61 protein-coding genes and 1 pseudogene (1 of these 62 only partly in view) are annotated in these 54,447 nt (G+C 62.4%); 34 read left to right on the forward strand and 28 right to left on the reverse strand.

Translation table 11 applies throughout. The annotated features are described in order from the left end of the window. The 4 genes from Q0P59_RS11980 to Q0P59_RS11995 all read right to left on the reverse strand — a co-directional run. Positions 1-797, reverse strand: a 797-nt coding sequence (locus tag Q0P59_RS11980) for a class I tRNA ligase family protein (protein WP_295006696.1), incomplete at its 3' end; no start/stop codon positions are given. Positions 798-862: 65 nt separating this feature from the next. After that, a complete protein-coding gene (locus tag Q0P59_RS11985) occupies positions 863-1,306 on the reverse strand; it encodes a hypothetical protein (protein WP_295006697.1) in 444 nt (147 codons plus the stop codon). A gap of 9 nt (positions 1,307-1,315) precedes the next feature. Continuing rightward, entirely contained in the window at positions 1,316-1,738 is a 423-nt protein-coding gene (locus Q0P59_RS11990; protein ID WP_295006698.1) for a DNA polymerase III subunit chi, read from the reverse strand. Then, complete coding sequence (locus Q0P59_RS11995) at positions 1,735-3,231, reverse strand: leucyl aminopeptidase (RefSeq protein ID WP_295006699.1); 1,497 nt, start codon at positions 3,229-3,231, stop codon at positions 1,735-1,737. The genes Q0P59_RS11990 and Q0P59_RS11995 overlap by 4 nt, the downstream gene beginning before the upstream one ends. A gap of 71 nt (positions 3,232-3,302) precedes the next feature. Here Q0P59_RS11995 and lptF point away from each other — a divergent pair, with 71 nt between their 5' ends. Continuing rightward, the gene (gene lptF, locus Q0P59_RS12000; RefSeq protein WP_295006700.1) at positions 3,303-4,385 is read left to right on the forward strand and encodes an LPS export ABC transporter permease LptF; all 1,083 of its coding nucleotides are present in this window, start codon (positions 3,303-3,305) and stop codon (positions 4,383-4,385) included. Then, positions 4,385-5,470, forward strand: a complete 1,086-nt coding sequence (gene lptG, locus Q0P59_RS12005) for an LPS export ABC transporter permease LptG (RefSeq protein ID WP_295006701.1) — start codon at positions 4,385-4,387, stop codon at positions 5,468-5,470. The genes lptF and lptG overlap by 1 nt, the downstream gene beginning before the upstream one ends. Here lptG and Q0P59_RS12010 read toward each other — a convergent pair whose 3' ends face one another. The 4 genes from Q0P59_RS12010 to Q0P59_RS12025 are packed head-to-tail and all read right to left on the reverse strand — an operon-like array spanning position 5,471 to position 7,318. After that, positions 5,471-5,887 carry an RDD family protein gene (locus Q0P59_RS12010; protein WP_295006702.1) on the reverse strand — a complete coding sequence of 139 codons (417 nt, stop codon included), beginning with the start codon at positions 5,885-5,887 and terminating at the stop codon, positions 5,471-5,473. Beyond that, complete coding sequence (locus tag Q0P59_RS12015; RefSeq protein WP_295006703.1) at positions 5,884-6,363, reverse strand: DUF3106 domain-containing protein; 480 nt, start codon at positions 6,361-6,363, stop codon at positions 5,884-5,886. The genes Q0P59_RS12010 and Q0P59_RS12015 overlap by 4 nt, the downstream gene beginning before the upstream one ends. Next, the gene (locus Q0P59_RS12020) at positions 6,360-6,743 is read right to left on the reverse strand and encodes a DUF3619 family protein (RefSeq protein WP_295006704.1); all 384 of its coding nucleotides are present in this window, start codon (positions 6,741-6,743) and stop codon (positions 6,360-6,362) included. The genes Q0P59_RS12015 and Q0P59_RS12020 overlap by 4 nt, the downstream gene beginning before the upstream one ends. Beyond that, complete coding sequence (locus tag Q0P59_RS12025) at positions 6,740-7,318, reverse strand: RNA polymerase sigma factor (protein WP_295006705.1); 579 nt, start codon at positions 7,316-7,318, stop codon at positions 6,740-6,742. The genes Q0P59_RS12020 and Q0P59_RS12025 overlap by 4 nt, the downstream gene beginning before the upstream one ends. A gap of 102 nt (positions 7,319-7,420) precedes the next feature. On the opposite strand from Q0P59_RS12025, the gene ilvB reads away from it, so the two are divergent. The 5 genes from ilvB (at position 7,421) to Q0P59_RS12050 (ending at position 13,134) form a co-directional block, all read left to right on the forward strand. After that, entirely contained in the window at positions 7,421-9,121 is a 1,701-nt protein-coding gene (ilvB, locus tag Q0P59_RS12030) for a biosynthetic-type acetolactate synthase large subunit (protein ID WP_295006706.1), read from the forward strand. 20 nt (positions 9,122-9,141) lie between these two features. Further along, positions 9,142-9,633 (forward strand): acetolactate synthase small subunit, encoded by a 492-nt coding sequence (gene ilvN, locus Q0P59_RS12035; protein ID WP_027459068.1) that lies wholly within the window; start codon positions 9,142-9,144, stop codon positions 9,631-9,633. A gap of 24 nt (positions 9,634-9,657) precedes the next feature. Further along, positions 9,658-10,674: a ketol-acid reductoisomerase gene (ilvC, locus tag Q0P59_RS12040; RefSeq protein WP_295006707.1), complete on the forward strand. Its 1,017-nt coding sequence runs from the start codon at positions 9,658-9,660 to the stop codon at positions 10,672-10,674. Between the two features lie 151 nt (positions 10,675-10,825). After that, on the forward strand, positions 10,826-11,578 hold the full coding sequence (gene pssA / locus Q0P59_RS12045) for a CDP-diacylglycerol--serine O-phosphatidyltransferase (protein ID WP_295006708.1): 753 nt from the start codon (positions 10,826-10,828) through the stop codon (positions 11,576-11,578). A gap of 14 nt (positions 11,579-11,592) precedes the next feature. After that, on the forward strand, positions 11,593-13,134 hold the full coding sequence (locus tag Q0P59_RS12050; RefSeq protein ID WP_295006709.1) for a 2-isopropylmalate synthase: 1,542 nt from the start codon (positions 11,593-11,595) through the stop codon (positions 13,132-13,134). A 28-nt stretch (positions 13,135-13,162) separates the two neighbouring features. On the opposite strand, the gene Q0P59_RS12055 is transcribed toward Q0P59_RS12050, so the two are convergent. Both Q0P59_RS12055 and wrbA read right to left on the reverse strand, forming a co-directional pair. Beyond that, on the reverse strand, positions 13,163-13,534 hold the full coding sequence (locus tag Q0P59_RS12055; RefSeq protein ID WP_295006710.1) for a DUF2069 domain-containing protein: 372 nt from the start codon (positions 13,532-13,534) through the stop codon (positions 13,163-13,165). Further along, a complete protein-coding gene (gene wrbA / locus Q0P59_RS12060) occupies positions 13,531-14,127 on the reverse strand; it encodes an NAD(P)H:quinone oxidoreductase (RefSeq protein ID WP_295006711.1) in 597 nt (198 codons plus the stop codon). The genes Q0P59_RS12055 and wrbA overlap by 4 nt, the downstream gene beginning before the upstream one ends. A 21-nt stretch (positions 14,128-14,148) precedes the next feature. On the opposite strand from wrbA, the gene Q0P59_RS12065 reads away from it, so the two are divergent. Then, entirely contained in the window at positions 14,149-14,982 is an 834-nt protein-coding gene (locus Q0P59_RS12065) for a YihY family inner membrane protein (protein ID WP_295006712.1), read from the forward strand. Here Q0P59_RS12065 and Q0P59_RS12070 read toward each other — a convergent pair. Further along, positions 14,954-16,468 (reverse strand): hypothetical protein, encoded by a 1,515-nt coding sequence (locus tag Q0P59_RS12070; protein ID WP_295006713.1) that lies wholly within the window; start codon positions 16,466-16,468, stop codon positions 14,954-14,956. The genes Q0P59_RS12065 and Q0P59_RS12070 overlap by 29 nt on opposite strands. Positions 16,469-16,630: 162 nt before the next feature. Here Q0P59_RS12070 and rpsP point away from each other — a divergent pair, with 162 nt between their 5' ends. Genes rpsP through rplS form a run of 4 tightly spaced genes read left to right on the forward strand, consistent with a single transcriptional unit; the run spans position 16,631 to position 18,566 of the window. Continuing rightward, a complete protein-coding gene (gene rpsP / locus Q0P59_RS12075) occupies positions 16,631-16,882 on the forward strand; it encodes a 30S ribosomal protein S16 (RefSeq protein WP_295006714.1) in 252 nt (83 codons plus the stop codon). 12 nt (positions 16,883-16,894) lie between these two features. Further along, the gene (gene rimM / locus Q0P59_RS12080) at positions 16,895-17,407 is read left to right on the forward strand and encodes a ribosome maturation factor RimM (protein WP_295006715.1); all 513 of its coding nucleotides are present in this window, start codon (positions 16,895-16,897) and stop codon (positions 17,405-17,407) included. Next, positions 17,404-18,168, forward strand: a complete 765-nt coding sequence (trmD, locus tag Q0P59_RS12085; RefSeq protein ID WP_295006716.1) for a tRNA (guanosine(37)-N1)-methyltransferase TrmD — start codon at positions 17,404-17,406, stop codon at positions 18,166-18,168. The genes rimM and trmD overlap by 4 nt, the downstream gene beginning before the upstream one ends. A 26-nt stretch (positions 18,169-18,194) precedes the next feature. Next, positions 18,195-18,566, forward strand: coding sequence for a 50S ribosomal protein L19 (gene rplS / locus Q0P59_RS12090; RefSeq protein ID WP_150429528.1), 372 nt, complete (start codon positions 18,195-18,197; stop codon positions 18,564-18,566). Positions 18,567-18,637: 71 nt separating this feature from the next. On the opposite strand, the gene folE2 is transcribed toward rplS, so the two are convergent. The 4 genes from folE2 to xseB are packed head-to-tail and all read right to left on the reverse strand — an operon-like array spanning position 18,638 to position 22,466. Then, complete coding sequence (gene folE2, locus Q0P59_RS12095; RefSeq protein ID WP_295006717.1) at positions 18,638-19,450, reverse strand: GTP cyclohydrolase FolE2; 813 nt, start codon at positions 19,448-19,450, stop codon at positions 18,638-18,640. A gap of 19 nt (positions 19,451-19,469) precedes the next feature. Next, positions 19,470-21,335, reverse strand: coding sequence for a 1-deoxy-D-xylulose-5-phosphate synthase (dxs, locus tag Q0P59_RS12100; protein WP_295006718.1), 1,866 nt, complete (start codon positions 21,333-21,335; stop codon positions 19,470-19,472). A 1-nt stretch (position 21,336) separates the two neighbouring features. Continuing rightward, positions 21,337-22,230: a farnesyl diphosphate synthase gene (locus Q0P59_RS12105; RefSeq protein ID WP_295006719.1), complete on the reverse strand. Its 894-nt coding sequence runs from the start codon at positions 22,228-22,230 to the stop codon at positions 21,337-21,339. Next, a complete protein-coding gene (gene xseB, locus Q0P59_RS12110) occupies positions 22,227-22,466 on the reverse strand; it encodes an exodeoxyribonuclease VII small subunit (RefSeq protein ID WP_295006720.1) in 240 nt (79 codons plus the stop codon). Before xseB ends, Q0P59_RS12105 begins: the two co-directional genes overlap by 4 nt. 104 nt (positions 22,467-22,570) lie before the next feature. Between xseB and Q0P59_RS12115 the strand changes: the two genes are divergently transcribed. Both Q0P59_RS12115 and Q0P59_RS12120 read left to right on the forward strand, forming a co-directional pair. Then, positions 22,571-23,707, forward strand: coding sequence for an aromatic ring-hydroxylating dioxygenase subunit alpha (locus Q0P59_RS12115; protein ID WP_295006721.1), 1,137 nt, complete (start codon positions 22,571-22,573; stop codon positions 23,705-23,707). Between the two features lie 62 nt (positions 23,708-23,769). Beyond that, a complete protein-coding gene (locus Q0P59_RS12120; protein WP_295006722.1) occupies positions 23,770-24,621 on the forward strand; it encodes a DMT family transporter in 852 nt (283 codons plus the stop codon). Positions 24,622-24,639: 18 nt separating this feature from the next. Here Q0P59_RS12120 and Q0P59_RS12125 read toward each other — a convergent pair whose 3' ends face one another. Both Q0P59_RS12125 and Q0P59_RS12130 read right to left on the reverse strand, forming a co-directional pair. Continuing rightward, on the reverse strand, positions 24,640-24,918 hold the full coding sequence (locus tag Q0P59_RS12125) for a hypothetical protein (protein ID WP_295006723.1): 279 nt from the start codon (positions 24,916-24,918) through the stop codon (positions 24,640-24,642). Further along, on the reverse strand, positions 24,915-25,907 hold the full coding sequence (locus Q0P59_RS12130; RefSeq protein ID WP_295006724.1) for a TerC family protein: 993 nt from the start codon (positions 25,905-25,907) through the stop codon (positions 24,915-24,917). The genes Q0P59_RS12125 and Q0P59_RS12130 overlap by 4 nt, the downstream gene beginning before the upstream one ends. 227 nt (positions 25,908-26,134) lie before the next feature. On the opposite strand from Q0P59_RS12130, the gene Q0P59_RS12135 reads away from it, so the two are divergent. Continuing rightward, positions 26,135-26,479: an STAS/SEC14 domain-containing protein gene (locus tag Q0P59_RS12135; RefSeq protein WP_295006725.1), complete on the forward strand. Its 345-nt coding sequence runs from the start codon at positions 26,135-26,137 to the stop codon at positions 26,477-26,479. 4 nt (positions 26,480-26,483) lie between these two features. After that, positions 26,484-27,323 carry a sulfurtransferase gene (locus tag Q0P59_RS12140; RefSeq protein WP_295006726.1) on the forward strand — a complete coding sequence of 280 codons (840 nt, stop codon included), beginning with the start codon at positions 26,484-26,486 and terminating at the stop codon, positions 27,321-27,323. 103 nt (positions 27,324-27,426) lie between these two features. Here Q0P59_RS12140 and Q0P59_RS12145 read toward each other — a convergent pair whose 3' ends face one another. Both Q0P59_RS12145 and queG read right to left on the reverse strand, forming a co-directional pair. Further along, positions 27,427-28,980, reverse strand: coding sequence for a sensor domain-containing diguanylate cyclase (locus Q0P59_RS12145; RefSeq protein WP_295006727.1), 1,554 nt, complete (start codon positions 28,978-28,980; stop codon positions 27,427-27,429). A 91-nt stretch (positions 28,981-29,071) separates the two neighbouring features. Further along, positions 29,072-30,118, reverse strand: coding sequence for a tRNA epoxyqueuosine(34) reductase QueG (queG, locus tag Q0P59_RS12150; RefSeq protein WP_295006728.1), 1,047 nt, complete (start codon positions 30,116-30,118; stop codon positions 29,072-29,074). Between queG and tsaE the strand changes: the two genes are divergently transcribed. Both tsaE and Q0P59_RS12160 read left to right on the forward strand, forming a co-directional pair. Continuing rightward, a complete protein-coding gene (tsaE, locus tag Q0P59_RS12155; protein ID WP_295006729.1) occupies positions 30,113-30,607 on the forward strand; it encodes a tRNA (adenosine(37)-N6)-threonylcarbamoyltransferase complex ATPase subunit type 1 TsaE in 495 nt (164 codons plus the stop codon). The genes queG and tsaE overlap by 6 nt on opposite strands. Continuing rightward, positions 30,562-31,902, forward strand: coding sequence for an N-acetylmuramoyl-L-alanine amidase (locus Q0P59_RS12160; protein WP_295006730.1), 1,341 nt, complete (start codon positions 30,562-30,564; stop codon positions 31,900-31,902). The genes tsaE and Q0P59_RS12160 overlap by 46 nt, the downstream gene beginning before the upstream one ends. Before the next feature lie 18 nt (positions 31,903-31,920). Here Q0P59_RS12160 and Q0P59_RS12165 read toward each other — a convergent pair whose 3' ends face one another. Then, a complete protein-coding gene (locus Q0P59_RS12165; protein ID WP_295006731.1) occupies positions 31,921-32,958 on the reverse strand; it encodes a GGDEF domain-containing protein in 1,038 nt (345 codons plus the stop codon). A 163-nt stretch (positions 32,959-33,121) separates the two neighbouring features. On the opposite strand from Q0P59_RS12165, the gene Q0P59_RS12170 reads away from it, so the two are divergent. Genes Q0P59_RS12170 through ispH form a run of 5 tightly spaced genes read left to right on the forward strand, consistent with a single transcriptional unit; the run spans position 33,122 to position 38,667 of the window. Continuing rightward, positions 33,122-34,045, forward strand: a complete 924-nt coding sequence (locus Q0P59_RS12170; RefSeq protein WP_295006732.1) for a bifunctional riboflavin kinase/FAD synthetase — start codon at positions 33,122-33,124, stop codon at positions 34,043-34,045. A gap of 9 nt (positions 34,046-34,054) precedes the next feature. Then, entirely contained in the window at positions 34,055-36,841 is a 2,787-nt protein-coding gene (gene ileS / locus Q0P59_RS12175; RefSeq protein WP_295006733.1) for an isoleucine--tRNA ligase, read from the forward strand. Next, positions 36,834-37,313 (forward strand): signal peptidase II, encoded by a 480-nt coding sequence (lspA, locus tag Q0P59_RS12180; protein WP_295006734.1) that lies wholly within the window; start codon positions 36,834-36,836, stop codon positions 37,311-37,313. Before ileS ends, lspA begins: the two co-directional genes overlap by 8 nt. Next, on the forward strand, positions 37,310-37,741 hold the full coding sequence (locus Q0P59_RS12185) for an FKBP-type peptidyl-prolyl cis-trans isomerase (protein WP_295006735.1): 432 nt from the start codon (positions 37,310-37,312) through the stop codon (positions 37,739-37,741). Before lspA ends, Q0P59_RS12185 begins: the two co-directional genes overlap by 4 nt. Then, a complete protein-coding gene (gene ispH / locus Q0P59_RS12190; RefSeq protein WP_295006736.1) occupies positions 37,741-38,667 on the forward strand; it encodes a 4-hydroxy-3-methylbut-2-enyl diphosphate reductase in 927 nt (308 codons plus the stop codon). The genes Q0P59_RS12185 and ispH overlap by 1 nt, the downstream gene beginning before the upstream one ends. A 42-nt stretch (positions 38,668-38,709) precedes the next feature. Here the strand turns inward: ispH and Q0P59_RS12195 are convergent, their stop codons facing one another. From Q0P59_RS12195 to Q0P59_RS12220, 6 genes are read right to left on the reverse strand one after another with little or no spacing between them, the layout of a single operon-like run. After that, positions 38,710-39,111, reverse strand: coding sequence for a type IV pilin protein (locus Q0P59_RS12195; protein ID WP_295006737.1), 402 nt, complete (start codon positions 39,109-39,111; stop codon positions 38,710-38,712). A gap of 2 nt (positions 39,112-39,113) precedes the next feature. Continuing rightward, positions 39,114-42,503, reverse strand: a complete 3,390-nt coding sequence (locus Q0P59_RS12200) for a PilC/PilY family type IV pilus protein (protein WP_295006738.1) — start codon at positions 42,501-42,503, stop codon at positions 39,114-39,116. Positions 42,504-42,542: 39 nt separating this feature from the next. Further along, positions 42,543-43,247, reverse strand: coding sequence for a PilX N-terminal domain-containing pilus assembly protein (locus tag Q0P59_RS12205; RefSeq protein ID WP_295006739.1), 705 nt, complete (start codon positions 43,245-43,247; stop codon positions 42,543-42,545). Beyond that, the gene (locus tag Q0P59_RS12210; protein WP_295006740.1) at positions 43,244-44,428 is read right to left on the reverse strand and encodes a prepilin-type N-terminal cleavage/methylation domain-containing protein; all 1,185 of its coding nucleotides are present in this window, start codon (positions 44,426-44,428) and stop codon (positions 43,244-43,246) included. The genes Q0P59_RS12205 and Q0P59_RS12210 overlap by 4 nt, the downstream gene beginning before the upstream one ends. Beyond that, complete coding sequence (gene pilV / locus Q0P59_RS12215) at positions 44,425-44,874, reverse strand: type IV pilus modification protein PilV (RefSeq protein ID WP_295006741.1); 450 nt, start codon at positions 44,872-44,874, stop codon at positions 44,425-44,427. The genes Q0P59_RS12210 and pilV overlap by 4 nt, the downstream gene beginning before the upstream one ends. Continuing rightward, positions 44,871-45,470: a GspH/FimT family pseudopilin gene (locus Q0P59_RS12220; RefSeq protein WP_295006742.1), complete on the reverse strand. Its 600-nt coding sequence runs from the start codon at positions 45,468-45,470 to the stop codon at positions 44,871-44,873. Before Q0P59_RS12220 ends, pilV begins: the two co-directional genes overlap by 4 nt. Before the next feature lie 190 nt (positions 45,471-45,660). On the opposite strand from Q0P59_RS12220, the gene rpsT reads away from it, so the two are divergent. Next, complete coding sequence (rpsT, locus tag Q0P59_RS12225; protein ID WP_150429559.1) at positions 45,661-45,930, forward strand: 30S ribosomal protein S20; 270 nt, start codon at positions 45,661-45,663, stop codon at positions 45,928-45,930. An 89-nt stretch (positions 45,931-46,019) separates the two neighbouring features. Here rpsT and Q0P59_RS12230 read toward each other — a convergent pair whose 3' ends face one another. Beyond that, complete coding sequence (locus tag Q0P59_RS12230; RefSeq protein ID WP_295006743.1) at positions 46,020-46,319, reverse strand: DUF3579 domain-containing protein; 300 nt, start codon at positions 46,317-46,319, stop codon at positions 46,020-46,022. A 247-nt stretch (positions 46,320-46,566) separates the two neighbouring features. On the opposite strand from Q0P59_RS12230, the gene Q0P59_RS12235 reads away from it, so the two are divergent. The 6 genes and pseudogenes from Q0P59_RS12235 to Q0P59_RS12260 all read left to right on the forward strand — a co-directional run bounded on the left by Q0P59_RS12235 (position 46,567) and on the right by Q0P59_RS12260 (position 51,244). Then, positions 46,567-47,739 (forward strand): aspartate aminotransferase family protein, encoded by a 1,173-nt coding sequence (locus tag Q0P59_RS12235; protein WP_295006744.1) that lies wholly within the window; start codon positions 46,567-46,569, stop codon positions 47,737-47,739. After that, complete coding sequence (argF, locus tag Q0P59_RS12240; RefSeq protein ID WP_223879609.1) at positions 47,739-48,662, forward strand: ornithine carbamoyltransferase; 924 nt, start codon at positions 47,739-47,741, stop codon at positions 48,660-48,662. Before Q0P59_RS12235 ends, argF begins: the two co-directional genes overlap by 1 nt. Before the next feature lie 39 nt (positions 48,663-48,701). Further along, a pseudogene (locus tag Q0P59_RS12245) lies at positions 48,702-49,910 on the forward strand (argininosuccinate synthase); the annotation flags it as partial. 246 nt (positions 49,911-50,156) lie between these two features. Further along, a complete protein-coding gene (locus tag Q0P59_RS12250; RefSeq protein WP_295006745.1) occupies positions 50,157-50,378 on the forward strand; it encodes a DUF2788 domain-containing protein in 222 nt (73 codons plus the stop codon). Then, the gene (locus Q0P59_RS12255) at positions 50,379-50,690 is read left to right on the forward strand and encodes a pyrimidine/purine nucleoside phosphorylase (protein ID WP_011288757.1); all 312 of its coding nucleotides are present in this window, start codon (positions 50,379-50,381) and stop codon (positions 50,688-50,690) included. Between the two features lie 59 nt (positions 50,691-50,749). Beyond that, positions 50,750-51,244, forward strand: a complete 495-nt coding sequence (locus tag Q0P59_RS12260; protein ID WP_295006746.1) for a YajQ family cyclic di-GMP-binding protein — start codon at positions 50,750-50,752, stop codon at positions 51,242-51,244. 60 nt (positions 51,245-51,304) lie between these two features. Here Q0P59_RS12260 and Q0P59_RS12265 read toward each other — a convergent pair whose 3' ends face one another. Continuing rightward, positions 51,305-52,018 carry a type 1 glutamine amidotransferase gene (locus Q0P59_RS12265; protein ID WP_295006747.1) on the reverse strand — a complete coding sequence of 238 codons (714 nt, stop codon included), beginning with the start codon at positions 52,016-52,018 and terminating at the stop codon, positions 51,305-51,307. 22 nt (positions 52,019-52,040) lie between these two features. On the opposite strand from Q0P59_RS12265, the gene Q0P59_RS12270 reads away from it, so the two are divergent. From Q0P59_RS12270 to Q0P59_RS12285, 4 genes are all read left to right on the forward strand, one after another. After that, positions 52,041-52,679: a TIGR02281 family clan AA aspartic protease gene (locus Q0P59_RS12270; protein WP_295006748.1), complete on the forward strand. Its 639-nt coding sequence runs from the start codon at positions 52,041-52,043 to the stop codon at positions 52,677-52,679. A gap of 10 nt (positions 52,680-52,689) precedes the next feature. After that, a complete protein-coding gene (locus Q0P59_RS12275; protein WP_295006749.1) occupies positions 52,690-52,947 on the forward strand; it encodes a hypothetical protein in 258 nt (85 codons plus the stop codon). Beyond that, complete coding sequence (locus Q0P59_RS12280) at positions 52,944-53,540, forward strand: CoA pyrophosphatase (RefSeq protein WP_295006750.1); 597 nt, start codon at positions 52,944-52,946, stop codon at positions 53,538-53,540. Before Q0P59_RS12275 ends, Q0P59_RS12280 begins: the two co-directional genes overlap by 4 nt. 64 nt (positions 53,541-53,604) lie before the next feature. Then, a protein-coding gene (locus Q0P59_RS12285) for a CobD/CbiB family protein (protein WP_295006751.1) crosses the window boundary here: on the forward strand, positions 53,605-54,447 show its 5' portion. It continues 81 nt past the right edge of the window; 843 of the gene's 924 nt are visible here — the first part of the coding sequence; it begins with the start codon at positions 53,605-53,607; the stop codon falls past the right edge of the window.

A 54,447-nucleotide genomic window follows, 5' to 3' on the forward strand; every position in this document is an offset into this window, starting at 1 on the left:
TCGAGATCGACGTAGGAGTCGGCGATGATCGGGATTTCGCGCTCGGTCAGCGGCAGCTTGACCATCTTGCCGATCATGGCCTTGTAGCGTTCATCTTCCGGATGGACCATCACGGCGGTGTCGCCGAGCATGGTTTCCGGACGGGTGGTGGCAACGACCAGGCTGCCCGAACCGTCGGCCAGCGGGTAGCGGATGTGCCACATGAAGCCGTCTTCTTCTTCCTGCACGACTTCGAGGTCGGACACGGCGGTGTGCAGCTTCGGGTCCCAGTTGACCAGGCGCTTGCCGCGGTAGATCAGGCCTTCCTTGTACAGGCGGACGAAGGATTCGGTGACCACCTTGTTGAGGCCGGCGTCCATCGTGAAGCGCTCGCGCGTCCAGTCCGGGCTGGTGCCCATGCGGCGCATCTGCTTGGTGATGGTGTTGCCGGAGTATTCCTTCCATTCCCAGACCTTTTCCAGGAACTTGTCGCGGCCGAGGTCATGGCGCGAAATGCCCTGGGCGTCCAGCTGGCGCTCGACGACGATCTGCGTCGCGATGCCGGCATGGTCGGTGCCCGGCTGCCACAGCGTGTTGTGGCCGCGCATCCGGTAGTAGCGGGTCAGCGCGTCCATGATCGTCTGGTTGAAGCCGTGGCCCATGTGCAGCGTGCCGGTGACGTTGGGCGGCGGCAGCAGGATGCAGAAGTTATCGGTCTTGCCGCCATCGGCGCCGGCAGCGAAATAATTTTGGCCTTCCCACTCGGGGTACCAGCGGCGTTCGATATCGGCCGGCTCAAAAGCTTTGGCGAGTTCCATGGACTTGTCGGAAAAGGGGAAAACCGGAAATTATACCGGAGCGTCGCCCCGGCTTCGCCGCGATTTCAGTCGCGCTGGGGCGAGGCGGCGATCATGGCCTGCTCGGCCAGAAAGTCGCGCAGGGTCGATTCGATGATGCGGGGCAGTTCGGCGGCCAGGCGCTGTTCGACGCGGCGGGCCAGTTCGCTGGCCAGTTGCTCGTGCAGTTCGGCATTGGCCGGCGTGGCCAGGGGAATGATTTCTTCCTGCGCCGCCGGTGGTTCGCTTGAGGCGAAGGGCGGTGCCTCGACGACGACGGCGTCCGTCGCCACAAGGTCGGCATCCGGCACGGGCACTGTGCCGGGGAGGGCGGCTTCCTCCAGTTCGGAGGCTGCCTCCTCGATCAGCACCGGAATGTCATCCTCGTCGTCGATGGCATCGGTCAAGGTCGGCACGTCGTCGAATTCGGCCTCGGGTTGGCGCTTGCGGTGCATCAGGGCGTCGGCGCGGGCGAGGATGGGGCTGGGCACGGGGATTCCTTAGCGGTCGCTGAGGTCGAAATAACGGACTTCGTAACCGCGATCCTTGTAGAACTTGACGCGGTCGCGCGCGGCGCTGCGGTCGTCTTCGTCCTGGCCGACCACCTCGATCAGGCTTTCGAAGCGCGAAAAGCCCGGCGGGATATCCCGGCTCAGGTTCATCAGGCGTTCATCCTGCGCGATGCTGTCGAGGCTGTCGGTGATCAGGATCGGCGTTTCGGCAGCGAGCGGCGAGTCGGCCCGGCAGTGGGGCACGAAGCCGAGGGCCGAATGTGTCCACAGCATGCGGTCGATGCTGCCGACGACCTCGGGTTCGGTGGCGTACACCAGCATCGGTTTTTTCTTGGCATAGGCGCCGCTCAGCAAGGCGCAGGCGGCGGCGATGCGGTCGCTGGCACCGTGGTAGAAGAAAACCTGGGTCAATTGAGCTTGCCCGCGCGTTGCAGGAGGTAATGCGTCAGCAGCGGAACCGGCCGTCCGGTGGCGCCCTTGTCGGCGCCCGATTTCCAGGCGGTGCCAGCGATATCGAGGTGCGCCCAGTCGAATTTCCTGGTGAATCGCGACAGGAAGCAGGCGGCCGAAATGGCGCCGCCGTAGCGCCCGCCGATGTTGGCCATGTCGGCGAACGGGCTCTTCAGCAGCTCCTGGTACTCGTCCCACAGCGGCATGTGCCAGGCCCGGTCGTTGGCTTCCTCGCCGGCGTCCTGCAGGTCGCGCGCCAGGCCATCCTTGTTGGCGAACAGGCCGGTGGCGACGCCGCCCAGGGCAACGACGCAGGCGCCGGTCAGCGTCGCGACATCGATCAGCGTATCCGGGTCGAAGCGTTCGGCGTAGGTCAGCGCGTCGCACAGGATCAGGCGGCCCTCGGCGTCGGTATTGAGGATTTCGATGGTCTGGCCGGACATCGAGGTGACGATGTCGCCGGGGCGGGTCGCGTTGCCGCCGGGCATGTTCTCGGTGGCCGGCACGATCACCGTCAGGTTGATCGGCAGGGCCATGCGGGCGACGGCCTGCAGGGTGCCGAGCACGCTGGCGGCGCCACACATGTCGTATTTCATCTCGTCCATGTCGGCGCCGGGCTTCAGCGAAATGCCGCCGGTGTCGAAGGTGACGCCCTTGCCGACCAGCACGATCGGCTTGTCGCTGGCCTTGGCACCCTTGTAGCCCAGCACGATCAGCTTGGGCGGCTGGTGCGAGCCGCGGGCGACGGCGAGCAGCGAGTGCATGCCGAGCTTTTCCATGTCGTCGCGCTCGAGGATTTCGCAGTCGAGCTTGAATGCCTTGGCCATGGTCCGGGCCTGTTCGGCCAGATAGGTGGGATGGCAGATATTGGGCGGCAGGTTGCCGAGCGTTTTGGTCAAGGCGATGCCTTCGGCAATGGCCAGGCCCTGGTGCATGCCTTCCTCGGCAGGCGCCAGTTCGTTGCGGCGCTCGACGCTGATGGTCAGCTTGCGCAGGGGGCGGCGGATTTCTTCCTTCTTGCTCTTGAACTGGTCGAATTTGTAGGTGGCGTCCAGCGCAGCGATCACCGTCTGGCGGACGCGCCAAGTGATGCTGTGCTTCCTGACCTGCAGTTCGGTCAGGAACAGCGTGGCGTCGAAGGCGCCGGTTTCGTTGAGGACCTTGACGGCGGTGCGGATGGCGTTGGCGAATTCCTTTTCGCGGAATTCCTTTTCCTTGCCCAGTCCGACAAGCAGGATGCGGTCGCAGAGGGTGGATGGCACGTTGTGCAGCAGCAGGGTGCTGCCGGCCTTGCCTTCCATGTCGCCGCGGCGGACGATGTCGGCGATGTATCCGCCGGACGCGTTGTCGAGCAGTTCCGCCGGGAGGGTCAGTTTCCTCGATTCGAAAACGCCGACGACCACGCAGGCGCTGCGCTGTTTTTCCGGGCTTCCGCTTTTTATGCTAAATTCCACAAGCTGCTCCTGATCAAGGAAATATCAGTATTTGAGGGATTATCCTCGCATTTTTTCGGTTTCGTCAAAGCATGATATTCGAGCGCGCCGCCCGGCGCGAATTTGCCCAGGCAGCTGCCGGCATCAGCGTTGCGCTGCTGGCCATTCTGACCTCGACCCATTTGATTCGTTTGCTCAAGGAAGCAGCGGGCGGACGCATTGCGCCGGAAGCGGTAGCATCGCTGCTGGGTTTCTCGGCGCTGAATTTCATGCCCATTTTGCTGTCGCTGACGCTTTTCGTATCCATTTTGCTCAGTTTGTCCCGCGTCTATCGGGATTCCGAGATGGTGGTCTGGTTTTCTTCCGGCTTGCCGCTGACCGGCTGGATAGCGCCGGTGCTGCGTTTCGCGATACCGATCATTGTGGCGATCGCCGCCGTTTCCGGTTTTCTTGCGCCGTGGGCCAATTCCAGTTCGGCCGAGTATCGCGAGCGCCTTTCCGCGCGCAGCGAGCTCTCGCAGGTGTCGCCCGGCGCTTTCCGGGAGGTCAAGAAAGGGCAGCGGGTATTCTTCGTGGAGGGGGTGGGCGACGACGGCAGCAATGTCGGCAACGTCTTCGTGGCTTCCTATCAGGAGGGCAGGTTCGGCGTGATCGTGTCGGACTCGGGCTTTCAGGAAACGGCCGGCAACGGCGACCGTTTTGTCGTGCTGGAGCGCGGTCGCCGTTACGAGGTGGAGCCGGGTAGCCCGGCGTTCAAGGTCATGGAGTTCGAACGCTACCGGGCGCGCGTCGAGGACGGCGAGCCCGCCTCGTCCTCGCTGTCGCCGAAGGGAATGCCGATTACCCAGCTGATTCTCGAGGACAGCAACGTCGCTCGCGGAGAGCTGCTGTGGCGGATCGGCTTGCCGGTTTCGGCCCTGATCCTGTGCCTGCTTGCCATTCCTCTTTCCTATGTGAATCCGCGGGCCGGGCGCTCGGCCAACATGTTGATCGCGATCCTCATCTACGCCATCTACAACAACCTGCTGTCGGTGAGCCAGGCCTGGGTGGCGCAGGGCAAGCTGTCCTTCTGGGTGGGCGTCTGGGCGGCCCACGTCGTGATGCTCTTGCCGCTGGTGGCGCTTTTCTACAAGCGGATCGTCGTGCGCATGCCCTGGCAGCGCTGGGGGCATTGATGTTTCGTCTTAATCTCTACCAGCGCTACCTGATCCGCGAGACATTTGCGTCCATCTTCCTGGTGCTCGCCGCTTTTCTGGCGCTATTCGCCTTCTTTAACTTCATCGACGAACTGCGCAGCGTCGGCAAGGTCGGGTATACGGTGTTTCATGCCGCCTTGTTCGTGGCGCTGGGCATGCCCGGCCTGATCTACGAGTTGATTCCCATCGCCACGCTGATCGGGGCGCTGTATGCCTTGTCCACGCTGGCGCGCCATTCGGAAATCACCGTTCTGCGGGCCTCCGGGCTGGCCACCGGCGACTTGCTGAAAACGCTGTTCAGGGCAGCCTTGCTGCTGGCCCTGCTGACTTTCGTCGTGGGCGAAGCCCTGGTTCCCTTCAGCGAGCGGCTGGGGCGGGAGATCAGGGCCAAGGCGATGAGTACCGTGATTGCCCAGAGCGGCTTCGATAGCGGGTTGTGGGTCAAGGATGGGCGCAGTTTCATCAACATTCGCAGTGCGATGCCCGATGCGCCCCTGCAGGGCCTGCGCATCTACAAGTTCAGCCATGAAAACCAGCTCGAGTCGGTGACCGATGCGCGTCAGGCGGAGTTTCAGGCGCCGGATCGATGGATTTTGCAGGATGTCGTCAAAACCGTTCTGGAGGGAGATCAGGCACGGGTTGAAAGCAGTCCCGGCAGCGAGTGGCGCTCCAACGTCACGCCGAACCTGTTGGCGGCGCTGATGGTCTCTCCCGAGCGCATGTCGCTGATCGGCCTGGTGAACTACACCCGCCACCTCAGCGACAACAAGCAAAAGACGGAGCGTTACCAGATCGCGCTGTGGAAGAAGTTGCTCTATCCGCTGGCTGCCTTGGTCATGGTGGCGCTTGCGCTGCCGTTCGGGTATTCGCACAACCGGGTGGGCGGAGTCAGCCTGAAGATATTCGCCGGCGTCATGCTCGGCATCCTCTTCTATGCCTTGAACGGCCTGTCGTCCAACCTGGGGGCGATCAACTCGTGGTCGCCGTTGTTTAGCGCGACGGCGCCGTCGGCCCTGTTCCTGCTCGTCGCCATGGGCATGCTGTGGTGGGTGGAGCGTCGCTGATCAGCCGGCGCTGGCGATGATCCGGGTGCCGGCGATGCGGTCGTGCAGGAAGCGCTTGTCCTTGTCCAGCAGGGCCCAGATGATGCCGATTCCCAGAAACAGGATGCTGGGCCAGGCGGCGAGGTAGCGCAGTACGGCTTGCAGCGGGCGCAGCGGACCGCCGTTTTCGTCGACCAGGCGCATTTTCCAGGTTTTCATGGGCAGCGTCTGACCTCCGTTGAGCCAGCACCAGACAAAATAGGCCATCAGCAGAAACAGGACGTGAATCCAGAGTCCCTTGGCGCCGACCGTCCAGCCAAAACCCGACAGTACGACCTGCGGGAGCAGGAAGCCGATCAGCAGGATGGAAAAAACGACCAGTCCTTCATACAGCATGCAGACGAGGCGTCGCTGCAGGCTGGGTTGCTCGGCCGTCATGGGTTTTGCGCGCCGGTGGCGGCCGCTTCAGTGCCGGCCGGTGCGGCGGGCGGGGCCAGCAGTTTCGACGAACGGCCGGACTCGCGGACGCGCTGCCGCTCCTCGGGGCTGAGGTTCGAGTAAGCCTCCCACTTCTGTTTGACGACCTGTTTCTGTTCGCTTGGGAGCTGGTTGAAATCCTTGTAGGTGTCGCGCACCTTGTTGCGCTCGGAAGGCGACAGCGCGGCCCATTCCCGCATGCGATCCTGCATGCGTTGCTGCTCGTCGGGCTTCATCGCGGGGTAGCGCTCGGCAATGCCCAGCCACTTCTTCTTGCGGATGTTCTCCATGCTGTCCCAATTCCTGGACAGCGGTGCAAGCGTGCTTTTCTGCTGGGCGTTGAGCTGGCTCCATCCCGGTTGTGGCGGCGTGCCGATAATGGCCGTTGTCGGCGGTTCGGCGGCGATGGCGGCATTCAGTCCGAGGGCGAGGATCACTCCTCCGGCGAGTCGTCTAATAGCCATTCGAAGAAGTCATTGTCCAGGAAAGCATCGGGGGGCAGGTCGTCGGTGAGCAGGGCGCTATCCACTTCTTCCAGGGCGCTGACGTATTGGACGCTGTGCCAATAGAAGGAGATCCACATGCCGAGCAGCAATGCCGCGATGGCGAGAATCTGCTTGAGATAGGGGACGTGGGAGCCCAGGCGGAAGGACGAGCCGCCGAAGCCGGCCAGGGCCATCTGCGGGACGGCCTGCTTCTGGCGGCTCAGCGCCAGATGGCGGGCAGCTTCCAGGCGCCGCGAGGCGGCCGGCGGAATGTCCTTCAGTCCGTGGTTCAGCGCTTGCCGAACGCGATGTCCATAACGTTCTTCGTTCATAGCTTTATACCTTTTGCCGACAGGGCGGTTGCCAGCGTGTGGGTGGCACGCGAACAATGGGTCTTGACACTGCCTTCTGAGCAGCCCATCGCCGCTGCGGTCTCAGCGACGTCCATGTCCTCCCAGTAACGCATCAGGAAGGCTTCGCGTTGACGTGCCGGCAGCTTTTTTATTTCGTCTTCGATCAGGTTCAGGGTCTGCGCCTGCAGCAGCTTGCTTTCCGGCGTCTTGGGGCCGGCGTCGTCTTCGTCGGCGGCGAGCGTCTCGAGCGGGTCGTGGTCGTCGTCATCGTCCGACGAGAAGGCCGACAGCAGCGTCGTCCACATCGAGCGGACCTTGCTGCGCCGGTAGTAGTCGCGGATGGTGTTCTGCAGGATGCGCTGGAACAGCATCGGGAACTCTTCGTCCGGCCGGTCGCCGTATTTTTCGGCCAGCTTGAGCATGGCGTCCTGCACGATGTCGAGCGCCGCTTCCTCGTCATGGACGGCAAACATCGCTTGCTTGAAGGCCCGGCGTTCGATCGATTCGAGAAAGCAGGAAAGTTGTTGGGGCGATGCCAGGGTGGTCTCTTCCAAAAGGCCTTGAGCGGTATGTGGTTATGCCAGGAAACCTTGACCGAAAATTGGCGGTCGATTAAGGTTACGCCCTTTTAGGCAACAGCTTTTTTGGGCTCAAGAATGATGATCAGCGGTGCAGAAATTGTAATCAGGTGCCTGCAAGAAGAAAAGGTCGATTATGTGTTCGGTTACCCCGGCGGTTCCGTTCTGCATATTTACGATGCGCTTTTCAAGCAGGAGGACGTCAAGCACATCCTGGTCCGCCATGAGCAGGCTGCCGTCCATGCCGCAGACGCCTATTCGCGCTCGTCGCAGAAGGTCGGCGTTGCGCTGGTGACGTCCGGTCCGGGTGTGACCAACACCGTGACCGGCATCGCCACCGCGTACATGGATTCGATTCCGATGGTCGTGCTGTGCGGCCAGGTGCCGACCCAGTACATCGGCCAGGATGCCTTCCAGGAGTGCGACACCGTCGGCATCACCCGCCCCTGCGTCAAGCACAATTTCCTGGTCAAGGACGTCAAGGATCTCGCCTCGACCATCAAGAAGGCTTTCCACATCGCCGCCACCGGCCGTCCCGGCCCGGTTGTCGTCGATATCCCGAAGGACATCACGGCCCAGGTTTGCGAATTCGACTACCCCAAGTCGGTGCAGATGCGCTCCTACAACCCGGTGGTCAAGGGGCATCTGGGTCAGATCAAGAAGGCCGTGCAGATCCTGCAGGAAGCCAAGCGCCCGATCATCTACACCGGCGGCGGCGTGATCCTGTCCGATGCGGCCGAGAAGCTGACCACGCTGGCGCGCAAGCTGGATTTCCCGGTGACCAACACCCTGATGGGCCTGGGCGGCTATCCGGCGACCGACAAGCAGTTCGTCGGCATGCTGGGCATGCACGGCACCTTCGAAGCCAACAACGCGATGCATTTCGCCGACGTGATCCTGGCCATCGGCGCCCGTTTCGACGACCGCGTCATCGGCAATCCGGAGCATTTCGGCGAAGAGAAGCGCCGCGTCATCCACATCGATATCGATCCGTCGTCGATTTCCAAGCGCGTCAAGGTCGACGTGCCCATCGTCGGCAACGTGAACGATGTCCTCGATGAAATCCTCAAGCTGATCGACGGCGGCTTCACGGCCGATCCGGAAGTGGCCGACTGGTGGAAGCAGATCGACGAGTGGCGTGGCCGCAATTCGCTGGCCTATCGCCAATCCGAGCACATCATGCCGCAGTACGTGGTCGAGAAGCTGTACGAAGTGACCGGCGGCGACGCTTTCGTCACCTCCGATGTCGGCCAGCACCAGATGTTCGCCGCGCAGTACTACAAGTTCGACAAGCCGCGTCGCTGGATCAACTCCGGCGGCCTGGGCACCATGGGCGTCGGCCTGCCGTACGGCATGGGCGTGCTGCTCGCCAACCCGGGTGCGCAGGTGGCCTGCGTGACCGGTGAAGGCTCGATCCAGATGTGCATCCAGGAACTGTCGACCTGCAAGCAGTACGAGCTGCCGATCAAGATCATCAACCTGAACAACGGCATGCTCGGCATGGTCCGCCAGTGGCAGGAGATGTTCTACTCCAAGCGCTATTCCCAGTCCTACGTCACCTCGCTGCCCGATTTCGTCAAGCTGGCCGAGTCCTACGGCCACGTCGGCATGCGTATCGAGAGGCCGGAAGACGTCGAGCCGGCGTTGCGCAAGGCCTTCACCGAATATAAGGACCGCCTGGTGTTCATGGACTTCATCATCGATCCGGGCGCCAACGTGTTCCCGATGGTGGCCGCCGGCAAGGGCCTGACCGAAATGATCCTCGCCGAAGATATCTGAGCGGGGGAGGAAAAGAAAAAATGCGTCATATCATTTCCATCCTGATTGAAAACGAAGCCGGGGCACTGTCCCGCGTCGCCGGGCTGTTCTCCGCCCGCGGCTACAACATCGAATCGCTGACCGTGGCACCGACGGAAGATCCCTCGCTGTCGCGGATGACCATCCTGACCTGGGGTTCCGACGAGGTACTCGAGCAGATCACCAAGCAGCTCAACAAGCTGGTTGATGTCGTCAAGGTAGTCGATCTCTCCGAGGCCGCGCACGTCGAGCGCGAACTGATGCTGATCAAGGTTCGTGCCACTGGCAAGGATCGCGAAGAGATGAAGCGGATGGCCGATATTTTCCGTGGCCGCATCATCGACGTCACGGAGTCGACCTATGTGATCGAGTTGACCGGTGCCAGTTCCAAGCTCGACTCCTTCATTGCCGCGCTCGATGCCGGCCTGATTCTCGAAACCGTCCGTACCGGTGTTTGTGGCATCGGTCGCGGCGATCGTATTCTCAAAGTCTAACTATCCGTTTATAAAGAGGATTTCATGAAAGTTTATTACGACAAGGACGCCGATCTCTCCCTGATCAAGGGCAAGAAGGTCACCATCGTGGGTTACGGTTCGCAGGGCCATGCCCACGCCCAGAACCTGAAGGATTCCGGCGTCAAGGTCACCGTTGGCCTGCGCAAGGACGGCGCTTCCTGGAAGAAGGCCGAAGCGGCCGGCCTGAAGGTCGAAGAGATCGCCAAGGCCGTCAAGGGCGCCGACGTCGTCATGATCCTGTTGCCGGACGAGAACATCCCGCAGGTGTACAACGAGGAAGTCGCCCCGAACCTGAAGAAGGGCGCTGCCCTGGCCTTCGCTCACGGCTTCAACGTGCATTACAACCAGGTCGTGCCGCGCGCCGACGTGGACGTCATCATGGTCGCCCCGAAGGGTCCGGGCCACACCGTGCGTTCCGAGTACCTGAAGGGTGGCGGCGTGCCGTCCCTGATCGCCATTTACCAGGACAAGTCCGGCAAGGCCAAGGACATCGCCCTGTCCTACGCTGCTGCCAACGGCGGCACCAAGGGTGGCGTCATCGAGACCAACTTCCGCGAAGAAACCGAAACCGACCTCTTCGGCGAACAGGCCGTTCTGTGCGGCGGCGCCGTCGAGCTGGTCAAGATGGGCTTCGAAACCCTGGTCGAAGCCGGCTACGCGCCGGAAATGGCCTACTTCGAGTGCCTGCACGAGCTGAAGCTGATCGTCGACCTGATGTACGAAGGCGGCATCGCCAACATGAACTACTCGATCTCGAACAACGCCGAGTACGGCGAGTACGTGACCGGTCCGGAAGTCATCAACGAAGAGTCGCGCGTCGCCATGCGCAACGCCCTGAAGCGCATCCAGACCGGCGAGTACGCCAAGATGTTCATCCTCGAAGGCCGTACCAACTATCCTTCGATGACTGCCCGTCGTCGTCTGAACGCCGTGCATCCGATCGAAACGGTCGGCGGCCAGCTGCGCGACATGATGCCGTGGATCAAGAAGAACAAGCTGGTCGACCAGTCCAAGAACTAAGTTGGTCTCCGGCTTGGTAGCCGCCCTGCGCCTGCGCAGCTAGGGCTACCTTCGCTTCGGGCGGTGTGGGAAACTGCACCGCCCTTGTTGTTTGCGGATTTCGATGCTTTCCGGGTGTATCCTCTTCGGGTTGCCCGTTCATACAAGCCCCATGACCGAACTCAAACCCCGTAAGTCGCTGTTCAATCCCGAAATCAAGCGGCGCGGCATTTACGTGCTGCCCAACCTGTTTACCACGGCCGCCCTGTTTGCCGGCTTCTTCGCCATCGTGCAGGCGATGCAGGGCGATTTCGCCCGGGCCGCCATGGCCATTTTCATTGCCATGGTCCTCGATGGTCTGGACGGGCGGGTGGCGCGGCTGACCAATACCCAGTCGGCTTTCGGCGCCGAATACGACTCGCTGTCCGACATGGTCAGCTTCGGCGCGGCACCGGCCCTGGTGATGTATGAATGGGCCTTGCGCGACCTCGGCCGGCTGGGCTGGATCGCCGCCTTCATCTACTGTGCCGGTGCTGCCTTGCGCCTGGCGCGTTTCAATACCACGCTGGAAGTCATGGACAAGCGCTACTTCCAGGGGCTGCCGTCGCCGGCCGCCGCGGCGCTGGTCGCCGGCCTGGTCTGGGTCATGATCGAGACCGGCGTGGCCGGCAGCGACGTGCGCTGGTTCGCTTGCGCGCTGACCATCTTTGCCGGCGTGACCATGGTGTCCAATATCCGCTTCTACAGCTTTAAGGACATCAATCTGAAGAAGAGCGTGCCTTTCTTCGTGATCGCGGCCATCGCCCTCGGCTTCGCGCTGGTTGCCTACAGCCCGGAAATCGCCCTGTTCGGCTTCTTCGTCCTCTATGGCCTGTCCGGTTACGTCCAGGCCGCCATCGGCCTGCTCAAGCGCAAGCCCCAGTAATTCCCGGAGTTCCCATGAAACAGCATCTGGTAATTTTCGATACGACCCTGCGCGACGGCGAACAGAGTCCGGGCGCGTCGATGACCAAGGAAGAGAAAATCCGCGTCGCCCGCCAGCTGGAAAAAATGCGGGTCGATGTGATCGAGGCTGGTTTTGCCGCCGCTTCGCCCGGCGACTTCGATTCCATCCATTCCATCGCCCAGGCGATCAAGGATTCGACGGTGTGCTCGCTGGCCCGTGCCAACGAAAACGATATCGGCCGCGCCGGCGAGGCGATCAGGCCGGCCAAGTCGGGCCGTATCCACACCTTCATCGCGACTTCCCCTATCCACATGGAGAAGAAGCTGCGCATGACGCCGGACCAGGTGGTCGAGCAGGCGGTCAAGTCGATCGGCTGGGCGCGCCAATACACCGACGACATCGAATTCTCGGCCGAGGATGCCGGGCGCTCGGAAATCGACTTCCTGTGCCGCATCTTCGAAGCGGTGATCAAGGCCGGCGCGACGACGATCAACGTCCCGGACACGGTCGGTTACGCCATTCCCTTCCAGTACGCGGAAACGATGCGCCAGTTGATCGAGCGCGTGCCGAATTCCGACAAGGTGGTGTGGTCGGTGCATTGCCACAACGATCTCGGGCTGGCCGTTTCCAACTCGCTGGCCGCCGTGCTGACCGGCGCGCGCCAGGTCGAGTGCACGATCAACGGCCTGGGCGAGCGGGCCGGCAATGCCGCGCTCGAGGAAATCGTCATGGCGGTGCGCACCCGTCCGGATATCTTCCCGGTCGAGACGCGTATCGACACGACGCAGATCGTCCCGGCCTCCAAGCTGGTGTCGCAGATCACCGGCTATCCGGTGCAGCCGAACAAGGCGGTGGTCGGGGCCAACGCCTTTGCCCACGAATCGGGCATCCACCAGGACGGCGTGCTCAAGCATCGCGAAACCTACGAGATCATGCGCGCCCAGGATGTGGGCTGGAGCCAGAACAAGCTGGTGCTCGGCAAGCATTCCGGTCGCAATGCCTTCAAGACCCGCCTGCAGGAGCTGGGCATCGAGCTGGAAAGCGACGAGGTCTTGAATGCTGCCTTTGCCCGCTTCAAGGAGCTGGCCGACCGCAAGCACGAGATTTTCGACGAAGACCTGCACGCCCTGGTTTCCGAGGAGGTCGTGACGCCGGACCAGGAGCATTACAAGCTGGTCTATTCGCACGTCTGTTCGGAGACCGGCGAGATGCCCTTCGCCAAGGTCATCCTCAATGTCGGCGGTGTCGAGAAGAAGGGCGAAGCCAGCGGCGGCGGCCCGGTCGATGCGACCTTCAAGGCGATCGAGAGCATCGTCGGCAGCGGTGCCGAGTTGCTGCTCTACTCGGTCAATGCCATCACCACCGGCACGGATGCCCAAGGCGAGGTGACGACGCGTTTGTCCATGGACGACCGCATCGTCAATGGCAACGGTGCGGATACCGACATCGTGATCGCGTCGGCCCGTTCCTACCTGAATGCGCTGAACAAGCTGCATTCCAGCCTGGACAAGGTCAAGGCCCAGGGCGACGTCTGATTCCGGTCGGCCCCGAACAAAAGCCGCCTCAGTTCGCCTGGGCGGCTTTTTCTTTGTCGGGCGCGATGCGCGTGGCCCGAATGTAGAGGACGAGTGCCGCAAACAGCACGACCGACAGCAGCGTTTCTCCGGCGGCCAGCCATTGCGACAGGCCGCTGTCGCTGGTGGCGCGCATGGCGCCTTCCATCAGGTAGAACTGGATGAACAGCGACAGCCATTTGTAGGTGTAGCGCTTGCCGCGCAGGATGCCGAACAGTGGGAAGAGCAGGAAGGCGCCCTTGAGGATCATCCACGAGCCGCCCGGCTTGAGCGGGGCGAGCCAGCCTTCCCAGGCGAGGCAGAGGGCGATGAGCAGGATCAGGCTGGTGCTGGCGACGGTTTGATAGCGTTGGGCGTTCACGGGCGATTCAGTTTCTCGGTCAGGAGGGCCAGGCGTTTGCCCAGGGCAAAGGCGAGGCGGCTTTCTTCGTTGGACAGTTGCGGGCTGCCGGCGTGTCCGGCAACGTGGCTGGCGCCGTAGGGCGTGCCGCCGCTGGTGGTCGATGCCAGTTCGGGTTCGGTAAAGGGCAGGCCCATGACCAGCATGCCGTGATGCAGCAGGGGAAGTGTCATGGAGAGCAGGGTTGCCTCGTTGCCGCCATGCTGGCTGCCGCTCGACGTGAAAACGCAGGCCGGTTTGCCGGCCAGCGTGCCGTTCTGCCAGGCGGCGACGGTGCTGTCCCAGAAATATTTCATCGGGGCGGCCATGTTGCCGAAGCGAACCGGGCTGCCCAGGGCGAGCGCCGCGCATTCCTGCAGGTCGGAAAGCTCGACGTAGGGGGCGCCGGAGTCCGGGACCGCCGGCTCTACCGCCTCGCACACCGCGGATATCCGGGGAACGGTGCGCAAGCGGGCCTGCATGCCCGGAACGGCCTCGATGCCATTGGCAATGCGTTCGGCCAGGGCGCGAACCGAGCCGCGATGGCTGTAATAGAGGATGAGAATGTCTTGCATGGTCGGCTATTATACGGCCCCATGCAGAAGCGCCTCCGATCCCGATCGGCCCACTCCAGTCCTGCCGGTCCGGTCGGCATCTTTCGTCGCTTCCTCAGCGAAAACATGATGCAGACCAGTTCGGCCCTCGCGTTCACGACACTGATGGCACTGGTGCCTCTGGTTGCCGTGGTGCTGGCCGTTGCCGGGGCGATCCCCTTTTTCGACGTGCTGGTCGGCCGGCTCGACCTGCTGGTTCGCGAAGCCTTGTTGCCCAGTGGTGCGGCGGGAGCGATTGCCGGCAATATCGGAAAGTTTTCCCACAAGGCGCAGCAGCTCACCCTGGCCGGCATCGGCCTCCTCGGGGTGACGGCCTTCATGCTGATGAACACCATCGAGCGGGCGTTCAATCATCTGTGGCAGGTCAGGCCGCGGCCGTTCCTGGCGCGCATTCGCCTCTATGCCTTCGTGATGATGGTCTGGCCCTTCGTGCTCGGCGCCGTTGCCGGTGTCATGTCGTTTGCCGTCACGACCTCCCTAGGGCTGTTCGACGAGGCGCTCTGGGTTCGTCGCATGGCGCTGAAGGGGGTGGCCATGCTGCTGCTCGGGCTGTTCTTCTCGTTTCTCTATTACGCCGTTCCCAATGCCCAAGTTACCCGGCGCGCGGCCGTGATCGGCGGGGTATTCGCGGCGCTGGCTTTCTCGGTGATGCAAAAGGGCTTCGAGATGTTCCTGGTCGGTTCGGCGACCCTGAAAAGCATCTATGGGGCCTTTGCCGTGTTTCCGGTGTTTCTCGTTTGGCTCCACCTGTCCTGGGCGGTGGTGCTCTTCGGTGGGCTGATCGTCGCTACGTTGAGCCGTCCGGCGAAACGCTGAAGATTTCCACCGAGCTGGTCTGCTCGCGCAGTTCGTCGGCCTGCAGTTCGCGAATGCTCAGGTTTTCGTCTTCCTGCAGCACGATGATGTGCCGTGCGTTTTCCCGGATCAGCCCCGGGGGGACGATCAGCGATTGTTTCGGATGCAGCGGCGGAGTGGCGGGCAGGATCAGCGCCGGCACCTTGCTGGCGTCGAGTTCGAACGGATGCGCGAGTTCCACCGAAATCGCCCTGGGCGCGAGTAGCTGCAGGCCGAGTTCGATGTGCTCGGGGTTTTCGGAAATGGCCCAGCGGATGATGCAGATGTGCCAGACCTGGGCGCTGTCGGCCTGCTCGTCGCATGCCTGCAGGGCGACGATGTCGCCGACCCGGACGTCGTGCGTCTGTCCGGACATGTGCATCAGCGCATAACCCTCCGGACTTTCGTTGGTGACCATCCACTCGCTTTGTTCGACCCGCGTTTCCGGGGCTTTCATCAAATGCCACAGGTTGCCCAGGCCGGAGCTCAGGTGGGCGCGATACGACTGCCGCCGCCGCGGGAAGCGGCGCTTGGCTGGGTGGCCCCAGAGCTGGTGCAGGCGAAGCAGGACGCCCGGTCCGGCGTGGGTGTCGGCAAAGCGCGGCAAACCGATGTCCTGGGCGGCCACCTCCTTGAGGAGTTCGGCCCGGTGCTTGAGGGCCTGTTCGGCCAGTGCGTCGCAGGAGAAATACAGCACCTCGGATTCCGGGCTAGGAATGCGGCGGATCAGCGCATGGGCCGGGAAATCCTTGTCCGGGTCGATCCAGAAGATTCCCCGGGCATCGAGGGGGGGGGTGTCAAGCAGCGCGACATCGGGCGTGCACTTGTCGACATATTCGCTGATGAACTCGAGCTCGTCGGCGGAAAAGGAAACCGGCTGGGCAATGGCCGACAGCAGGATGGAGGTGTAGATGCGCCGTATGCTCGGTCCGCAATGGGGGCCGGGAAACTCGTCCAGGCCGAGGCGGCGGGCCGTGCGGAAGGCGGCATGCAATTGCTGCCACAGGCCGAGCGGCATCGGCGAGGCGATCATGTGGGCAATGCGAACCTGCCAGGAAATGGCGTTCATGGCGCGGCGCAGCGACATGTGCGGCATGCGGGGGGCGTTGTCGCCCTGGGGGTCGAACAGATCGGCCAGGGTGTTGAAATAATCTTGGGTCAGCGTCTCGAGAATATCGAGCAGCGTGCGCACCCTTTGCCGAAGCTTGCGAGAGATCGGCAGGCTGACCTCGTTCAGCCGCGGCAGCTCGGCCTTGGTGATGCGCTCGGCCTGGCCAAAGAGCAGGTCGAGCAACTTGAGGCGCTGTGCGCCGGGTATCGGCGTGTCGCGCAGGCAGATGAGCTGGCGATGCAGCTGCTCGCCGTCTTCCGCTCCGGAGCGGCCGTGCGCCAGGGCGAGCCATTCAAGAATGCTCTTGATGTTGGCTTCCGGCGTGCTGCTCGAAGGATTGTCCTTTACTCGGTTCATCGCACCGGAGAATAACAAATATTTACTTCTCCACCACGGCCGTCCGTCGGCTACGAGCGGTCTGCCGCGGTTCTCTCTCTCCGTGCCTGGCTAAGTGGCTTGTTTTTCCTTGATAAAGCGATATAATCTCCGGTCTTTTTTCCAGCTAACGAAAGTATTCTCATGGTTGTTATCCGTCTTGCCCGTGGTGGCGCCAAGAAGCGTCCGTTCTACAACATGGTTGTGACCGATTCCCGTAATCGTCGTGACGGCCGTTTCGTCGAACGTATCGGCTTCTACAACCCGGTTGCTTCCGGCAATGCCGAAGGTCTGCGCGTCGCTACCGATCGCCTGGAACACTGGCTGAAGAACGGCGCCCAGCTGTCGCCGACCGTTGCTCGCCTGGTCAAGCAGAACGCCGCCAAGGCCGCCTAAGCTGTTTTGGCTTTGAGCAGCAACGAAATCGTCGTTCTGGGTCGCCTGGCCGACCCTTATGGGATTCGGGGCTGGCTCAGGTTGTACCCCTTCGGGGACGATCCGCTCGATTGGGCAGAGATGCCGGTCTGGTGGATCGCCAGGGAAGGCGAGCCGTGGCGTGAAGTCGGGCTGAAAGGCTTGAAGATTCACGGTGATGGGGTGGTGGTGCTGCTCGATGGCATTGCCGACCGCACGGCCGCCGAGGCCATGAAGGGCGTGTTGGTCGGGGCGCCGCGCGATGCGTTGCCGGCGACCGATGAAGACGAGTTCTATTGGGGCGATCTGATCGGCCTGGAAGTCGTCAATTCCGCAGACGAGAAGCTCGGCAACGTTGCAGGGCTGATCGAAACGGGGGCCAACGACGTGTTGCGCGTCGTCGGCAAGGATGGCACCGAGCGCCTGCTGCCGTTTGTTTCGGCAGTGGTGCTGGCGGTGGAGAAGGAAGCGGGACTGATCCGCGTGGAGTGGGGCAGCGACTGGTGATCCGGTTCGACTGCGTGACCATCTTCCCGGAGATGTTCGCGGCCGTGACGCAGAGTGGCATCACCCGTCGGGCGCTGGAAGAGCGGCGCTGGGTCTGGCAGGGCTGGAATCCGCGCGATTTCGCCGAGAATGCCTGGCGACGGGTCGATGATCGTCCCTTCGGCGGCGGGCCGGGCATGCTGATGCAGCCGGGGCCGCTGGAGAAGGCGATCAATGCCGCGAAGCTGCAGCAGCGCGAGGCGGGCCTGGCCAAAAGCCGGGTCATCTACCTCTCGCCGCAAGGCGCGCCGCTGACCCACGAGCGGGTCATGCAGCTGGCGACGGGCGACGAAGGACTGATCCTTCTTTGCGGTCGCTATGAAGGAATTGACGAGCGTCTGATCGAGCGCTGCGTCGATGAGGAAATTTCGATCGGGGATTTTGTGCTCTCTGGCGGCGAGTTGCCGGCGATGGCGTTGATCGATGCCGTCGTCCGCCAGTTGCCGGGGGTACTCGGAGATGCCGCTTCGGCGGTGGAAGATTCGTTTGTCGGTGGTTTGCTGGATTGTCCGCACTACACCCGCCCGGAAATCTACGAGGGCGAGGCGGTGCCGGAGGTGTTGATGTCCGGCGACCACAAAAGAATTCGTCGCTGGCGGCTCAAGCAGTCGCTGGCGCGAACCCGGAAGCGCCGGCCGGATTTGCTGGTGCACCGCGTGTTGAGCGCGGAAGAAACGCAACTCCTCACGGAAATTTCCGGAGAGGAGCAATGCGGTGAGTAAGTGTTTATAAAATTTAAGGATCTCACATGAACCTGATTCAACAACTCGAGCAAGAAGAAATTGCCCGCGTCAGCGCCGGCAAGACCATTCCCGAATTCGCTCCGGGCGACACCGTCGTCGTCCAGGTGAAGGTCAAGGAAGGTACCCGCGAGCGTCTGCAGGCTTACGAAGGCGTGGTTATCGCCAAGCGTAACCGTGGCCTGAACTCCAACTTCATCGTCCGCAAGATCTCTTCCGGCGAAGGCGTTGAGCGTACGTTCCAGACCTACTCCCCGCTGGTTGCTTCGATCGAGCTGAAGCGCCGCGGCGACGTTCGTCGTGCCAAGCTGTACTACCTGCGCGAGCGTTCCGGCAAGTCCGCTCGCATCAAGGAAAAGCTGGATTTCAAGAAGGCCTGATCGGCTTCCTGAAGGTTCAAAAAGAAACGGGGCGCTGCGGCGCCCCGTTTTGTTTTTGCCGTCCGGCCGAATTACGGCTGCTTGCCGGGGTTGCGCTTGTCGTTCTCGATCAGCGCGTAGGCCGAATGGTTGTGGATGGACTCGAAGTTTTCCGATTCGACCACGTAGGCGTCAATGCGCCCCTCGGCATTGAGGCGGGCGGCGACGTCGCGCACCATGTCCTCGACGAACTTGGGGTTGTCGTAGGCGCGCTCGGTGACGTACTTCTCGTCCGGGCGCTTGAGCAGGCCGAACAACTCGCAGGAGGCTTCCTGTTCGACCAGCTGGACGATTTCCTCGATCCACACGAAGTCGTTGGTGCGGGCGGTGACGGTGACGTGCGAGCGCTGGTTGTGGGCGCCGCGTTCGGAAATCTTCTTCGAGCAGGGGCACAGGCTGGTCACCGGGACGACGACCTTGACCGAGGTGGCGATCTCGCCGTGGCTGATGTCGCCGATGAAGGTGACGTCGTAGTCCATCAGGCTCTGCACGCCGGAAACCGGGGCCGTCTTGTTGATGAAGTACGGGAAGTTCATTTCGATGTGGCCGGTTTCGGCTTCGAGCTTGACCACCATGTCGCGCAGCATGGTCGGGAAGTTCTCGACCGAGATTTCGCGCTCGTGGCTGTTCAGGATCTCCACGAAACGGGACATGTGGGTGCCCTTGAAGTTGTGCGGCAGGCTGACGTACATGTTGAACATGGCGATGGTGTGCTGCACGCCGGTCGATTTGTCCTGCACCTTGACCGGGTGGCGGATGGACTTGATGCCGACCTTGTTGATCGCGATGTGGCGCGTATCGGCGGAGTTCTGGACGTCGGGGATGTTGGAGGTGGGGGCGCTCATTCGCTGTTCTCTCGGTAATTTATTGTGGGTCGGTACGGGCGCCGGATCTTTCGCGGATCGCGCGCACGATGCCTTCCTTGTCGAGGCCCAACTCGGACAGGAGTTGGCCTTGTTCGCCATGGTCGACGAAACGGTCGGGCAGGCCGAGGCGTAGTACCGGCACTGTCAGCCCGCGTTCCGCCAGCACCCGTTCGACTTCCGAACCGGCGCCGCCAATCACGGCGTTCTCTTCGATGGTCACAAGCAGGGAATGGTTCCCGGCCAGTTCGATAATCAGTGCTTCGTCGATGGGTTTGACGAAGCGCATGTTGGCCACGGTGGCGTCCAATGTGTCGCCGGCGGCCAGGGCGGCGCCGAGCAGCGGTCCGAAGGCGAGCAGGGCGATGCCCTGGCCGTGGCGGCGAATTTCGCCCTTGCCAACCGGCAGTGTGTCGAGTTCGGGCGAGGGGACGGCGCCGGTGCCGCTGCCGCGCGGATAGCGCACCATCGACGGGCAGTCGAGGGTGTAGGCCGTCGACAGCATGCGCCGGCATTCGGCCTCGTCGGACGGCGTCATGACCACCATATTCGGGATGCAGGCGACGTAGGACAGGTCGAAGGTGCCGTGGTGGGTCGGGCCGTCGGCGCCGACCAGGCCGCCGCGGTCGACGGCGAAGACGACCGGCAGGTTCTGCAGGGCGACGTCGTGGATCAGCTGGTCGTAGGCGCGCTGCAGGAAGGTCGAGTAGATGGCGACGACCGGCTTCAGGCCTTCGCAGGCGAGGCCGGCGGCGAAGGTCACGGCGTGCTGCTCGGCGATGCCGACATCGTAGTAGCGGTCGGCGTGTTCGCAGGCGAAGCGGACCATGCCGGAGCCTTCGCGCATGGCCGGGGTGATGCCGACCAGGCGGGAATCGGCCTTGGCCATGTCGCACAGCCAGTCGCCGAAAACCTGGGTATAGGTCAGCTTGCCGGGGCTCTTGGCCGACTGGATGCCTTCGCCGGCGGCGAACTTGCCGACGCCGTGGTAGAGAATGGGGTCGGCTTCGGCCAGCTTGTAGCCCTGGCCCTTCTTGGTGATGACGTGCAGGAACTTCGGGCCCTTCAGTTTCTTCAGGTTTTCCAGCGTCGGGATCAGGGCGTCGAGGTCGTGGCCGTCGATCGGGCCGTAGTAATGGAAGCCGAATTCCTCGAACAGCGTGCCCGGGGCGATCATGCCCTTGACGTGTTCCTCGGCGCGGCGGGCCAGTTGGAGTAGCGGCGGGGCGAAGCCGAGCATGTGGCGGCCGGCTTCGCGAGCGGCGTTGAAGGTCTTGCTCGAAGCCAGGCGGGTCAGGATGTTGTTCAGCGCGCCGACCGGCGGCGAGATCGACATCTCGTTGTCGTTGAGGATGACCAGCATGTCGGCATCGGCGACGCCGGCGTTGTTCAGCGCCTCGAAGGCCATGCCGGCCGACATCGCGCCGTCGCCGATGATGGCGACGGCCTTGCGGTCCTCGCCCTTGTGCTTGGCGGCCAGGGCCATGCCCAGCGCCGCCGAGATCGAGGTCGACGAGTGACCGACGCCGAAGGTGTCGTACGGGCTTTCGCAACGCTTCGGAAAGCCGGCGACGCCGCCGCGCATGCGCAGCTTGCCCATGCCTTCGCGGCGCCCGGTGAGCACCTTGTGCGGATAGCACTGGTGGCCGACGTCCCACACCAGGCGGTCGTCCGGGGTGTTGAAGACGGCGTGCAGGGCGATGGTCAGCTCGACGGTGCCGAGATTGGACGACAGGTGGCCGCCGGTCTGGGAGACCGATTCGATCAGGAAGGCGCGCAATTCGCTGGCGAGTTGCGGCAGTTGCTTGCGCTCCAGGCGACGCAGGTCGGCCGGGCTGTGGATGGTGTCGAGCAGGCTGTAGGGCATCTCAGAATTGCCGGTGGCAGATGAAGTCGGCCAGTTGGTTCAGGCGGCTGGCGCGGTCACCGAAGATGGCGAGGGCGTCGCGGGCGTCGGCGCGCAGTTCGTCGGCATAGGCGCGGGCGGCCTCGAGGCCGAGCAGTGCGACGTAGGTCGGCTTGTCGGCGGCCTCGTCCTTGCCGGCGGTCTTGCCCAGCGTGGCGGTGCTCGCCGTGCAGTCGAGGATGTCGTCGACGACCTGGAAGAGCAGGCCGGCGCGCTTGGCGAAGCGGTCGAGGTTGCCGCGTTCGTCGGCCGACAGCGGCTGGCCGGCGAGGGCGCCGAGGAGCACGGCGGCACGGATCAGGGCGCCGGTCTTCAGCGCGTGCATCAGTTCCAGCTCGGGCTGGGTCAGCGGCTTGCCGACCGAAGCGAGGTCGATGGCCTGGCCGCCGGCCATGCCGCGCGAACCGCTGGCGTGGGCGAGCAGGGCGATCATTTCGAGTTGCTGCTTCGGTTCGCCGAGGGGCTGGCTGGCGAGCAGTTCGAAGGCCATGGTCTGCAGGCTGTCGCCGACGAGCAGGGCGGTCGGCTCGTCGAATTCGACGTGGCAGGTCGGGCGGCCGCGGCGCAGCACGTCGTCGTCCATGCACGGCAGGTCGTCATGGACCAGCGAATAGGCGTGGATCATCTCGACGGCGCAGCCGACCACGTCGAGGGCTTCCGGCGTGGCGCCGGTCAGTTCGCCAGCGGCGTGGGCGAGCAGCGGACGGACGCGCTTGCCGCCGCCGAGGGTGGCGTAGCGCATGGCCTCATGCAGGCGGGCCGGGATGCTGTCGCAGGCGGGCAGGAAGCGGCCGAGCGCGGTTTCGGCGCGGTCCTGGGTGACGGCCATCCATTCGGCGAAGGGCAGGGCGCTCACTGGGCCTCCAGCGTATGACGGTCCACCGCCTTGAATTCCCCGTTTTCGAGCACGCGGACCTGCTCCTCGGCGTCGGCGAGCTGGGCCTGGCAGTGCTTCATCAGTTCCATGCCGCGTTTGTAGGCGGCGATGGAGGCTTCGAGTTCGAGCTTGCCGCCTTCCATGCTGGAGACGATGTCTTCGAGTTCGGCAAGGGCCGTCTCGAATTTCATGTCGGCGATGGGTGTTTGATCCATGTCAGAGGCGTTCGGGGAAACACGCGAAAATACTCTATCCGGGGGCTTCAGGTCAAATGCGGGGCGGGGTAAAATCCTGTTTTTTCAACCCGCTGGAGCGTGGAATGTCCGACGTGGCGAATCTGTCCCGTTTGGCCCCAGCAGTTTCCCAACTGCCGGTGGACTGGTACTTCGATCAATCGATTCATGAGCTGGAGAAAAAGCTCATCTTCGATGCCGGTCCCGGTTATGTTGGTCACCAGTTGATGGTGCCGGAAGCGGGTGATTACCGTTCGCTGGAATGGAAGGGCCACGGCCAGATGCTGCTCAACGGCGGCAGCGAAGGCAAGAATGCCGGCATCTGGCAGATGTCCAACGTCTGCCGCCATCGCCAGGCGATCATGCTGCAGGGCACCGGCAAACTGAACGGGCCGATCGTCTGCCCGATCCACCGCTGGGCCTACGACCAGGGCGGCGAGCTGATCGGCGCCCCGCACTTCCCGCAGAACCCGTGCCTGAACCTGAACAAGGCGAAGCTGGAGAACTGGAACGGACTGCTCTTCAAGGGCCCGCGTTCGGCCAATGCCGACCTGGCCGGCATGAAGGTGGCGCGCGACCTCGATTTCACCGGCTACAAGATCGACCATGTCGAGATGCACGAGTGCAACTACAACTGGAAGACCTTCATCGAGGTCTATCTCGAGGACTACCACGTCGTGCCCTATCACCCGGGCCTGGGCAATTTCGTCACCTGCGACGACCTGAGCTGGCAGTTCGGCGACTGGTACTCGGTGCAGAAGGTCGGCATCACCTCGCTGATGAAGGATTCTTCCTCGGCCGCCTACAACCGCTGGCAGAAGGTCGTCCGCGAGTATTACGGCGACCGCGGCGAGACGCCGCCGCAGGGCGCCATCTGGCTGACCTACTACCCGAACATCATGGTCGAGTGGTATCCGCACGTGCTGGTTGTGTCGACGTTGCTGCCGATGGGGCCGGAAAAGACGATGAATGTCGTCGAGTTCTACTACCCCGAGGAAATCGTCGATTTCGAACGCGAGTTCATCGAGGCCGAGCGCGCCGCCTACATGGAAACGGCGATCGAGGACGACGACATCGGCGAGCGCATGGACCGCGGCCGCAAGGCGCTGCTGGCCGAAGGGCGCAACGAGGTCGGTCCGTACCAGAGCCCGATGGAGGACGGCATGCAGCACTTCCACGAGTTCTATCGGCGGATCATGCAGAAGGGCATCGAAGCGCGTTGAGTCATTGGTCGTTAGTTGCTAGTCGTTAGCAGCTAGCAACTACCGACTAGCGACTAGTAACTATGCAGTCCTTGTGGATGATCGCCGCCAGCTTCCTGTTCGCCTGCATGGGCGTCTGCGTCAAGTTCGCGGCGGCGACGCATTCGGCGGTCGAGATCACCTTCTACCGCAGCTTCATCTCGCTGATCCTGATGTTCGGCCTGGTTCGCCTGCGCGGCGTATCGCTGAAGACGGAGCACTGGCGCTGGCAGGTGACGCGCGGCGCGGTCGGCTTCGCGGCGCTGTTTGCCTATTTCTACGCCATCACCCTGCTGCCGCTGGCGACGGCGGTGACACTGAACTACACCTCGGCCATCTTCCTGGCGCTCTATCTCGGCTTTGCCGGCATGCGGATGCGCAAGGGCATGCTCGGGGCCCTGGCGCTCGGACTGGTCGGCGTGGTGGTCCTGCTCAAACCGACCTTCCATGCCGATCAGCTGACGGGCGGCCTGATCGGCCTCGGTTCCGGCGTGCTGGCCGGCATGGCCTACTTCAGCGTGCGTGAACTCGGGGCGCGCGGCGAACCGGAAACGCGGACGGTGTTCTATTTCTCCCTGGTCTCCTCGGTCGGCGCCGGACTGTGGCTGCTGTTCAGCGACATCCATGCCGTGGACCTGCGCAGCGGCCTGCTCCTGCTCGGGGTGGGCTGCTTCGCGACCGTTGCCCAGCTGGCCATGACGCGCGCCTATTCGCGCGGCAAGACGCTGATGTCGGCAACCCTGGCCTATAGCACGGTGATCTTCTCCAGCCTGTTCGGCATGCTGTTCTGGGGCGAGGTCATGGCGGCCTCGTCATGGCTGGCGATTGCGTTGATCGTTGCTTCCGGCGTCGCGGCGACGCATTTTTCGCGGGCGAATCCGGCGGAAGGCGACTGAGGTCGCCGGGGCGGCCGGTTACAGGCCGGCGATCGTGTCGTAGGCGCGCAGTTTCCGCGCGTTTTCCGGAGGCGTGCCGGCCGGCGCCTGCCGGTATTGCTCGTTGCCCAGGCCGCTCGACTCGTAGGCGCGCGCTTCGTCACTGAAGCTGACGCGGAAGGATTCCTGGATTTCCGGCAGGTCGACGCGCTGATCCTGCGGTACGCGATCCTGCCGGGCGGCGACTTCGCGCAGCAGGCTTCCAGGGCGCTGGGCGTGAGCCGACAGCAGGTTGGACGGGTAGGTCAGCGGAATCATGACATCTCCTTCTCCGGCTCGGGGCCGGAAACGGGGGCGTTGCCGCGGCGCAGCGACAGGGCGACCGAGGCGGCGATGATGCCGGCGACGACGCCCAGCGACAGCAGCACCGGGATCTTGACGAAGTCCATGATCAGCATCTTGGTGCCGATGAACATCAGCACGATGGCCAGGCCGTACTTGAGCAGCGAGAAACGGTCGGCCATGTCGGCGAGCAGGAAGTACATGGCGCGCAGGCCGAGGATGGCGAAGATGTTGGAGGTGAGGACGATGAACGGGTCGGTGGTGATGGCGAAAATGGCCGGGATCGAGTCGACGGCGAAGATCACATCGGAAAACTCGACCAGCACCAGCACCAGGAAGAGCGGCGTGGCGTAGCGGACCAGGGCGCCGCCTTCGTGCCGCCGGATGAAGAAGCTTTCGCCGTGCAGCTGCTCGCTGACCTTGACGTGGCGGCGTATCCAGCCGATCAGCGGATTGTTCGCCAGGTCGGGCTTCTCGTCGGCGAACCACCACATCTTGATCCCGGTGATCAGCAGGAAGGCGCCGAAGACGTAGAGCAGCCAGTGGAAATGGGCGATCAGCCAGACGCCGGCGAGGATCATCAGCGTGCGCAGGACGATGGCGCCGAGAACGCCGAAGACCAGCACGCGTTTCTGCAGTTCCGGCGGAATCGCGAAAAAGCTGAACAGCATCAGCCAGACGAAGACGTTGTCCACGGCCAGCGATTTTTCGATCAGGTAGCCGGTGACGTACTCGAGCGCTTTCTGGTTGGCCAGTTCGCGGCCCGCCGTGCCGTCCAGGTAGAGCCACAAGGCGCCGGCGAAAAGCATGGAGACGCTGACCCAGACCAGCGACCAGACGGCGGCTTCGCGCACGCTGACGCGGTGCCGCTTGCCGCCGCCGACGACGAACAGGTCGATGGCGAGCATGACGAGGACGATGGCGAAAAATCCCGCCCACATCCACCAGGTACCGATCGATTCCATCACCAGACTCCTTTTGTCCGTCGCCCCCGATGCAGCCATTGCCGCGCGGCGACCTTTTTTTCATTGTGGACTTCCGGGCCATGAAAGGTTTCGGAAAAACGGGATCGTCGTTCAGGGTGGGGCGAAGAATCGGCGCATCGCCAATGCCGCCGGATTTTCCGGAAAGGACCGCAAGGCGGGGCATTCCGGGTTAAACTGGAATCACAAAGACAGCGAGGAGCATAAAAATGATCGTCATCGACCACCAGGCCAACCGTGTCAATGTCTCCGTCTTCGGCGAGTTCACACTGGCCGATTACAAGGAGTTCGAGGAGGTCGTCAATTTCAAGGTCAAGTTCGAGGGGCCGGTCGACCTGTATTTCGACCTGACCCAGATGGCTGGTCTGACCCTCGACGTGGCCTGGGAAGAGGTCAAGTTCTCGCGGGCCCACGCCAACGACTTCAAGCGTGTCGCCGTCGTCACCGACAGCCAGTGGGTGACCTGGAGCGCCTGGATTTCGCAGACCTTCGTCAATGCCGATGTCGAGGTCTTCGACAATGCCGACGAGGCGAAGGGCTGGCTGGAGCAGTAAGCCGGTGAGCTATACGACGCTGGTCGATGTCGCGACCCTGCAGGCGCACCTCGACGACCCGAACTGGCTGGTGATCGACGTTCGCCACCAGTTGTCCGATACGGCTTACGGCGAGCGAGCCTATGCCCAAGCCCACATTCCCGGCGCCGTCTTCCTGCATTGTGACCGCGACCTGTCGGGGCCGATGACCGGTTGCAACGGCCGCCATCCCCTGCCCGATGGGCAAAGGCTGGCGCAGCGGCTCGCCGCTGTCGGCGTCGGCAGCGCAACACAGGTCGTGGTCTACGACGACGCCCAGGGCATGATTGCCGGCCGCCTGTGGTGGCTGCTGCGCTGGCTGGGGCACGACGCGGTCGCCCTGCTCGACGGCGGATTGCAGGCCTGGCAGGCGGCGGGCGGCGCGTTGACCGAGCTGCAACCGACACCCCTGCCGTGCGCTTTCGCGGCCAGCCCCCGGGATCTGAAGGTGGATGCCGGTTACGTGCAGGAACGTATTGAGACGCCGCGCATGCTGCTGGTCGATGCGCGCGGGCCGGATCGCTTCCGCGGCGAGAACGAGACCATCGACCCGGTTGGCGGCCACATTCCCGGCGCCGTGAACCATTTCTTCAAGGACAACCTGCAGGCCGACGGCCGTTTCAAGCCGGCGGCGCAACTGCGTGCGGAGTGGCTGGCGCTCCTCGCCGGATCGCCGCCCGACCAGGTCATCCACCAATGCGGTTCGGGCGTGTCCGCCTGTCTCAACATCGTGGCCATGGAAATTGCCGGTTTGCCCGGTTCGCGACTCTATGCAGGGTCGTGGAGCGAGTGGTGCGCCGACCCGGGGCGGCCGGTCGCCCGCTGAGCCGGACCGAGCTTCCCGCGCGTTATCTACGTCGAGGGCGGCAGCTTCCCGGGTGGCCAGACCTGCACGGCGGCATGACCTGCAGCCTCTCACCCCGCCTCGTTCAGTCGCCGACAACCGCGACGGCGTTGCGTCCGCTGGCCTTGGCCCGGTACATGGCCTGATCGGCCGCCTTGCGCATGGCGTCGAGCGTTTGGCCCTGCGCCGGGTAGAGGGCTACGCCGATGCTGCAGGTCAGGCTCAGTTGCCCGGCGCTGGTGCTGGCCGGCGCCGAAACCGCGTGCCTCAGCTTTTGGCCGACGGCCAGGGCATCCTCGATGTTCAGCGTGTTGGCGAGCAGGACGACGAATTCGTCGCCACCATGGCGGGCGACGGTGTCGCAGGCACGAATTTCGTGGGTCATGCGCCGCGCCGCTTCGATCAGGACTTCGTCGCCCACCTCGTGACCGTGCAGGTCGTTGATTTCCTTGAAATGATCGAGGTCGATCAGGAGCAGGGCGAAGGCGTTGCCATTCCGGATGTGTTGCTGCACGGCCTGTTCGAAGCGGTCGCTGAACAGAAAACGGTTGGGCAGGCCGGTCAGCAGGTCGTGCGTTGCCAGGTAGGCCGAGCGCTCGTGTTCGCGTTCGCCGCGTTCCAGCGTCTTGAGATGACGCAGGATCAGCGCCGGAACGGTGACCAGCGCGCAGGCGAGCAGCGCGAAGATGATGATCGTTTCGCCGCTCAGCAGTTCGCGCCAGCGCAGCTGTTGCTCGAAGCGCATGAGCGTCGGCTGCGATGCGTTGTCGATGTTCAGCTGCCGGCTGAGACGGGGGAGAAACATGCGGTCCGGCCATTCCGATGCTTCGGCGGGCAGGGCGAACAAGATGCTGGGCGCGTGGTTGGCGGAAAGCAGCGAGGCCGAGTAGTCGATGGCAGGCTGTCCGGTGCTTGGCGGGCTGCCCGGGAGCAGCGACTCCGCCTTGATCAGCAGCAAGGCGGTCATGGTGTTGCCGAAGATGTTCAGTCCGCGCCCGGTGTCGTGCCGTTCGCTGCGATCGACTTCGCGGAGCAGGATGTAGGCCTTGCCGCCCTCGTACATCTGGAATAGCGGGGAAGCCACGGGGCGGGTGCTCTTTTGCGCGAGGGCCAGCGAATGCGCCAGGTAGTCCACGGTTTCGAGACGCACGCCGTAGATGCTCTCGGCTTCCGGCAGGGCCGGGTACATGAAGAGAACGGGCCAGGTGTATTTCTGCGTGCTCGGGCCGGCCAGCGTGCGCTGGGTGAGCCAGGGAAAATCCTTGATCGTGAAGCCCGGCAGCCATTCCCGGCGCAGGGTGGCCTGCAGTTCGGCCTGTTCCGAAAGCGGAACCTGGCGCGCCACTTCAAGCATGTAGATATGCGGATAGGCCGCGGTGACCGACGCGGCATAGCGTGTCGCCGATGCAATATCGTTGCGTTCCACCGCCTGGAGAAATGCGGCGAAGCCGGCGAGCACGGCTTCGTTCATATCCAGCTTGTTCCTGACCTCGCCGGCCAGGTGCTGCGCCTGGATGTCGAAATCCCGTTCGCGCCGCCCGATTTCGGCGGCAAGCAGGAGATGGGCGGCAAAGGCGACGACCCCGAGCCAGAGGCCCATCGTGGCGATCAGGGTATGGCGATGATGGAAGGAAAGCATGAAAGTCGTATCCGGTTGACCGGATGATTCACTGCTTCCTTGAAACTGTAAATATCACCAAAGTGATAAAATCGTATGATGCGTGATTTTGTCAGGCGCCGAGTCGTCGGAGCGCCCAGGCGACATGCTCCCGGACGAGGGGCGATGCGTGATCGCGCAAAGCGCGCAGCGCGTCGATGGCGTCGGCCGTTGCCGGTCCGTTGCCCAGCGCGACGGCGATATTGCGCAGCCAGCGCAGGTGCCCGATGCGCCGTATGGGGTTGCCGGCCAGGCGGTCGTTGAACTGTTGCTCCGTCCATCGCGACAGCTGGATCAGGCTGGCCGAATCCAGCCCGTGACGGGGGGTAAACTCGCGGTCGCCGATCTGCGCGAAGCGGTTCCAGGGGCAGCACAGCTGGCAGTCGTCGCAGCCATAGATGCGGTTGCCCATCAGCGGCCGGAGTTCTTCCGGGATCGGGCCATCCAGCTCGATGCTCAGGTAGGAGATGCAGCGGCGGGCATCCACCTTGTAGGGGGCGACGATGGCACCGGTCGGGCAGGCATCGATGCAGGCGGTGCATGTTCCGCAGTGGGCTTCGACCGGCGCATCCGGCGGCAGGGGAAGGTCCGTGTAGATTTCGCCGAGGAAGCGCCAGGAGCCTTGCTGGGAGAGCAGGAGCGTGTGTTTGCCACGCCAGCCGAGGCCTGCCTGGCGGGCGAACTCGACTTCCATGACCGGGGCCGAGTCGGAAAAGACGCGATAGCCGAACGGCCCGGCCAGGGCGCCGACCTGGTCGGCGAGTTTCTGCAGGCGGCCGCGGATGACCTTGTGGTAGTCGCGGCCCTGCGCATAGCGGGAGATGGCCGCCTGTTCCGGCCGGTCGACGATGTCGGTGTGGGGCAGGTAGTCGAGCGCGGTGCTGATGACGGTAACGGTTCCCGGTTGCAGGAGGTCGGGGTGGGCGCGCAATTCGGCATGGCGGGCCATATAATCCATTTCGCCATGGCAGCCCTCGGCCAGCCAGGCGCGCAGCCCGGCCACCGCGGCGCCGGGGTCGGCCCTGGCCACGCCGATGGCTGCAAAGCCCAGTTGTTGTCCGGCCTCGCGGATTTTTTCCTTGAGCGCCGCGTAATCCACCGTGGAGTCCTGATCGTGCATAGTCCTGATGTTACCGCTGTTTTCGAATTGCCCGACGAGGCGGCCACCCAGGCTGTCGGCGAAAGACTGGCTCCCGCGCTGCAAGCCGGCATGGTGGTTTTCCTCGAAGGCGACCTGGGGGCCGGCAAGACGACCTTGTCGCGGGCCCTGATTCGGGCCCTTGGCCATGCCGGTCCGGTCAAAAGTCCGACCTATTCCCTGGTTGAAGTTTACGTAATTTCGAGCTTATACTTATATCACTTTGATTTTTATCGTTTCGAGTCACCCGAGGAGTTTCTCGATGCGGGCTTTGATGAATACTTTAATGACACTGCGCTGTGCCTGGTCGAATGGCCGGAGCGCGCTCAAGGCTGCCTTCCGCCGGCAGACCTGCGGTTGCGCCTTTATCATGCAGGTGTCGGGCGTGTCCTCGAAGCCGTGGCGGATTCACCGAAAGGGCAGGCATGTCTAGACGCGCTCATCCCAGCCATGGGCGCCGCCAGCTCCTGAAATATGCCGGCGCCTCGCTGCTCGTCTCCGTGACGCCGCTGGCCGGCGCCGCAGCGAAGCTGCCGTCGGTGCTGGCCGTGCGCATCTGGCCGGCCGCCGACTACACCCGCGTCACGCTGGAACACGACGCGCCGCTCAAGTTCACGCATTTCACGGTCGAGAACCCGGATCGCCTGGTGGTCGATATCGAGGGCGTCGAATTCAACAGCGTCCTGGATAGCCTGGCGCGCAAGGTGGCGACCGACGATCCCAACATCAAGCTGTTGCGTGCCGGCCGTTTCAAGCCGGGTGTCGTTCGCCTGGTCATGGAGTTGAAGGGCAAGGTCAATCCGCAGGTGTTCACGCTGGCGCCGGTGGGCGAGTACGGCCATCGCCTGGTGCTCGACGTCTATCCGCTCAATCCGCCGGACCCGATGATGGCGCTGCTCGAAGGCCGCAAGGAAGCGGTCGAGCCGCTCAAGGGCGGGCAGGATTTCCAGATCGCCGAGGCACGGCCCGACGAGGCGGCGGGCAGGAAGCCCGACAAGCCCCCGGTCGAGGCGCCCGAGGTGCAGACCGGCAAGAAGTCCGGCAAGCCGATTGTCGATCGCCTGGTGACCATCATGCTCGACCCCGGGCATGGCGGCGAGGACCCCGGCGCCATCGGCCGGGCGGGAACCTATGAAAAGAATGTGACGCTCGAAGTCGCCCGTCGCCTGAAGGCGCGCATCGATGCCGAGCCGAACATGCGCGCCGTGCTGACCCGCGATTCCGACTTCTTCGTGCCCTTGCAGATGCGCGTCCAGAAGGCGCGCCGCGTCCATGCCGACCTCTTCCTGTCGATCCATGCCGATGCCTGGATCAAGCCGGACGCCCGCGGTTCGTCGGTCTTCGTGCTGTCCGAGAAGGGGGCTTCGAGCACGCAGGCCCGTCTCCTGGCGCAAAAGGAAAACGATGCCGACCTGATCGGCGGCGTCAATCTCGGCAACAAGGATCTTTTCCTGGCGCGCACGCTGCTCGACCTGTCGCAGACGGCCACCATCAACGACAGTCTCAAGTTGGGCAGGTACCTGCTGGGCGAGCTGGGTTCGATCAACACCCTGCACAAGGCCAATGTCGAACAGGCCGGGTTTGCCGTGCTCAAGGCGCCCGATATTCCGTCGGCCCTGATCGAAACGGCCTTCATCTCCAACCCGGAGGAAGAGTCGCGTCTGAATGACGATGCCTATCAGGAGAAGCTGGCGGGCGCTATCGTGCGCGGCATTCGCCAGTATTTCATCAAGCATCCGCCCGGACCGAAAGCCAAGCTGGCGTAGCCTGGCCGGCGCCCGGGCCTAGAACAGCTCGACCTCGCCCTTGGCGATTTCCTTGGCGGAAAGGTCGCCGCTGGCAACCAGCTGTTCGTAGCCGGCCACCTGGTTGCGGCCATTGCGCTTGGCGAAATAAAGGGCTTCGTCGGCGCGGTCGATGGCGTCGGTCGGCGTGTCGTGCGCTTGCAGCGCGCTGAATCCGATGCTGACCGTGATCTTGCCGACACGGCTGAACGACTGTCCTTCGACGCTGCTCCGGAAGCGCTGCAGCGTCGCCATCGCGTCCTGCTCGGTCATCGGCTGCAGCAGCGCGACGAATTCCTCGCCGCCGAAGCGGAAGAGCTGGTCGTCGAAACGGAAGGACTGGCGCATGACCTGCGCCAGCATGATCAGCACCTCGTCGCCGATCAGGTGCCCGAAAGTGTCGTTGACGTGCTTGAAATGGTCGATGTCGCAGACCGCAAGCCAGTGCGGGTTGCTGTCGGAGCCATGGCGACGGCTTTCCTGGGAGCCGTTTTGCGGATCGACGGATGCCTTGCCGAGGAGCTCGAAGAGGTGTTTGTCGAAGGTCTTGCGATTGGCGAGCCCGGTCAGCGTGTCGGTTTCGCCGTAATCGAGCAGGCCGATGTGGTTGCCGAAATACTCGACCAGCCCCATCAGCGTCACGCGTTCGTCGGCCGAGAAGTTGTCGGAGAGAATCAGGTCGATGAGGTAGATCGGCTCGTTGTGATCCATGATTGGGAACACGACGCGATGGGAGCCGTCGGCGAGGCAGTCGAGCACGGCCGATTTTTCCTTGCGGCAGCGGGCGAGGATGGGGTCGCGCTCAAGCGGCTGGCAGAATTTCTTGTCCGGCACGTAGGCGTTGCGCAGCAGTTTCCCGTCCGGACCGTGGCTGGCGCAGGCAAAGACCATGGGCTTGCGGGTGCCGGGGTAGCAGCGATAAATGGTCAGCTGCTGCGGACGGAACAGGGCCCTGAGCGCGTCCACCATCGACGAGTTGATCTCCGTGCGATCCCGGCGCGACGAAATCTGGATGACATGGCTGATCAATTCAAGCATGACGGGCTGTCGGAAAACCGAATAGTTCAATTTGCCAATTATAGCGAAACGCTGCGTGTTGATTGTGCGAGCTGCGCAGGCGGCGTCCGGGGCGACGCAGTCCGGGGTGCCCCGATGGGGCTGCAAACCGTTATAATTCAACGTTTTTCCTGCCAAGTAATCCATGCGCGTCTTTCGCGGCCATTCACGCCCTGTTCCTGCTCCCGTTGTGCTCGCCATCGGCAATTTCGACGGCGTCCACCTGGGGCACGGCGCCCTGGTCGGCCGCCTGGCGGACTATGCGCGCGAGCATCGGCTGGTGCCGATGGTGCTCACCTTCGAGCCGCACCCCCGGGAGTTTTTCGCGCCGGGCTCGGCGCCGGCCCGTTTGAGCACGCTGCGCGAGAAGCTGGAGTTGCTGGCTGAATGCGGTGCCAGCCAGGCCATGGTGTGCCCGTTCAACGCCCGCTTCGCCGCGCTGTCGGCCGAGGAATTCGTCGCGCAGGTGCTGGTCCAGGGATGCCAGGTCAGGCATCTGATCATCGGCGACGACTTCCGCTTCGGTCGCGGCCGCAGCGGCGACTATGCCTACCTGCAGCAGGCCGGCGCCCGCTACGGCTTTAGCGTCGAAGCCATGGGCAGCGTCACGCTCGATGGCGAACGGGTGTCCAGTTCCGGCGTGCGGCGCGCGCTGGCAGCTGGCAACATGGAGCACGCCGCCCGCCTGCTCGGGCGTCCCTACATCATGGATGGCCAGGTATTGCACGGCCAGAAGCTGGGCCGGCAGCTCGGTTTCGCCACGGCCAACCTGCGCATCAAGCACAACCCCTTGCCGATGGCCGGCGTGTTTGCCGTCGAGGTCAGCGGCCTGGGCGACCAGCCGCTGCCCGGCGTCGCCAATCTCGGCGTCCGCCCGACCGTCGGCGGCACGACCCGGCCGCTGCTGGAAGTCCATCTGTTCGATTTCGACCGCGATATCTATGGCGCGCACATCTCGGTGCGTTTCGTGCATAAGTTGCGCGATGAACAACGTTTTCCCAATTTCGACGCCCTCAAGGCGCAGATCGCGGCCGACGCCGCGGCGGCGCGGGCCTTCTTCAAGCTGTGAGCACGCACAATGGCTGACTACAAAGACACGCTGAATCTCCCCGATACCCCGTTTCCGATGCGCGGCGACCTGCCCAAGCGCGAGCCGCAATGGGTCGCCCAGTGGCAGCAGAAAAAGCTCTACCAGCGCATCCGCGAGATCTGCGCCGGCCGCCCGCGCTTCGTGCTGCACGACGGCCCACCCTATGCCAACGGTGACATCCACATCGGCCACGCGGTCAACAAGGTGCTCAAGGACATCATCGTCCGCTCGAAAACGCTCTCCGGCTTCGATGCACCCTACGTGCCGGGCTGGGACTGCCATGGCCTGCCCATCGAACACCAGATCGAAAAGCTGCACGGCAAGAACATCCCGGCCGACCAGGTGCGCGAGCTGTGCCGCAGCTATGCCGCCGAACAGGTCGAACGCCAGAAGAAGGACTTCATCCGCCTCGGCGTGCTGGGCGAGTGGGACAACCCCTACCTGACCATGAATTTCAAGGCGGAAGCCGACGAAATCCGCGCCCTCGGCAAGATCATGGAGCAGGGCTACCTGTACCAGGGCCTGAAGCCGGTGAACTGGTGCCTGGACTGCGGTTCGGCGCTGGCCGAGGCCGAGGTCGAGTACGAGGACAAGAATTCCCCGGCCATCGACGTCGCCTTCGAGGTCCATGAAAATCACGCCGCCAAGCTGGCTGCCGCTTTTGGGCTGACCCACTTGCGCGGTCCGGCCTTCGCCGTGATCTGGACGACGACGCCGTGGACGCTGCCGGCCAACGAGGCGGTCAGCGTGCATCCGGAACTGACTTACGACCTGATCGAGACGGAAAAGGGCGGGCTGATCCTGGTTCGCGAACTGGCCGAGGCGGCGCTCAAGCGCTACGGCCTGGATGGCACGGTGGTCGGCTCCTGCCAGGGCGAGGCGCTCGACCAGATGCTGCTCAGGCACCCGTTCCAGAATCGCGACGTCGCCATCATCTGCGGCAGGCACGTGACGACCGAGGCCGGTACCGGCCTGGTGCATACCGCGCCGGCCCACGGTGTCGACGACTACAACATCGGCAAGCAGTATGGCCTGCCGGTGACCAACCCGGTGGCCAACGACGGTCGCTTCGTGTCGACCATGCCGGCCCTGTCGGTCGGCGAACTGGCTGGCAAGACGGTGTGGGAAGCCAACCCGCTGGTGCTCGCCGAGCTGGAGGCCAAGGGTCGCCTGCTCAAGCAGGAACGCATCCAGCACAGCTATCCGCACTGCTGGCGCCACAAGACGCCGATCATCTTCCGCGCCACGACGCAGTGGTTCATCGGCATGGAAAACCGCAAGGACGAAAGCGCGCCGACCCTGCGCTGGATCGCCGAGCGCGCCGTCGATGAAACCCAGTTCTTCCCGGCCTGGGGGCGTGCCCGCCTGGAGGGCATGATGAAGACCCGCCCGGACTGGTGCGTGTCGCGCCAGCGCAACTGGGGCGTGCCGATTCCCTTCTTCCTGCACCGGGAAACCGGCCAGCCGCACCCGCGCACGGCCGAGTTGATCGAACTGGTCGCGCAGCGCGTCGAGAAGGCCGGCATCGAAGCCTGGTTCAGCCTCGATGCCGCCGAACTGCTCGGCGCCGAGGCCGGGCAGTACGTCAAGATGAAGGATACGCTCGACGTCTGGTTCGACTCCGGTACGACGCACTGGCATGTGCTGCGCGGTTCGCATGCGGCGGTGTCGACGCATCCGGCCGATCTCTATCTCGAAGGCTCGGACCAGCATCGCGGCTGGTTCCAGTCCTCGCTGCTCTCCGGCTGCGCCATCGACGGCCGCGCCCCGTACAAGGCGCTGCTGACGCACGGCTTCGTCGTCGACGGCAAGGGCCACAAGATGTCCAAGTCCAAGGGCAACGTCATCGCGCCGCAGCAGGTTTCGGACAAGATGGGCGCCGACATCCTGCGTTTGTGGACGGCTTCGACCGACTATTCCGGCGAATTGAGCATTTCCGACGAAATCCTCAAGCGCGTCGTCGAAGGCTATCGCCGCATCCGCAACACCCTGCGCTTCCTGCTCGCCAACGTTTCCGACTTCGATGCAGCTGCCGACATGCTGCCGGTCGAGCAGTGGCTGGAAATCGACCGTTACGCGCTGGCTCTGACCCGCGAACTGCAGGACAGCTGCCGCGCCGACTACAACAAGTACGAGTTCCACCGCGTCGTCCAGGCACTGCAGACCTTCTGTTCCGAAGACCTCGGCGGTTTCTACCTCGACATCCTGAAGGACCGCCTGTACACCACGGCGCCGAAGTCGGTCGCCCGGCGTTCGGCGCAGTCCGCCTTATGGCACGTCACCCAGGCTTTCGTCCGCCTGCTGGCGCCGATCACTTCCTTCACCGCCGAAGAAGTCTGGGCCGTGCTGACCGGCAAGGCAGACGATTCGATCATGTTCCAGCGCTGGCATGAGCTGCCCGTAGTGGCTGGCGAAGGCGAACTGCTCGCCAAGTGGAGCCTGATCCGCGCCGCCCGTGCCGACGTGACCAAGGCACTGGAAGCCCAGCGCGAAGCCGGCAAGATTGGCTCCGCGCTGCAGGCCGCCGTCGCTGTCCATTGCGCCGGCGAGAAGTTCGAGGCCCTGGCCTCGCTCGGCGACGACCTGAAGTTCGTCTTCATCGTGTCGGCGGCCAGCGCCGTTCGTGACGATGCCGAGCAGGTCCTGGCCACGCCGCTGGAACACGCCAAGTGCGAGCGCTGCTGGCATGTGCGCGACGATGCCGGGCATCCGGGCCTGTGCGGCCGCTGTGTCAGCAACCTGCACGGCGAGGGCGAGGCGCGCGCCTGTGCCTAGAACGGCGAATGGATGGTACGGGCTGGCCGCGATCGTCATCGTTCTCGACCAGCTCAGCAAGTGGGTGGTGCTCAATCATGTCCAGTACGGTGAAGCCATCTATGTGGCCCCGTTCTGGAACTGGGTGCTGACCTTCAATCCGGGTGCCGCCTTCAGCTTCCTGGCCGACCAGCCGGGCTGGCAGCGCTGGTTCTTCAGCGTCCTGGCGCTGGGCGTTTCCGGCTGGATCGCGCTGGAACTCCGGCGCCATCCGGAGCAGAAACTGATGGCGCTGGCCCTGACGCTGGTCATGGGCGGGGCCCTGGGCAACGTCATCGACCGCATGCGTTTCGGTGCCGTCGTCGATTTCATCCAGTGGCATGTCGCCGGTTACTACTGGCCGGCCTTCAACGTTGCCGATTCCGCGATCACGCTGGGCGCAGTCCTCATGGTCTGGGCTTCGCTGTTCGTCAAAGAAAGAGATTTCCGATGAGTAATGTCGTTCGTTCAGACAGCTATCTGACCCTCCACTACCGCATTACCGCCCAGGATGGCGAGGAGTTCCTGTCCACCTTCGACATGAGCCCGGCGACCCTGCAGATGGGCAGCGGGCAGTTGGCCGAAAATCTCGAAAGGGTCCTGATCGGCCTGCCGGCCATGGAGCACTTCGTATTCGAACTGCCCCCGGACGAGGCCTTCGGGCAACACAACGCCCGCCTGGTCGAGCGCATCGCGCGTAACGGCCTGCCGCCGGAAATGGAACTCAAGGAAAATTCCGTCGTCGAATTCACCGCGCCGAACGGCGGCACCTTTGCCGGCTTCCTGCGCGAACTGGACGCCACCCACGCGCTCTTCGACTTCAATCACCCGATGGCCGGCAAGACGATACGCTTCGAGGTGAAAATCATCGGAATCATGTAATGGAAATCATCCTCGCCAATCCCCGCGGCTTCTGCGCCGGTGTCGAACGCGCCATCGCCATCGTCGAACGCGCCCTCGAGAAGTTCGGCGCGCCGATCTATGTCCGCCACGAAGTGGTGCATAACAAGTTCGTCTGCGACGACCTGCGCGCCAAGGGGGCGGTCTTCATCGAGGAACTGGACGAAGTGCCGCCGGGCAGCACGGTCATCTTCAGCGCCCATGGCGTCTCCAAGGCCGTTCGTGCCGATGCCGACGCGCGCGGCCTGAAGGTCTTCGACGCCACCTGCCCGCTGGTCACCAAGGTCCATGTCGAAGTCGGCAAGATGCGCAACCAGATCCGCGAAGTCGTCATGATCGGCCACAAGGGCCACCCCGAGGTCGAGGGGACCATGGGGCAGAGCGAGGGCGGGATGTATCTGGTCGAGACAGCGGATGATGTCCAGAGACTGGTCGTGCAGCATCCGGACTCATTGTCTTTCGTGACGCAAACAACCCTGTCGGTCGACGATGCGACGCTGGTCATCGACGCATTGAGAACCCGTTTCCCGGATATCCAGGGGCCGAAGAAGGACGATATCTGCTACGCCACCCAGAACCGGCAGGATGCGGTGAAGGTGCTGGCTGAACAATGCGATCTGGTCATCGTCGTCGGCAGTCCGAACAGTTCGAATTCACGTCGTTTGAAAGAGGTCGCGCAGACTCGTGGCGTAGATGCCTATCTTGTCGATGGGCATCGCGAGATCGATGTTAACTGGCTCGATGGTAAATCGCGGATCGGCGTCACGGCGGGGGCTTCCGCACCCGAGGTGCTCATCGAGCAGGTGATCGAGCATTTGCGCAAACTGACCGATGCACAGGTGAAAAATCTGCAGGGGATCGAGGAAGCGGTTTCGTTCCCCGTCCCCAAAGAGCTATCCAGCGTATAAGCCAAATTCAATGGGGGCCTCGTGGCCCCCATTTGCTGCAACTTACCGCCAACATTCCGGGCGAACGGCCGGATCGGGTGCTCGTAACCCGGTCTGGTCGATGCTCAGTGTTCCGCAGACATCGTTTGCTTGGGCACCTTGTGGGACTACCTGTAGCGTGTAAGTGGTGGCCGTTGGCACGACGGCGAAGTTGGCTTGGTAGAACTGCGTAACCTCTGCTTGGCAGGCCGGCAGAACGGCATTCAGATATGACATGTTCGTCGTGTAATAGCGTTCCATGAATTGCGACAGGCCCATCATGCATCCGGCAGCTGCCGCCCGGCGAGTACGCTGGATGGACTGTTGGTAGCTGGGGTAGGCGATCGCCGCGATGATGGCGATGATGGCCATCACCACCATCAATTCGATCAGCGTGAAGCCGGATGTCTTTTGTTTTCGTTTCATGCTTAGTCCCTTACGATTTCACGCCACGAGATGCGTTTGGTCTTTTTGGCGCCGGTGTTGATCTTCGTGCCCGCGGTTTTTCCGGTCATGCCGCCGGCTACCAGCCAGTTGCCAATGACCTTGCCTTTGGACAGGCCACCAATACCAAGGTCGACCGAGCCGATGTTGATGCCGTTCAACTGGTCATTGGCAAAGCTGTTGTTGTTGTCGATATCGTAGAAGCCGACTGTCAGGCGACCGCCGGTGAATGGGCTCAGCGCGGATAAATAGCCCTTGCCGCCCGGTTTGCACGGATCGTTGACCGGAATGATGGAACTGAAAATCAATGTGGGTTCGGCAAGCACGTAGACTTCCGCGGATGTAGTCACCCGCTCGCCCTCAGCCACTCCGGCAGCCGTTTTGAGGTCCAGATACCAACCGGATTTTCCGGCCATGTCTCCGGAGACTGCGGCGGAGAAGGTTCGTACGTTCTTTGTGTCGACAATGTTGCCATTGACCACCACGTTGAAGACGCCATTGTCGATCACGCTGCGCTGGGTAAGCTGGCTACGGGAGCTTACCTGGGTATTCGTGTCGATCAGGCCATACATCGTTTGTATCTGGGTATCCGTCGAATCGCTGGAGCGAAAGTAGGATCCCGTGCCAAAGAAGAGGAAGAGTTTTCCAAAGTTCGCATCGCCGGCAACGTTATCCATCACGGGCGTAAGGCTGGTCGTGATCGGTTGTACCGTTCCCGAACTGTCCTTGGCTATGAATAGCGGTTGCGGCGTCGTTCCCGATTTGAAGGAAAAGTCCCAGGTTGCCGTGTTGGCGCTTGAGACATCTATCTTCCAGACATTGCCTTTCAGGTCGCCACCGTAAATATAGTCGATATCACCATCCGAATCGGCATCCAGCAGGCCGGGGGTACCCATTCCGTTATCAGTGCCGACAAGGGTGTCGAATTTCTTGATCAGTGCGCCGCTGGCCAGGTCAAAAACGTAGAGAACCGCCTTGCCACTGGTGCTGTTGTAGCCATTGCCAACAATCGCCACCATCGATCCGTTGTTCATCTTGGCGATCACCGGCGTGCCCAGCATGTAGCCGAGATCATTGTCAGCGGTATTAAAATACTCCCACAGGACATCGCTGGTGCCAAAAGCTGTCGGGTTGGTGACATCCAGTGCAAACAGGCCTTTCCCACCACGGCCAAGCAAAGAAACCAGGTAGTTTCGATTGTTGGTCTGGACCTTGGACGAGACGGCGATATCGCCATCGACGTAATAGGTGTGGCTGTAGGTGGGGGACGAGAGGTTGGCGAGCGTCGGAATGACCGTGCTGGGAATATAGGCAAACAACTCGACACCCGTATTGGCGTTGAATCCGTGCAGCATGCCGTCGTTGGCACCGATATAGATGGTATCGCTGTCCAGAACGTACGCCGGAGTCGAGTCGACAATGTCGCCGAGGATGGACTGGCGGTTGCGGAGCGAGCCGCCGTTCTGTTGCTCCTTTGTACGTGTGCCGCGAATGTAGTCGACGATATCCGAACTGACCATCGATGTCTTATCGCTTGCAGACAGATTGGACCATTGGAAGGTGACGGTACTGCCACCCGAGCGGGTGAGGATGGTTCGCGATGTCGGTGTCGGGATCAGCGAGGAGGCCGACCACGATGGAGTCGCGGCAACGCCGGTCGACGTGATGGCAATGGCCTCAAGTTCTCCTGACCATTTGCTGGTGTCGAATTTCGCGTTGAAAATCTTGGTGTTTGTCGAAATCTGGGTGCTGTTGGCCGCAATCGACGAAGCTGAACCGGAGCGCTGCGAGATGTTGTTCAGCGTTGAGGTAAGGGCATTTGCAAACTGCTGCGGATTTTGTGCCGAGAAATAGCCGCCGCGACCGTTGACGGCGGCATGCAGCAGGTCATCGGCCAGGGTCTGGTTGTTCGTGGTCGGATTGAGCCAGTTGTTCGTGGTTTGAGTCGCAACGTTTGCAAATGCAGTAGTCGGGCTGATCGTACCCGAAACACCGAGGCCGACGCCGAAAGTGACCATATGTTGCCAGAATGCCGGGTCCGATGAGTTGGGGGGGACTTCATTTGCCAATCCGGTTCGGAGGTCGGTTTTCCAGTAATACATCGCGACATCGGCGAGCGTCCCGGCATAGTTGTCTCGGAAAGGGGTATTCTCAATGGCGTTGGGGTTGTAGGTGTAGCTCGGATTGTTTGGGCCGGTAATTGTCTGGCCTGCCGTATTGTCCGCATTGCCTGCGGCGCCGCCGGCCGATTGGGCTCCGTTGCCGTTCCAGTAGCCATCGGTCATCAGGATCGAATAACTTTGTCGGCAGGTCAGTTCGGTGCCGCCGCCAGCGACACCCGGCGTGTTGCTCCAAGGACCTAGCGCATCGGTGCGGCTGTAGTATTGGCCGACATCGTCCAAGGCTTGGCGCAATGGCGTGCCTTGCTGAGGGATTGTTCGCCCGTAAAGGTCGGTAAAAAACTGAGTTCTGGCTGCTCCGGTGAATTTACGCACTCCGGAAACAACGGTTCGAGTCAGTACGCCGTCTATTGGGACAGTGCCTGCGGGCTTGTTGATGGCTGCGAAGCCGGCTCGGATATTGGTTCCCTGGTTGGCGAAGGCGCGTCCAATACCTCCTCGAGCTGTCAGGACGCGAGAGCGGTGATAGCTATACCAGTTGGCGAAATTCTGAATTTCTTCGCCATAATCGCATCGGTTCGCTAGGTTTTTACAGTCTGTTCTGGTTGCAGCTTTGGCGTAGGTGGAAGCGGCTCCGGTTACCTGCACGGTCGTGTAACTGGCTGCAGAGGTGATGCTGCCACCGTTGTAGATGAAATAGGTTGCCGGGTAGTAGGTACGGGACTGGGTTGTATATGAGCCGTTGTCGTTCATCCAGGTTGCATTTTCCGTCAGGTTGACCGTCAGATTCCTGAATCCTGCGCCTTGTATCGCAGGATTGTGGTACGCCTGCAGCGGATTGGCATTGGCCCATAGTGTTCCGTCGTAGTTACTCCAAGGTAGATAGGTGATTGTCGGGTCGTAATATAGTTTGTTGACCGCCGATGAACGCAGCATGCGAGTCCAGCGGTTCGCTGCGTTGGTGTCTACGGTGACATTGTTGTATATCGAACCTCCGTAAATCTGCGTTGTCGTGGGATAGATATAGTTGATCGGATTGGCGACCCCGTTGATGTCTTCCGGCATGTAGTCCCATTGCATGGAGCCAGAGTCATCCAAGATCATCATGATGTTCGGCTCGGCGGAGTTGATCGCTTGGAGCGGGATGCTGGGAATGGTGATCGCGGCTTCGGCGATGGACGCATTCAGGAGGGCAAGCGCCGCGAACAGGGCTATGGGGCGTAGGCGATAGTCTGGGGTGGATTTCCGGGTCATGATGAAATCTCCGTAAGTCAGCGGGAGGAGAGTCTTTATTTAGTTCGGTTGAACGGACAGGATGGACTGCAGGACGACCGCTGCTCGGTCTCGAATCGCAACGCGGGCGGTTACCCGATAACGATAGAAGTTGCACCACTGGAAGCCAGATGTCGGAGGGAAGGTGGCTGCGCAGGGGTCTGCAATATCGGGGTCGGGGTATCGCTGGTTGCAGGCCATGTCGAAGGTCTGTGCACCAGGAACGCACGTGATATCGGTCGGACGGAGAATCTCGATGAAATACTGCGGTGTCCCGGAAAGCGTGTTGCCGGACGCGCTCATCACGGCGGCAACGGTGTTGTAGTTTGTCCAGCCGTTAAACGTTGCATTCGTCCAGCGTGGAGCGCAATCCGGATCGGGCGTTGTGCATAGTCCGTTGGCGCAGTTGTTGATTGAAGGGTCGTTGTTGGGGCATGCATTCCCGTCGGCAATATACTGGGCCGCAGGGAAGGCGGCATTCAAATTCAGGGCTTGAACGCGAGCCTGTGCCTCGCCTTCTCGTAAGGCAGCTTCGGCAAACTGGTATGCCAGGCTTCTGTCGTTGCTGTGAGAGACCATTTTTTCCTGCTGGCTGACGGTTTTGACGCTGGACAGGCCTAGCAGCGTGACCACGACAAGAAGAATCAGCGCAATCGCGAGTACAGCACCTTTTTGGCGATGAATGGGGGCGTGAGTCATATTTTCAGGAGCCAGGAAGGTTTTCATTGGGCAGCATCCCGATTGCGGAGGAATATCGTTTCGCTCAGGTTGGTGGCGAGTCGCTGGGCTGCATTGGCGTTGTTGACGCCACTGGCCTCGCGGCTTTGCAAATCGAGACTGATGCGGATTGCAACCACTTCATTGGCGTTGTTCGGTTTCGGTGTCTGCGATGAAACAGACCAGTCAATCCCCGCTACGGCTGTCTGTGCCACGACGGCGGTCGTGGTGTTGCGCGTTATATAGGTGATTTGCAGGCCCTGGCACGCGCGGTTCTCTGGTAGCAATACGCCACCTTGAATGCAGATGTTGTCTATGATTTCGTCGTTTTGGATCGAGCCGGGCGTTCCGTTCATCGATACGCGATACAGGGAACTGTTCCCTCTGCCGTTGTTTCCGACATACCAGAATGCGGCCGTCAGGCGGGACAGGACGCCACCGCTGCCATAGGTCTTGGCGGTGCCGGCGCAGGGGGTTGCCGGCAGGGAGCCTAGTCCTGGTGAACAATTTCCCGGAGCTCCGCCCGCTGCCGCATGGGTGATCACGTTGCCGGCAACCCCGGAGGCCTGGAATATGGCGGTTACCGGTGGTGCCGGTGTTGCCGCGACAAAGATCGGGTTGTCGCATGCCATCAAGATGTCGCCAACGGCAAAGCCGTGGGTGTTGGCGTTGAGTGTGAATTGAAATGTTGCCGGGTTGTGGCTGCGGATAGTTGTGCCTTCGAGCGAGTCACCGCTCAGTAGCAGGATCGCATCGGTATTGGCAACAATGTTTGCATTGGGATTCAGGCCGGCATTCGCACCGGCATTGGGCTGTATCAGCGCCAGCGCAGGTGCGTTTCTGGCGGGAACGCCATAGCCCAACGGTGCGGCGCCATTTTCGTATCCAATGACGGTGCCGGCTGCCCAGTTCGCCCACCAAAGGTTGGCAGGGTTATTCAGTACATTCACAATCATCGGGGTGCCGCAAGGATTGCCGCCAGCGCTACGGATATCGCGTGCCATCAATTCAAATGCGGAGCGTGCGTTTTCCTGCATGCGCGACAGATTTTCCGTGGTCCGGAATGCCTGACGGTTGGTTATCACGATGTTGACTGCCACGCCGGTGAGGAATAGTCCCAATGCCATAGCAATCATCAGTTCGACAAGGCTGAAGCCCTTGGCGCCGAGAATGGAAGCAGTTGATTTCATATCTGCGATCTGGTTACAAAGGTTTCGTTTGCATTGCCGCCGGCGCGGCTATCGTCCCATTGGATCTGGATGGTACATATGCCGCCGGCCACGCAGGCGATGGAGCCGCAGGAATTGGCATTGGTGCCGAGACGATTCTGGATGGAGCCAATCCAGATGCTGATCGTGTCATTGACCAGATTGCCGTTAAGGGCAGGGGCTGCACAAGTCTGTCCAATGTTGTAATTGCCGAGGGTAGCGCCTTGGCGGTCGGCGCGCAGGGCGTCGAGAATGGAATAGCTTAACAAGACAGCTTGCGAACGTTGGAGGCCGCTATGGTTCTGTTGAAGGGTGCGCGCCTGAAGGCCGGCCAGGCCAAGCAGGCCTAGCGACAGCACGAGTACGGCGACCAAGACCTCAAGGAGCCCGGAGCCGGTTTGGTGATGCGTATTGGTAATGTTTTTCATGGTGGAGTCGGGCAGCCTATGGGGATACCAGGGTTTTGCGGCTGAGTCATGATGACCTGGCCACTTCCGTTGATCTGCAGGCGGCGGGCGCGATTGTTGTCGGATAGGGCGCTTGACGTAGAGCAAACCTCTATGTTTCCGGCTTGGATGGCACCCGCAAGCGTCCGGCTTTGACCGTCAGATGAAAAGGATATAAACCGCGGTAGCGCCGCAGAACCCTGAATCACGATATTGTTCGCGGTAGCGCTACTGACGTGCAAAATGTCTGCGGGCGTTGCGACGATACCGGTTCGCGCGGCGTCACGAAAAATAATCCACCCTTGATTCCAATTGCCCGCATTGGTGCACTGGGCTCCGTTCGCAGAAATGCAAATGGTGACACGCTGGCCTCGGCGTATGGCTTCCGAACGGGTTTGTGCGAATGCTGACAACAGTTCGTTGGTCGCGTTGGTAACGCGGGTTGAGGCCAGAAGTCCTTCGAAACTTGGAATCCCGATGGCAAGCAGGATTGCAAGCACAGCGAGCGTAATCAGCAGTTCGATCATCGTGAGGCCTGTTTGCCTCAGTCTGTGTGCAATGTGGGTGGTGCAGGTCATGCCTTCTCCTCATGATTCAGCGTTAGTTTAGGCGATGCAGGGCGACAGGCGATTATCACGTGGCAAACGGTAATGTCGGGGGGATGAGCGGTATGGGGCGTGGTTTGTTCCGAAATGTTGCTCGGGGGCTTCCCTAGGCGGGTAGGTGTCTGCTAGAATTGCGGTTTAGTGTTTTTTCTGGACTCTATTCATGGCCAATAGCGCACAAGCCCGCAAGCGCGCCCGTCAAGCTGACAAGCAGCGCTCCCACAACGCCAGCCTGCGTTCGACCCTGCGTACCGCGATCAAGCGCGTGCGTCAGGCGATCGAAGCTGGTGACAAAGCCGCCGCACAAGGCGTCTTCCAGCAGTCCGTCGCAGTGCTCGACCGCATTGCCGACAAGAAGATTGTTCACAAGAACAAGGCTTCCCGTACCAAGAGCCGTCTGTCTGCTCAGATCAAGGCGCTTGCTGCTGCCTGATTTCTGTAGATCGACCGAATAAAAATGGCGCCTGCGGGCGCCTTTTTTATTTTCTGTTTTTGTGTATCTGTCGGTCTGGTCTGTATTGCTTATTTCTTGTCGTCGATCGAGCAGACGCCGTCGACGATCTGCAGGTCGTTGTCCTGGGCGAAGTTGAGCATGAAGCGGTAGGCCATCGGTTCGAGTTCGCCGAGGCGACCATCGACGAAGACGGCTTTTTCGCCGTTGTAGTCGCCGGGGCCGACGTAGGGGGAATATTTCATCTTGCGTTCGGCGCCGAAGGCGGACATGACGCCACATAGGCGCTCGGCCCAGTCACTGGGGCGGAACTTTCGTCCTTCCTTGGTCAGGCCAACAATGATGAATGTGGTCGATTCTGGATTTGTCATTGTTTTACTCTGCGTTTGCGGGCGATACGACCTTGCGTGGGCGCATTCTAGCAGAACCGCTTGGCCTTTCCATAATTACGGTGCCGTCAGGGCTTCTGCGATCGGCTGCGGTGGCCGGCGCTGTTCTATACACGGCCTTGTTTTTCTCATAAAATTCAGCTTTCTGCTGCCCGGCAGGCTGGTTCCGCTCGTGGTGGTGGTCGTTTCGGCGGCATTTGCCGCCGTTTTCGTTTTCTGAGGTTGCCTCATGTCGCATGTCATGAATACCTATGCCCGTTTGCCGGTGACTTTCAGTCATGGCCAAGGGTGCCGGATTACCGATACCGAGGGCAGGGAGTACCTGGATGCCCTGTCGGGCATTGCTGTCTCGACGCTGGGCCACGCTCATCCGCGGCTGGTCGCGGCGATTTCGGCACAGGCCGGCCGCATGCTGCACACCTCCAATTTGTACCGCATTCGCGAGCAGGAGCAACTGGCCGACAAGCTGTGCGCGCTGTCCGGGATGAGCGAGGTGTTTTTCAGCAATTCGGGGGCCGAAGCCAACGAAGCGGCAATCAAGCTCGCCCGCTTTTACGGGCACAAGAAGCAAATCGAGTTGCCCACCATCATCGTCATGGAAAAGGCATTCCATGGCCGGACCATGGCAACCCTTTCGGCAACCGGCAATCGCAAGGCGCAAGCCGGTTTCGAGCCGCTGGTGACCGGCTTCGTCCGGGTTCCCTATGGCGATCTCGAGGCTATTCAACAGGTCGTCGAGCACCACCACAATGTGGTTGCCGTGATGCTTGAGGTCATTCAGGGCGAGGGCGGTATCCATCTGGCCGATCCGGATTTCTACCAAGGGGTTCGGGAATTTTGCGATGCGCGCGGCCTGCTGATGATCTGCGACGAGGTCCAGTGCGGCATGGGGCGCACCGGCAGCTGGTTCGGCTACCAGCAGGTCGGTATCCAGCCGGATATCGCGACGCTGGCCAAGGGGCTCGGTTCAGGCGTGCCGATCGGCGCCTGCCTGGTTGGCGGCAAGGCGGCCGGCCTGTTCGGGCCGGGCAACCATGGGTCGACCTTTGGCGGCAATCCGCTGGTTGCCACGGCGGCCTTGACCACCATCGAGGTCATCGAACAGGAAGGCTTGCTGGCCAACGCCGCCCATATTGGCGACCTGATCCGCCAGCTGTTTGCCGACGCCCTGGCGGGCACCCGCGGGGTGGTCGATATTCGCGGGCATGGCCTGATGATCGGCATCGAACTGGATCGTCCGTGTGGTGAACTGGTGGGGCGCGGCCTGGCTGCCGGCTTGTTGATCAACGTCACGGCGGATAGCGTTGTCCGCTTCCTGCCGCCGCTGATTTTCAGCGAGGCCGATGCACGCGAGCTGGTGGAGCGTACCGCGCCACTGATCAAGGAATTTCTGGCTGCTTAATCATGGCAATCAAACACTTTCTGCAATTCAAGGATTTCTCCCGCAGCGAACTCGACTACGTGTTCGAACGCACGGCGTGGATCAAGAACCAGTTCAAGTCCTACCAGAAATATTGGCCGCTTGAGGACCGTACGCTGGTCATGATCTTCGAGAAGGCGAGCACGCGGACGCGTCTGTCCTTCGAGGCCGGCATGCATCAACTGGGCGGCGCGGCGATCTACCTGAATACCCGCGACTCCCAATTGGGGCGCGGCGAGCCGGTCGAGGACGCGGCACAGGTGATCTCGCGGATGAGCGACATCGTGATGATCCGCACCTTCGAGCAGGAGATCATCGAGCGTTTCGCCGCCAATTCGCGCGTGCCGGTGATCAACGGCCTGACCAACGAATATCATCCGTGCCAGATCCTGGCCGACATCTACACCTATATCGAGCATCGCGGCAGCATCCAGGGCAAGACCGTCGCCTGGGTGGGGGATGCCAACAACATGTGCAACACCTGGCTGCAGGCTGCCGAGGTGCTGGATTTCAAGGTCCATGTGTCGACGCCGCCGGGTTATGAGCTGCAGCCGGACCTCATCGCCGGCGTGACCGCCGCGCACTACGAGATCTTTGCCGATCCGATGGATGCCTGCCGTGGCGCCGACCTGGTCAATACCGATGTATGGACCTCGATGGGTTTCGAAGCCGAGAACGAGGTGCGCCTCAAGGCATTCGCCGACTGGTGCGTGGACGGCGACATGATGCGCGTGGCCGATCCGCAGGCCCTGTTCATGCACTGCCTGCCGGCGCATCGCGGCGAGGAGGTCACCGCCGAGGTGATCGACGGCCCGCAGTCGGTGGTCTGGGACGAGGCGGAAAACCGCTTGCATGTGCAAAAAGCACTGATGGAGTATTTGCTGCTGGGCCGCATTCAGGGCTAGGCGGTTGGATCAAATCAAAATCGAAACAAGGGAACGCAAATGAGCGACATCAAGAAGGTTGTGCTGGCCTATTCGGGCGGTCTGGATACCTCGGTCATCCTCAAGTGGCTGCAGGATGTGTACAAGTGCGAAGTCGTCACCTTCACGGCCGACCTCGGCCAGGGCGAGGAACTCGAGCCGGCACGCGCCAAGGCCCTGAAGGCCGGCATCAAGCCGAAGAACATCTACATCGACGATGTCCGCGAGGAGTTCGTCCGCGATTTCGTCTTCCCGATGTTCCGCGCCAACACCGTCTATGAAGGCGAATACCTGCTCGGCACCTCGATTGCACGCCCGCTGATCGCCAAGCGCCTGATCGAGATCGTCAACGAAACCGGCGCCGACGCCATCTGCCATGGCGCGACCGGCAAAGGCAACGACCAGGTCCGTTTCGAACTCGGCGCCTACGCATTGAAGCCGGGCATCAAGGTCATTGCCCCGTGGCGCGAGTGGGACCTGATGTCCCGCGAAAAGCTGATGGCCTATGCCGAGAAGCACGGCATCGAAATCGACATGAAGCACAAGAAGGGCGGCTCGCCGTATTCGATGGACGCCAACCTGCTGCACATCTCCTACGAAGGCCGCCACCTGGAAGATCCGGCGGCGGAAGCCGAGGAGTCGATGTGGCGGTGGACCGTGTCGCCGGAAAAGGCGCCGAACAAGGCCGAGTACCTCGACCTCGAATTCGCCCAGGGTGACGTCGTCGCCATCAACGGCAAGAAGATGAAGGCCCACGAAGTGCTCGGCACGCTGAACGAAATCGGCGGCAAGCACGGCATCGGCCGCCTCGACCTGGTCGAGAACCGCTACGTCGGCATGAAGTCGCGCGGCTGCTACGAAACCCCGGGCGGAACGATCCTGCTGCGCGCCCACCGCGCCATCGAGTCGATCACCCTGGACCGCGAAGTCGCCCACCTCAAGGACGACCTGATGCCGCGCTACGCCAGCCTGGTGTACAACGGCTACTGGTGGAGCCCGGAACGCAAGGCGCTGCAGGTGCTGATCGACCACACCCAGCAGACCGTCAACGGTACCGTCCGCCTCAAGCTGTACAAGGGCAACGTCATCGTTGTCGGCCGCGACTCGAAGACCGACTCGCTGTTCGACTCGACCATCGCCACCTTCGAGGACGACGCCGGTGCCTACGACCAGCGTGATGCCGGCGGTTTCATCAAGCTGAACGCCCTGCGCATGCGCATCGCCGCCAACCTGACGGCGAAGAAGTCCGGCAAGCCGGCCGCGGCCAAGAAGGCAGCCGCCAAGGCAGTCGCCGCCAAGCCGGCAGCCAAGGCAGCAGCAAAGCCGGTGGCCAAGGCCGCGCCGAAAGCTGTAGTCAAGCCGGTTGCCGCCAAGGCCGTGGTCAAGAAGGCCGTTGCCGCACCGGTAGCCAAGAAGGCTGCCGCGCCGGCCAAGGCCGTCGCCAAGAAGCCGGCGGCGAAGAAGAAGGGCTAAGCGATGGACGGCACCGTATTCGGGTTCAACGAAGAGCAGATCGCGGATTTCTTCTCGACCTGGGGCGTCGGCGCCTTCATCCTTTTCATGCTGTTCATCATCGGCGAGATCGCCTGGAAGTCCAAGGCCGGCAAGACGGGCACCTTCGTGCTCTTCTTCGTGCTGGCCTTCGGCATGGTCGGTTTCATCGCCAAATCAGTCATTCAGAAACTCTGGGGTATTTAAATGTCGCAATACGACAACGTTTCGGTGGTCAAGAAGGCCAATGTTTATTTCGACGGCAAGTGCGTCAGCCACACCGTGGTGCTGGCCGACGGCACCAAGAAGACGGTCGGCGTGATCCTGCCGTCCAGCCTGACCTTCAATACCGGCGCGCCGGAAATCATGGAAGGCGTCGGCGGTTCGTGCCGTGTCAAGCTCAAGGGCGAAAGCGAGTGGAAGACCTACGGCGACGGCCAGTCCTTCAACGTGCCGGGCAACTCCAGCTTCGAGATCGCCTGCGACGAGCCTTACCACTACGTTTGCCACTTCGGCTAAGCGGCCGTTGAGCCAACCAGCCCGGCCGCCGTGCCGGGCTTTTGATTTCAGGAGATGCCATGCCCAGTTTTGACTTCACGTCCGAAGCCGACATGGTGGCGTTGAAGAACGCCATCGACGTCGCCGTTCGCCAGATTGACAACCGCTACGACTTCAAGGGCACCTCGGCCAAGGTCGAGTTCAACGAGAAGGACAAGGTCATCACCCTGCACGGTGATTCCGACTTCCAGCTGGACCAGATCAAGGACATCCTCTTCCCGGCCATGGAGAAGAAGGAAGTCGAGAGCACCAAGCGCCTCGATCACCAGCCGATGCAGAAGGTTTCCGGCAACAAGGTCAAGCAGGAGCTGAAGATCAGGATGGGCATCGAGACCGAACTGGCCAAGAAGCTGGTCAAGATGATCAAGGATGCCAAGCTCAAGGTGCAGGCCTCGATCCAGGGCGATGCCGTGCGCGTCCAGGGCGCCAAGCGCGACGACCTGCAGGATTGCATCGCGCTGATCCGCAAGGAAGTGACCGATTTCCCGATCAAGGCGGGCAATTTCCGCGACTGAGCGCTTGCGCCATCCCGCGGTGAATGCGGAAAGGGCAGCTGCGGCTGCCCTTTTGCGTTATCAGCGGGCCAGCCCGCCCACCCAGACCGAATAGAGCCGGTCGGACAGCTGCCGCATTTGCGGCAGGCGCACGGCAAGTTCGCCGGCCATGGCTTCCGGCGTTTGAACGCTGATCTGGTCGGTAGCCCCCTGGGCTTCGCCGGCCCATTCCTCGTTCCACGCGGTGATCATTTCCGGCGTCATTTCGACGTGGCACTGCATGGCCAGGTGGGGGCCGAGCGCGAACATCTGGTTGGCGCAGTGATGGTTCGAGAAAAGGCGCGTCGCCCCGGCCGGGATGCTGAAGGTCTCGCCATGCCACTGAAACACGCTGCCGCTCCTGCCGGCCAGGTCGCCCAGCCAGTGCTTGCCCGTGGCGTGGCTTTCGCCGTAGGCGTCGCCCCAGCCGATTTCCTTGACCGGGTTGCGGGTGATCTCGCCGCCCAGCGCCTTGCTCATCAGCTGGCCGCCGAGGCAGTGTCCGATGACCGGGATGCCGGCGGCGACCGCGCTGCGGATCAGCGCGCAGCTCTGATCGATCCAGGGCAGGGGGTCGTTGACGCTCATCGGGCCGCCCATGAAGCACAGCCCGGAATAATCCTGCGCATTGCCGGGCACGCTTTCACCCTCGTCAATGGCGATCAGTTGCCACGGAATCCCTTGCTGCTCAAGGAATATGGCAAAATAGCCGGGACCTTCTGTTGGGGAGTGGCGAAAGATGGCGACGGGCTTCATGGCGGAGAAATCATCCGGAAAAATGAGCGGCCATTTTACGCTCCTCGCGCTGCTGACGGTTTTGCTGCCGTTCGCGGCCGCTGCCCAGGATGTGGGGCTGGCGGGCGTCATGGGCAGCAAGGCGATGCTGATGATCAACGGTTCCGAGCCGCAGGCCGTGCCGGTCGGACACACGGTCGATGGCGTCAAGGTGCTGGCGATCCAGAACGATCAGGTCATGATCGAGATCGGTGGCAAGAAGCGTCCGCTGCGCGTCGGTCAGCATGCCATCGGCGCCGTGAATGCCGATGGCTCGGGCAAGATCGTCATGACGGCCGACGGGCAGGGGCATTTTTATACGACTGGTACGATCAACGGCACCTCGGTCCGCTTTCTGGTCGACACCGGGGCGACGATGATTTCCCTGGGCGCCACCGATGCCCGGCGGGTCGGGGTGGATTTCAATCGCGGCCAGAAGACCATGACCAATACGGCCAACGGCCAGGCCGTGGTGAGCAAGGTGCAGCTGGATACCGTGCGTATCGGCGATGTCACGCTGCACAACGTCGATGCGCTGATCCATCAGACAGAGATGCCGATTGCCCTGCTCGGCATGAGCTTTCTGAACCGGATGGAAATGCTGCGCGACGGCAGCACCATGACACTTAAAAAACGATTCTAGGAGAGAGAAGATGCCGCAGAAAGATCAGGAAATCGCGCTGTTGCGCCGGGAGATCGAGTTGGTGATGGGGGAGCGCCAGGCCTTGCTGCGCGTGGCCGGTTCGGCGGCGGTGCTGATCGCCAGCCTGGACAGCAAGCGGCTGCCGGTGGGGGCGGTCGAGTCGGCCGACCTGGTGGCCACCACGATCAACGATCTGTCCGAGGAAACCCTGCAGGACGCCCTGGCCTCGGTGAACGCCGAAATCGAGGAAGATTCCCCGGCAAAATGAGCCTCGATCTGGATCGCCTGCGGGCCAGTCTGCTCGCGGAGCCCAAGGCCGGTCATTTCGTTCAGGAAGATGGCGCGCAGGATCAGCCCCTGACGCCGGCCGCCGTGCTCTTCCCGATTGTCCTGCGGGACGACGGGCACACGGTGCTGCTCACCCAGCGCACCGCACACCTCAGGGATCATGCAGGGCAGATCAGCTTTCCCGGCGGTCGTGTCGAAGCACATGACCTGACCCCGATCGAAACGGCCTTGCGCGAGACAGAGGAGGAAATCGGCCTGGCGCGCGAGCGTGTCGAAATCGTCGGCTTCCTGCCCGAATACCGGACGGGTACCGGCTTCCGGGTGACGCCGGTCGTCGCGCTGGTGCGCCCGCCCTTCGACTTGCAGCCCGATCCCTTCGAGGTCGCCGAGATCTTCGAGGTGCCGCTCGCCTTCCTGATCGACCCGGCCAATCATCAACAGCATTCGCTGCATTATCGCGGAGCCTTGCGCCATTACTTCGCCATGCCCTACGGCGAGTATTTCATCTGGGGCGCGACGGCCGGCATGATCCGTTCATTGTCGGAACGGCTCGGGCTGCTCCAGGTGTCATGAGCTTGTGGTATCGTGGCGTTTTGCAATACGAAAATAAGCCGAACACGGCAATCCTCAGCCCCACATGAGTCTTCTTTCGCTGATTGCAGTCTTTCTCATCGAGCAGCTGCAGCCCCTCGACTACCGTCGCATCGTCGCTGAGCCGCTGGGTGCCTGGGCGGAATTCATCGAGTCCCGTTTCAATGCCGGCGCCTATCGCCACGGCGTCCTGGCCTGGTGCTTTGCTGTTCTGCTGCCGGTCGTCCTGGTCGGCATTGCCTATGGCGCCCTGGTCGCGCTGAATCCCCTGTTCGGGCTGCTGCTCAATGTCGGCGTACTCTACCTGACCATGGGGTTCCGCCAGTTCAGCCATCACTACACCGAGATTCAGCTGGCCTTGCGCCTCGGCGACCTGGAACGGGCCCGCGCCTTGCTCGCCGAGTGGCAGGGGCGCTCGACCTACAACCTGGGTTCGGAAGACATCGCTCGCCTGTCGATCGAAGGCGCCCTGGCCGCTTCGCACCGCCATGTCTTCGCCGTGCTGCTGTGGTTCATCCTGCTCCCCGGGCCTTGCGGCGCCTTGCTCTATCGCCTGGCGCTGATCGTCCGCGATCGCTGGAACGCGGAGCGTGCCGACCAGGAAAACCAGTTCGCGCTGTTTTCCCGCCAGGCGTTCGGGGCGATCGACTGGCTGCCCTTGCGGACGACCGCCTCGGCTTTCGCCATCGTCGGCGACTTCGAGGATGCGGCGTATTGCTGGCGCACGCAGCCGGCGCAATGGCCCGATCGCGATCTGGGCATCGTGCTGGCAGCCGGCGCGGGGGCTTTGGGCGTGCAGTTGGGGAGGCCTGTCGTCGATGGCGTCGAGGTCGCCGACCGCGGGGAACTCGGGCTGGGCGATCCGGCCGACGTAGATTTCATGCAGAGT

The organism is uncultured Dechloromonas sp. (genome assembly GCF_945957265.1).
Lineage (GTDB): Bacteria > Pseudomonadota > Gammaproteobacteria > Burkholderiales > Rhodocyclaceae > Azonexus.

Coding starts and splice junctions, on each gene's coding strand:
- Q0P59_RS12020 (WP_295006704.1), bottom strand. CDS start 6,743: ATGAACGAAGAACGTTATGGACATCGCGTTCGGCAAGCGCTGAACCAC.
- Q0P59_RS12010 (WP_295006702.1), bottom strand. CDS start 5,887: ATGACGGCCGAGCAACCCAGCCTGCAGCGACGCCTCGTCTGCATGCTG.
- wrbA (WP_295006711.1), bottom strand. CDS start 14,127: ATGCAAGACATTCTCATCCTCTATTACAGCCATCGCGGCTCGGTTCGC.
- Q0P59_RS12115 (WP_295006721.1), top strand. CDS start 22,571: ATGTCCGACGTGGCGAATCTGTCCCGTTTGGCCCCAGCAGTTTCCCAA.
- Q0P59_RS12265 (WP_295006747.1), bottom strand. CDS start 52,018: ATGAAGCCCGTCGCCATCTTTCGCCACTCCCCAACAGAAGGTCCCGGC.
- Q0P59_RS12260 (WP_295006746.1), top strand. CDS start 50,750: ATGCCCAGTTTTGACTTCACGTCCGAAGCCGACATGGTGGCGTTGAAG.
- lptG (WP_295006701.1), top strand. CDS start 4,385: ATGTTTCGTCTTAATCTCTACCAGCGCTACCTGATCCGCGAGACATTT.
- ilvC (WP_295006707.1), top strand. CDS start 9,658: ATGAAAGTTTATTACGACAAGGACGCCGATCTCTCCCTGATCAAGGGC.
- Q0P59_RS12230 (WP_295006743.1), bottom strand. CDS start 46,319: ATGACAAATCCAGAATCGACCACATTCATCATTGTTGGCCTGACCAAG.
- rplS (WP_150429528.1), top strand. CDS start 18,195: ATGAACCTGATTCAACAACTCGAGCAAGAAGAAATTGCCCGCGTCAGC.
- rpsT (WP_150429559.1), top strand. CDS start 45,661: ATGGCCAATAGCGCACAAGCCCGCAAGCGCGCCCGTCAAGCTGACAAG.
- Q0P59_RS12050 (WP_295006709.1), top strand. CDS start 11,593: ATGAAACAGCATCTGGTAATTTTCGATACGACCCTGCGCGACGGCGAA.
- Q0P59_RS12255 (WP_011288757.1), top strand. CDS start 50,379: ATGTCGCAATACGACAACGTTTCGGTGGTCAAGAAGGCCAATGTTTAT.
- Q0P59_RS12210 (WP_295006740.1), bottom strand. CDS start 44,428: ATGAAATCAACTGCTTCCATTCTCGGCGCCAAGGGCTTCAGCCTTGTC.
- Q0P59_RS12120 (WP_295006722.1), top strand. CDS start 23,770: ATGCAGTCCTTGTGGATGATCGCCGCCAGCTTCCTGTTCGCCTGCATG.
- Q0P59_RS12250 (WP_295006745.1), top strand. CDS start 50,157: ATGGACGGCACCGTATTCGGGTTCAACGAAGAGCAGATCGCGGATTTC.
- dxs (WP_295006718.1), bottom strand. CDS start 21,335: ATGCCCTACAGCCTGCTCGACACCATCCACAGCCCGGCCGACCTGCGT.
- Q0P59_RS12130 (WP_295006724.1), bottom strand. CDS start 25,907: ATGGAATCGATCGGTACCTGGTGGATGTGGGCGGGATTTTTCGCCATC.
- Q0P59_RS12170 (WP_295006732.1), top strand. CDS start 33,122: ATGCGCGTCTTTCGCGGCCATTCACGCCCTGTTCCTGCTCCCGTTGTG.
- ispH (WP_295006736.1), top strand. CDS start 37,741: ATGGAAATCATCCTCGCCAATCCCCGCGGCTTCTGCGCCGGTGTCGAA.
- Q0P59_RS12200 (WP_295006738.1), bottom strand. CDS start 42,503: ATGACCCGGAAATCCACCCCAGACTATCGCCTACGCCCCATAGCCCTG.
- ileS (WP_295006733.1), top strand. CDS start 34,055: ATGGCTGACTACAAAGACACGCTGAATCTCCCCGATACCCCGTTTCCG.
- Q0P59_RS12125 (WP_295006723.1), bottom strand. CDS start 24,918: ATGATTCCGCTGACCTACCCGTCCAACCTGCTGTCGGCTCACGCCCAG.
- lptF (WP_295006700.1), top strand. CDS start 3,303: ATGATATTCGAGCGCGCCGCCCGGCGCGAATTTGCCCAGGCAGCTGCC.
- Q0P59_RS12165 (WP_295006731.1), bottom strand. CDS start 32,958: ATGCTTGAATTGATCAGCCATGTCATCCAGATTTCGTCGCGCCGGGAT.
- rpsP (WP_295006714.1), top strand. CDS start 16,631: ATGGTTGTTATCCGTCTTGCCCGTGGTGGCGCCAAGAAGCGTCCGTTC.
- Q0P59_RS12220 (WP_295006742.1), bottom strand. CDS start 45,470: ATGACCTGCACCACCCACATTGCACACAGACTGAGGCAAACAGGCCTC.
- Q0P59_RS12195 (WP_295006737.1), bottom strand. CDS start 39,111: ATGAAACGAAAACAAAAGACATCCGGCTTCACGCTGATCGAATTGATG.
- folE2 (WP_295006717.1), bottom strand. CDS start 19,450: ATGAGCGCCCCCACCTCCAACATCCCCGACGTCCAGAACTCCGCCGAT.
- queG (WP_295006728.1), bottom strand. CDS start 30,118: ATGCACGATCAGGACTCCACGGTGGATTACGCGGCGCTCAAGGAAAAA.
- pilV (WP_295006741.1), bottom strand. CDS start 44,874: ATGAAAAACATTACCAATACGCATCACCAAACCGGCTCCGGGCTCCTT.
- Q0P59_RS12145 (WP_295006727.1), bottom strand. CDS start 28,980: ATGCTTTCCTTCCATCATCGCCATACCCTGATCGCCACGATGGGCCTC.
- ilvN (WP_027459068.1), top strand. CDS start 9,142: ATGCGTCATATCATTTCCATCCTGATTGAAAACGAAGCCGGGGCACTG.
- Q0P59_RS12070 (WP_295006713.1), bottom strand. CDS start 16,468: ATGAACCGAGTAAAGGACAATCCTTCGAGCAGCACGCCGGAAGCCAAC.
- Q0P59_RS12275 (WP_295006749.1), top strand. CDS start 52,690: ATGCCGCAGAAAGATCAGGAAATCGCGCTGTTGCGCCGGGAGATCGAG.
- Q0P59_RS12160 (WP_295006730.1), top strand. CDS start 30,562: ATGTCTAGACGCGCTCATCCCAGCCATGGGCGCCGCCAGCTCCTGAAA.
- Q0P59_RS12270 (WP_295006748.1), top strand. CDS start 52,041: ATGAGCGGCCATTTTACGCTCCTCGCGCTGCTGACGGTTTTGCTGCCG.
- pssA (WP_295006708.1), top strand. CDS start 10,826: ATGACCGAACTCAAACCCCGTAAGTCGCTGTTCAATCCCGAAATCAAG.
- Q0P59_RS12065 (WP_295006712.1), top strand. CDS start 14,149: ATGCAGAAGCGCCTCCGATCCCGATCGGCCCACTCCAGTCCTGCCGGT.
- Q0P59_RS12205 (WP_295006739.1), bottom strand. CDS start 43,247: ATGAAAACCTTCCTGGCTCCTGAAAATATGACTCACGCCCCCATTCAT.
- Q0P59_RS12235 (WP_295006744.1), top strand. CDS start 46,567: ATGTCGCATGTCATGAATACCTATGCCCGTTTGCCGGTGACTTTCAGT.
- Q0P59_RS12280 (WP_295006750.1), top strand. CDS start 52,944: ATGAGCCTCGATCTGGATCGCCTGCGGGCCAGTCTGCTCGCGGAGCCC.
- Q0P59_RS12185 (WP_295006735.1), top strand. CDS start 37,310: ATGAGTAATGTCGTTCGTTCAGACAGCTATCTGACCCTCCACTACCGC.
- xseB (WP_295006720.1), bottom strand. CDS start 22,466: ATGGATCAAACACCCATCGCCGACATGAAATTCGAGACGGCCCTTGCC.
- ilvB (WP_295006706.1), top strand. CDS start 7,421: ATGATGATCAGCGGTGCAGAAATTGTAATCAGGTGCCTGCAAGAAGAA.
- Q0P59_RS12135 (WP_295006725.1), top strand. CDS start 26,135: ATGATCGTCATCGACCACCAGGCCAACCGTGTCAATGTCTCCGTCTTC.